The following is a 42,793-nucleotide window of genomic DNA, read 5'->3' as shown; positions in this document are numbered from 1 at the left end:
TGGAACTGGATCTGAAGACAGAGTCCTAAAAAAATAGTGAATTTTCCCTTCGGGGGGCTAGCCCCCCGAAGGGAAGCCAGACAGAGTTGAGCTAACACTACCTTAGTGCCTGGTAATTTCCACTGTTGAGTATTTGCCATTTTGCATTACGGTTGCTTTCCGAGTCTTTCCCAGAAAGTGTCACCACTTCAAAAGACTGTTTCAGTAACTGATAAAGCGCATCAATATGCTCTTTTCTTTCTGTAATGATAACAGCCTTTTTCCCATTATTCAATTCAGTGCTAATGTCCCCAAGTATCAACTTGTTTCTGGCAGAATCGTGAACCAATACCTTTGATAGGTTTTCAAACGGATCTGTTTTTGGATTGAAGGGAATATCTAAAGCCGTTTCCCTTACGATTATTTTTGCCTGCTTGTATTTTTCAATTTCCTGCGGTCTAATGTCTGCAATGATGTCGCCCAAATGGGTAAAAATTATTTTGCCATCATTTCCTTTCCGAAAAGGAGTTGCCGTTAACCCATATTGGTAGTAAGACGGAAAGTTTGAAATGGTATTTCGGAATGTTTCTGCTGGGATATGGTGGCATTCATCAACGATAATAATCCCGAAAGACAGGGCAAATTCATCTGTTTCCTGTTTGTCAAGATACTTACCCAAACTCTGGATCATTGCTACCGTAATCGCTTTTCCGGTTTTGGCATTTCCTTGTCCTATCCTACCAATCTCGTTTTTCGGTATGCCCAGAAAACCCTGAATCCGTTCAACCCATTGTTCCAGCAACTGTTTACGATGCACCACGATCAGAGCAGGTTGCTGTTTTTCAGCAATTATCTTCAACCCGATTACTGTTTTTCCGGAACCTGGAGGTGCGGTAATGACACCAAATTCTTTGCGGGAGGTAACTTCAATTGCGGATTTCTGGTGTGACTTTAGACTGAAATTTGTTGTGAATAAAACAGGATCCTGCTTCTTCCGTTCATCCTGAAATTCGAAATCAATGTTTTGCTGTTTGCAGTACCGGATCAATCTACCTATAAATCCTCTCGGAAGAATTATCTCATGCGTTGTTTCCTCTACAAACCGGAAATACCGCTCGGTTCCCCATGTGTTTCTGCCACTTTTCTTTTTAATGAAATATTCCGAATTGGCAAAATTTAATTCCTCTTTTAGAAAATTGATCAGTTTGGGTGTCATACCTGACCGATTAAGGTGAATTAAATTGTTGAGTTGTATATGCAGCTTACCTGAATCGATGTTGTTTGGGACATGATCGTTCTTTGGGTGGAGTGAATGAAAGATCGTATCAAGATGAGATACAGTCACCCTCTGGATTGACGACAAAAATTCCCATTGATCCTGATATGGGTTAAATTGTTCATCTACAAAACAACTGTTACCTTCTTCCATGGTCGGTTTATATAGTGGCAATGCAATCAAATTGCCTAACTTTTCTCCCGTAAGGAAATCCTGATTGGGGAAAAGTCTGTCGAAGCTGGAACTTTTGTCAAAAACAGAGAAGATACCTGCCTGTTCCAGAAGTGAGATTAAAATTTTACGACTTTTACTTGCAGGATAGGGCTTGTCGAAAAATATCCACACATGACCTCCTTTACCGGAGCGGGATCGTTCCAGATAAGCCGGAATAGTCTGTTCATTGCAAATATTGAGAAATTTACGGCATTCCTCCGCCCATTTCTCTTTATCAAAATCTGCAGCGATAAACCAGGATGTATTTTCCTGTAACAATGGATAAATGCCAATTAATTTATCCCCATTGAAATGCTTTAGAAGTTGCTGATCAGTAAGTGGTAGGTAGGTTTTGTCTTTGTAGTTTTTGAAGGAGCCCCCCTTCATTTTATGGAGCCTATACATGTAGGGGTCATACTGATATGCAGGCATATATCCGCTTTTAATCCTTCCTCCATCGGACTGGGCAGCTTTTTCCCAACGTATAGCAAAGACATCCTCCCTACCTTTGAAGAGGCTTTTGAACAGATTCAGTTTTTCATTTTCTGAATATTGGTTCATCTGTTTCGTTATTTATTTTGTTGGTACCGGGAATGTTATTGAATCCATTTCGAACTTATTTGACCAAAAATTCTGCTTAAGTGCCAAATAACCACCTTATATCTGTCAATTAACCGCCTTCCTTTAACGCTTTGTTAGTATGCCACGACTTATGTTGGATGTGTGAACCTGGGATTGTGAATATAGGTCAAAAAGTTGACTGTTTCAACGAGTGAAATGGGCTTGCGCACGAAGGTCGTTATCCGAAACAAAGTAAGTGGAAAGCCAGTCCCGCCGCTCCGGTGCTATGCCTGGAGAGTTCAGAGCGTTTAATAAAACCTGTATTTTTTTTAGTGAGGAGTCACTAGGTGAAGCCCTGAAGTCTCAGGATTTATTATTTTCCAAAGGATTCTTATAAATACCTTTTCTGATCCTAAATCCATAAGAGTGTGCTTTGGTCTACAGCACAAAATTAGACTCCGTATGATGTCAAAACCAGTGATTTTCCACAATCACCAAAAAGATCACCAATCCAAAAATAGGTCTCGATGGAAAAACGAATGGGTCTCGATTATTCCGCAAAAAATAGGAAAATAGTAAGTAAGATTGGGGGGATACAAAATAAAAAAAGCCCCTAAACGCTAAAATTAGGGGCTTTTCGAAACATTTGATTGACTAAAAGCAGAGGAGGAGGGATTCGAACCTATTTTACAGGTATTTACTGATATTGCTTAAAAAAGCTATTTTAAAAACAATTAGAAGGCATTTTAGATCATAAAGATGAATGGATCGTAATCCAAATCAAAAAAATTAACACCCCAATTAACACCCCAATTGTAATTTTTTTTGTATCTTGCATTGTTGTAAACTGTGAAAAAGATGGCAAAACTTACAATTCGGTTCGAAACCCGACAGGACAAAATGAATCAGGAGGGCTTGGTCCCTATCTCTTGCATGATTTCGGTTTCTCAAAAGAGAAAGCGTATCGCAACAGAAATCAATATTCCACCTTGCAATTGGGATAAATCGAATCAGAAAGCGATTTACCTCAACAAAAAAGTGTATTCAAAACATGCAGGAGCAAGTGCAACATTGTTTCTGATGGAATCGGATATTAATCGTATCAATTCACGCCTGATAAAAATTAAGTCCCAACTTGATTTTATTGAGGATGGATTCAGATTAGCTGACAAGGAATATTCTATCGAAGATATTTATTCAGCATTCAAAAATTCCAATACTGCTACTGGAATAAAAGGTCCTCAAAAACCCACTGAAAGAATTCCGGGTGTCGCTGAATTTATTGATACCTATGTGGAGCGCAACCGGGCCAGCAGAGCTAAGAAGAGTTTAGGCGTGTATAAGCAGTTGAAAAATCACCTGGAAGCATATGAAGCTTGGTCCGGCCGAAGAATTACTTTTGATTTGATTGGCCTTTCATTTTTTGAGGAATTCCAATCATTCCTAATCGAAAAAAGGACAACCCTGAACAATATCACCATTGCCAAACAACTGAGTACCCTGAAAACCTTATTGGGGTATGCCCGGAAGCATGGAATCGAAATGAATCAATCCTACCGGGATTTTACCATCAAACGTCAAAAATTAGAAGTGATCACCCTTTCGGAATCGGAATACAAAGCATTGAAGGAATGTGATTTGAAGGGAGTCAGCAGGCACATAAAAGCCCGGGATATTTTCATTTTCCTTTGTGCGACCAGTATGCGCTATTCCGATTATGCTCAATTCAAGCGAGAACATATCAAAGGCCATACCATCCAGCTAACGATGAAAAAAGGCAGCAAGCCCTGGGAAATCCCACTAAACCCGATTTCCATGGAAATACTGGAAAAATACAGCGATTTAGCCTACCCGCTCCCTAAAATTTCCAACCAAAAGCTATCGAAGTATATCAAGGAGGTATGTGAGGTGGCAAAAATAAATGAACCCGTTGAGATCGTCCGATTTAGGGGAGCCGAAGAACTAAAGCAGGTATTCCCTAAGCATCAACTTGTATCTGCGCACACCGGTAGAAAAACGTTCTGTACGCTGTCCCTGGAGCGTGGTGCATCGGTAGAAACCGTAATGAAGTGGTCTGGTCATGAATCCTATGCCAGTTTCAAACGGTATGTGAACCTGAGCCGTACCCATAGCATCAGCGAAATGGAACGGGTATGGGGTAAAATGGATATTTTGAAAGCGGGTTGAAACAAAAAAGGTGGAATTTTTTATTACTCCCAAGGAGGATATTCATGGGAGTCCAACAGTTATAGCAAATGAAAAATAACGATAATCCTGTTGCAGAAAGGCTCTCAATGTGGGTTCATAGAATCGCCTCTCATTCATTTGTTGATTTTTTGAATGGGAAGCCAAAGATGTTCTTGCAAATGGCCTACCTGATAGCAAATGAAGGGAAAGGAAATCGAGTAGATTGGCATAATTTTGTCGATGGAGTCATTTTAATTTTCACGGATTCTTTGGTCCCGAAAAAGGAAAATAGGCTGAAGGAATTTGATAGGTTGACGAAATCTGGGTTTCGATTGATTGTAGAGTATTTTAAAAATCCTAAATTTCAAGATGCTGTGGTAAACAGAAACCAGATTGGATCAGATGCCATACTGTTTGACGGGCTGAATCAAACTCAGATCAATGCTGAGGTGCTTTCAACATTCCGACAAATTCAAGACATTTTTGTACTCAGTCACAAGGACGTTCAGAAGCTCCGTGAAAGTTTCTTGAATCACAAGAAAGGCCAATATAATTTTTTGCAGGGTAAAACCAATGAACCAATAATCCAAAAAAAGAAATACAAAGATGGTGCTTCAACAAAGAAACTTGCCCTTCTTCTCTATTTCAAAAACGAAAAACCGTACAACCACGATTTCGACAAAATAGCCACGGAATATGGTTACAAAAACGGTAAAAAACTAGCTGATATATTCTCAATCATAACAGAACCAATACGGCGATACAAGAACAGTTCAGAGCTAAGATCCCAAATTCAAAAAAAAAATAGAATTAATGATTACAGGTGGGCCATTGAACGACTTCCAGAGGAAAAGAAAAAAAAGGCAAATGAAGAAATGAAAACTTTAATAGCCTCGCTTTCAGTAGAGGAATAATTTTTTTTCAACCGGTGCCAACCGGTTGCGCATTTACAAACCGAATAATATTTCTGCAAACTAAATCAATTGCAGAAATGAGTATTCAAAACCCCTTCGCAGTCCTTGATGCCAGATTGGCAAATATTGAAGGACTCCTTCTTGACCTTAAACATCCAGAGGAATTAGGAAAAGAAAAAAAAGAAAGAATCATTGTCGACACTGACCAGTTGTTGGCAAAACTCAATGTCACCCGACCGACGCTTGCCAAATGGCGTAAAGAAAATCGAATTCCCTATATCCAGGTAGGATCCGTGGTTCGGTATGATCTGGAAAAGGTATTGGAGGCATTGGAAACCGGAAAAAAGAAGGGAAAATGAATCATTCAATTATTCCTTCCCTTGCCGGTACCAAAACAAAGGAGACCCCTCCATGGGCCAGGTATTACCGAAAATACGAAACCAGCCATTGGTTTCGACAAGACCCTACCGAGCAGGTATTATCGGTATCGCACACCGTGTTCGCGGATGAATTGCAGATCGAATTTTCAGACGATAAGCAAGGGCAGGGCGCCTGCTTTCTCTCATCCCGCAGACAGCATGGGATTTACCGGGTTTTTACGGAATTGAAGCCTACTTACTTTCAAGGGTGGCATTATGGTGGTATGCCCATATTTCAGAAAGGGAAGCCATTGAAACGGTTGATTTTGGTTCGGTTTTGCTCCGATGGACACTGCTTCCGATTGTATGTGCTGGATTCAGAGAGCCCCACAGGACCGGATTTACAGGCCAGAATTACCAGAAAAATTCTGGAAATTCTGAGGTCTATTGATACCGGTCCAACATAGCCTTCCCAGAGCATACTTTAGGTAAGTCAGGACGCTTTTATTGATGTTTTGGCGATCATCTACTTTAATATCCTCTTAATGGCTATAAACGCCGAAAAATGGGCTTAACAAGAAAACGTGACAAATGAAAAAATATCAAATCAATTGGGACAAAAAATCTGACAAACAGCCTTTAAAACAATTGTCAGAAAGAATGCATGAATTCACCTACCGGGACAGACCATTGATCCCCGTATATGCGCGAAACAAACCAAAACGATTCCAGGACCGAACAGCTAATGAGTTAACACAGGCGATTATTCAGTTCTTCCGGCTGCAGGGAGGCATTGCGGAACGGATAAATAGCATGGGTAGGCAGGTAGATAACACCAAAACCTACACGGACCCAATCACCGGTGCAAGACGGTCGATTGGTTCGGTCGAATGGGTTCGCGGTACCTCCACGGAGGGAACCGCGGATATCTCGGCAACGGTATTCGGCCTGTCCGTGAAAGTGGAAGTGAAAATTGGCAATGATCGGCAGAGCGATGCACAGAAGCAGTACCAAAAGCGGATTGAACAGGCAGGAGGCATTTACATCATCGCCAGGTCATTTGACGGCTTTTTGCATGAGTTTTTTAGGGCTATAGATCAATTAATGTGATGGAGCAAAAATATTTCAACTTCCCAATTCAATTGCTGCACGGCTTCTTAATCGACGAGGCTCATTGCGAGCGGTGTCTTCGCAATATTCTCCACTATGCTATTTACCATCGTGCCCGATCTCATGAAAGTGGAGAAATTGGCGATCGAATAAAAGATGCAGCTGATTATTTATCCGTTTGCAATATTACCATTAAAACGATCAAACAACGAGGCGAGCAACTTATGGACTCCATTCCGGAAAGGCCTCCTATGGTTGGGATAGGAACTAAAATATTTTGGGATTTTCGAAATAATGAAAAATCGGATTTTGAGAAAGTATGTCTACTTGCTTTCCTTGCCCTTAAATCAATCAATTTACCCCAACCCTACGGAAAGGCCGATAACAATTTCATGTTTGCGAGGATGGCAGGTTTTCCAGTCAGATTTAAAAATAGGGACTGGCAGAAGGAGTTACCAGAAAAATTGCAGGAATATACCACCCGGTGGAAAACAACAAAAATCATTGAAGAATTGGAATTGAACTGGGGATTGGTCTACTATGCCCATTACACCAGAGGATTTTATTTCTCGTTCTCCATGACGCTTGACGACCTGGTATTGCAAGTTGAAAAAAGGCGAAAATCCAAACGACAAAAAGACTTAAAAATAAAGAAAAAGGAGGCCAGGGAAAGGGTAATCCGGGCACTAAATGGGCAGTGACATCATGAGAACACCAGTGTTACACCATACTGACACCTATAGTAAGGGACAAGTAAAAAAATGATAAAATGGCACTTGTAAATAACAAAATCACGACAATTACCCAACAAATGACTTGCACCTATAGAAAGATTCTCTAGTAAGGTGTTTTAGAAAGCTACTAAAGAAAGGTATTAAAGAAAGGTATTCAAAGATGGTGATTAGTTTTTTTTCTGACATCATTCCATGCTCCATTTCGCATCAACTAAGCGATAGAAGTAAAAAGAAAGAATTAATTGGCATTTCTTAAAAAATCCCGGACACCTGTAACTAAAAAATTAAAATATTCGCTATTTAACCCCATAAGTCATGGCAAAAAAACAGACAATACAGATCGGAAAAGAAACCGTCACACTGACTGATAGAGAAATCCAATTTGCAGACCATTACATCATTTCCAAAAATGCTACCGATGCTGCGATGAAAGCCGGCTATTCAGAAAAATGTGCCGGTCAGCAAGGGTTTGAAAACCTGAAAAAACCTGATATTTTGAACTACATTCGGTTTAAAACCAAACCTATCATGGAGCAGTTGGGTATCACCCAGGAACGTGTACTCCGGGAACTGGCTGCCATTGCATTTTCTGACATCACCGATGTATTCAATTCAGATTGGAGCCTAAAGGAACTGCAGGAAATGGATCCCGAGAAAACTCCTGCTATCAAAAACCTGGAAAAAACAGACCGGGGAGTAAAAGTCCAGCTCCACGACAAACTAGCAGCCCTCCAGCGGCTGTGGGAGTTGGTAAAACCCAATCAGGAGGCCAACGCGTCGGCAAAGGAAAATTTCTTTGCGCAAATAAATGACTATTATTCGAGAAACTGATGAGGAAAGGTAAAGGAATACTACTTGAACTAGATTTTAAAAATGATAGTGGTAACAGACTTATTTTTTTGTCAAACTAACGTAACGTATGATCTGGGCTTCAATTGAGGCAAGAACGGTAAGATGTAAATCTACTGCAAGCTTAATCTCTGATATTTCTCCTTTAGTAGGTAATTTCGATTTCTTGGCAATACTTTCCATTACCGCATCAATTGCAATCCCTGTAATGTTCTTTGGCAGATGTCCGTATAATTTTTGAAGAAGCTTAGCTTCATATTTAGCTGTTTTATTTATGCCTTTTATAATACAAAGAATGTTTGAATCACCAATCGGGAATAATGGATGTGGTATTTCTTCATCTGAATTGTAAATTATTTCTTCGATTTTTTTAGTATTATCACTATCAGGGACTGAATCAAGTATTTCTTTCAAAAATATTAAATTGGCAACCAATTTTTCCTGCATAAGATGTGCGTGTAAGAAAAATTCTTTTTGAGCTTCAACTTTTGGTAAAACCTCCAAAAAGAAATAGAAAATACTTGCTGCGATTAGGGAATAAATTATATTTTCTGAAATCATCCACAATTTAAACCAAAAATCAGAAATAATAATTTTTGGAGCAAAATGGTTAAGAAAAAGCAAATTCAATGAAATTATAAATAGTAGAGCTACCCATCGATTTGAATTAGATAGAAATAAACCAAACCGGGCTGATATTTTTATATCATTTTTTGAATTTGTCATTAATCTATTGGTAAATCACGGGAATTTTGAAAGATTGTAAATGTAGTCCTTTGTTTTGAATTTTACCATGCCGATCGAAATGGTCTCTTAGACTGCTTTGTGGGCAGCTTTTTGCCTACCCGTTTTGTTAGGTTTTCCTCTGGAAGCGCCATGCCGCACAATCGTGATGATCCTATATCCTGGCAACTGGAGGGATGCAGATTGTTGTAATCAACTTTTCTTGTATCGGCTATTCGTTGGGTCAGCGTAATCGGACCATTTAGATAGGCGTCAAGCACATCTTCTCGAAAGATTGTATTGAACGGCTTCATGATCCGTTTCGCTAAGGCTTTTTCCACTACATAGGTGACCACTCGATCTGCCGTTTGGTAAACCATGCCTGAGTATTCATTTCGAAGCCTGTAAATCACTTCAGAGCTGATTCAATGCTTTTGGGGCATATCTACGACTTTGAAGCCCTCATCTTGCTGTTTGAGGATTTTGATAACCTACAGTAAAAAAAGCGTAGTACCGCAGCGTTCCGATTTATCCCATTTTTTTTGTATCATTACCCTGAATTAGACTTGGCATCAAAACCTAAATTTCCTTTTTGCTTTGAAAGGAAAATAACGTGCAACCCTAACGTTTTTTATATTCGATGAGTTTTCAAAAAATCCTGGACAAATACAGAAAAATTGCTTTTTCAGAACAAGACAAAGGAGCCCGTTTCGAACGGTTGATGCAAGCTTATTTACGAACTGATCCGCAGTATGCATATAAATTTAAAAACGTCTGGTTATGGAATGAATTTCCGGGAAAGCTTGATTTAGGTGGCGGGGACACGGGGATTGATTTAGTAGCTCTCACCCATGAGGGGGATTACTGGGCAGTACAATGCAAATGCTTTCAGGAGAATTCAACCATTAACAAGCCTGCAGTGGACAGTTTTCTGTCTACCTCCAGCCGGGAATTCAAGAATGAACAATTTCAAACAACCCGGTTTGCTCACCGGCTTTGGATTTCGACAACCAATAACTGGGGGACAAATGCAGAACAGGCCATTAAGAACCAAAACCCTCCGGTCACTCGGATCAACCTGTTCAATTTGGTGGATTCTCCCGTGGATTGGGAACAACTCGAAAATGGCGTTCATGGAGAGCAGGCCCGCACCCCTAAAAAATCGCTTCGTCCCCACCAGACAGAAGCCCTGGAAAAAGCCCATGCACATTTTCAGCAGCAAGATCGGGGAAAGCTTATTATGGCATGCGGTACCGGTAAAACATTCACTTCACTACGCATAGCTGAACATGAAACCGACGGAAAAGGGTTGATACTTTTCCTGGTCCCTTCCATTGCCCTACTGGGCCAAACGCTTCGGGAATGGAGTGCAGATGCCAACGAACCCATCAATGCCATTGCCATCTGCTCAGATCCGGATATCACCAAACAAAAAAGCAAAAACCAAGATACAGATTCTTTTAGCGTGGTCGATCTGGCCTTTCCGGCATCTACAAATTCAGATTTTATTCTTCATCAGTTTGAACAGATCAAGAAAAATGAACGGCCGGGAATGACGGTGGTGTTTTCAACCTACCAATCAATTGAAGTGATCGCCCGGGCCCAACAGGTCTTGCTTAAAAATGGCTTTCCTGAATTTGATCTCATCATTTGTGATGAGGCCCACAGAACCACTGGTGTTTCCTTGGCAGGTGAAGATGAATCGGCATTTACCAGGGTACACGATGCCAATTTTATCAGGGCAAAAAAGCGTTTATACATGACGGCTACCCCTCGGCTGTATGATGACAACACCAAAAGCAAGGCAGCCCAGGCAGAAGCCATTTTATGCTCCATGGATGATCCGGCATTGTATGGGGAAGAAATATATCGGATTGGGTTTGGTGAAGCTGTAGAAAGGGATTTACTGACCGATTATAAGGTCCTGATTCTGACACTGAATGATAAAGATGTTCCTCCAGCTGTACAGCGCATGATTGCCGATAAGGAAACAGAAATCACCACGGATGATGCATCCAAACTGATAGGCTGCATCAATGCACTTAGCAAACAATTTTTGGGCGATGATGGCAGCACCCGGGAAGCGGATCCTGAACCCATGAAACGTGCAGTCGCTTTCTGCGCCAATATTGCCACTTCTAAAAAAATCACCGCTACGTACAACACGGCCACAGATGCCTATTTAGGTTCGTTACCTGCCGATAAAAAGGAAAAAATGGTAAGTGTAGCCTCCAAACACATGGATGGCACCATGGCTGCACCGGAGCGCGACCAAATGCTCGCCTGGCTAAAAGAAGAAACCGAAGACAATGAATGCCGCATCATTACCAATGTACGTGTGCTCAGTGAAGGGGTAGACGTACCAGGATTGGATTCTGTATTGTTCCTATCTGCAAGAAACTCCCAGGTGGATGTTGTGCAGTCGGTTGGTCGGGTGATGCGCAGGGCTCCTGGGAAAAAATACGGATACATTGTCATACCAGTGGTTGTCCCTGCAGATGTAGAAGCAGACAAAGCACTTGATGACAACGAACGCTACAAAGTGGTTTGGACGGTGCTGAATGCACTTCGCGCACATGATGACCGCTTCAATGCTACGGTAAACAAACTTGAGTTAAATAAGAAAAAGCCCAACAACATCCTGGTTGGACGGCCTGAATATTCATTTGATGAAGACGGGAACCCCCAAGCTTGGAACGAAGATTCAGATGCTTATGAAACTACCAAAGACATCAACCGACAAATGGCCTTACAATTTGAACAATTGCAATCGGTGGTATTTGCACGCATGGTTCAGAAAGTCGGAGATCGTAGATACTGGGAACAATGGGCAAAGGATGTGGCGATTATTGCCGACCGGCAAATTGAACGTATCAAACACCTCATTGAAACCAAAACCGACCAACGCAAGGCATTTGACAATTTTCTGGCTGGCTTGCAGAAAAACATCAATCCCAGCATTTCTGAATTGCAGGCGATTGACATGTTGGCGCAGCACATCATTACCAAACCAATTTTTGAAGCTTTGTTTGAAGGGTATTCCTTTGTAAAAAGCAATGCCGTTTCCAATGCTATGCAGGGCATGCTGGAAGCCTTGGAAGGTAAATCGGTAGCCGAAGAATCGGAAACCCTGCAGAAATTTTACAATTCGGTACGTAAACGAGCAGAGGGCATTGACAATGCTGAAGGCAAACAACGTATCATCATTGAATTGTATGACAAGTTCTTTAAAACAGCTTTCCCGAAAATGGTGGAACAGTTGGGTATTGTTTATACACCTGTGGAGGTGGTAGATTTCATCATTCACTCGGTAAATGACATATTGAAGAAGGAATTTGACAGAAGCATTTCGGATGATAACATTCACATACTCGACCCCTTTACCGGAACGGGAACCTTCATTACCCGATTACTTCAGAGTGGATTAATAGATGGAAAAGACCTTGCACGTAAATACAAACACGAACTGCATGCCAATGAAATTGTGCTTCTGGCCTATTATATAGCTGCCGTAAATATTGAAAATGCCTATCACGACCAACTTGCTGGCACCCTGAGCGAAGGCGAAGGGAGCCAATATGAACCTTTTGAAGGCATAGTACTGACTGATACGTTCCAATTGAGTGAAACAGACGAAAGCCAAAAACTTTTCTCCGAAATGTTTCTGCAAAACTCAGCACGAGTAGCCCGACAAAAGAAAGCGCCTTTGCGGGTGATTATGGGTAATCCGCCTTATTCGGTTGGGCAAAAATCTGAGAATGATTTTGCAAAGAATTTAAAATACGAGGAACTCGATAAACGAATTGAGAAAACCTATGCCAAAGGAAGTGCCGCTACGTCTGTAAAAGCTTTATATGACGCTTATATCAAAGCATTTAGATGGAGTTCAGACAGGCTATCCAGAGAAGGGGGTATTGTTTGTTTTGTATCAAATGGAGGGTGGTTAGATGCCAATGGGATGGATGGTTTCCGTAAAGCCTTAGAAACAGAATTTTCGAGTATTTGGGTTTTTAATCTTCGGGGTAATGCAAGAACTCAAGGAGAATTAAGGCAGAAAGAGGCGGGGAACGTTTTTGGTGGCGGTTCGCGAACTCCTATTTCGATTACGCTTTTGGTGAAAAAACCAAATGCCAATAATAATCAGGCAACCATTCATTACCATGATATTGGCGACTACCTAAGCCAGGAACAAAAGTTGGCGATTGTGAAGAAATTCAAGTCGGTTGGGAATACAGAAATGAAATGGAAAGCCTTGCAACCTAATGAACATGGCGATTGGCTGAACCAGCGGAATGATGTATTTGATACTTTTATTCCAATCGCAGCTGATAAAAAATTTGATCCATATACTAAGTCGTACTTTCTTTTTCATTCTCTCGGTTTAAATACTAGTAGAGATGTTTGGTGCTATTCCTTTTCGAAAAAAGAACTTACAATAAATTTGAATGGCTCAATTGAATATTATAATACACAACTTACGAATTTTCAAAAGGCACATTCAGCTAATTCAAGTATCACTGTAGAAGACATCATTGAGTCTGAACAAACCAAAATTAGCTGGGATAGAGGTCTACGCAACCAAATTAAGGCAGGAAAGAAAATCCAATTCAAGAAAGAAAGAATTTATAAAAGCACTTATCGACCGTTTTGTAAGCAGTTTCTGTATTTCGATAGAGACTTCAATGCCATGCTTTATCAAAATGTAAAGCTCTTTCCATCACCAAATATATCGAACCTAGTTATTTGCGTTTCTTGTGTTGGGTCTACAAAAGGATTAGCAGTTTTAATTACTGACCAAATTGCAAACCTTCATTTTAATGGTGATTCCCAATGCTTCCCCCTATACTACTACGAAGAACGTCAAAAGAACAGCCCGAGCCTGTTTGATGTCACAGGAGAAAGCGAATACATCCGCAGGGATGGGGTTTCTGATTTTATCTTGGAGCGGGCAAAGAAGATATATGGAAAAAATGTAGTTAAAGAAGATATTTTCTACTATGTCTACGGAATATTACACAGCCCGGACTACCGCACCGCCTTTGCCAATGATTTAAAGAAAATGCTACCCCGCATTCCTCTGGTAGAAGACGTTCGGGATTTTTGGAAGTTCAGCAAAGCCGGCCGGGCATTGGCCGACTTGCATATCAATTATGAAGATGTACCGTCTTATGAAGGTGTAGAAGTTTCGGGAGATGGCTCAGGCTTTTTCCGGGTTGAAAAAATGCGATTTCCGAAGAAAGGCCAAAAGGATACCATCATTTACAACAGCAAAATTGTGGTTTTCAACATACCGGATAAAGCCTATGAATATGTAGTCAACGGCAAATCCGCCATTGAATGGATCATGGAACGCTACCAGGTAAAAATCGACAAAGCCAGCGGCATCAAAAACGACCCCAATGATTGGGCAGAAGAAGTCGGTAAACCACGCTACATTCTGGATCTACTACTCGGCATTATCAATGTGAGTGTGAAGACTGTGGAGATTGTGGAGGGGTTGCCGAAAATGGAGTTTAAAGCGTAATCAATTCAAATGCGTCGATCCAAAAGAGATTCTCAAGAACGAAATTTGCACCGGCAAGCTGTTTTGGAACAGAAAAGCAGAAGTGATGACGATTTTGAAAAATATATTACCTTCATTTCCTCCGGAGCATTGGCCATTACCGTGACCTTTATTGACAAATTGAGCCCATTAGACCAATCGGTTTTTGTTTGGGTAGTTTTGTTGGGTTGGTTTTTTCTGGCGACTACGCTATTTCTGAATTTGATTTCGCATTACCTTTCAAGTCGGTACAATGAAAAAACAGTCCAGGAAATTGATGAAAATATCTCAACGCTGAATTTGATAAAGAATATTGATAGCCGAAACAAAATAATATCCCGATTGAATTTCAGTTCAATTATTTTGCTCGGGCTAGGTATTCTTTGCATTTTAACTTTTACTGGAATAAACGCGTACCATCATGGCTAAAAAAAATAATCCAACACCGACTACTCGACCGGCCTCCCCAGGCGAAGAACAGAAAGGAAGAACCATACCGCCGCCTGTTAGTCGCCCCAAGCCTCCGTCGAAAAAGTAGAATGCAGCATTGGACTTTTAAATGTAAAAGCGAAGACCTCGAACTGCAACCTAAAATCAAATGAATCGCCAGGTAGGAGTCCTGTCCAATTTGTAGTTTTAGATATTGAAAATGAGCCATTTGGCTCAGATCGGGCTGCTCGATTGTAGCACGTTTTTTTTCAGTTTTGGTTTCTAGAAACTATTTCTCTAAATTCTTTCGCAATTTCTTGACGGTTTTTACTCCCATGTCTACTAGGATCCGATTTGGCTAAGGCATCAATTCCGTAGCTCATTAGATTTGAAATTGTAAGTCCATAAGGTACTTTTAGTTTAAAGAATTCCATATTTGTTGAGACCTGTCTTGCTATAAATTCTATTTGATTTATCTTTAATTCCTTTTGAGAAAATAAGAAGTCAATGTCCCCATCTGGGAGATGAAAATAAAAGTCGAGGATAGCTCTTATATTTTCTTGGTTGCTTGGGTAAATATTGTCGTTGGAGTTAGGAATGAGCATATGTCAGAGTTTGATTTTTAAATATATACTAACGTCCAACTAAAATGAGTATGCGCCACCCCAGTTGCTAGAAGCAGCCAAGTTTCTGGTTCGCATTGATTTTTCAAAAGGCTCAGTTCGCATATTCATTTCAGTGTTTGATGTGGAGAGTTTATTATTCGTCAATTAGTTCCTTACACCTTAAATCGACAATAAATTCAGAGTACACTTTATTATTCAAATATTTTCTCTCATTGCCGATTTTTATTTCCATTTCAATACCATGCATTTCGCAAATGAAATTTGAAAGGAACAGACCAAGACCCGAACCAGATTCAACATCTTCGGCGTTTGAGCTTCGAACACCTCTCTCTGTTAAAGAATTTACTTCTTGATCTGCCGGTCGTGGACCCCAATTTCTTATTCTTATTTGCAAGAGATCTTCAGATTCCAGAAATTTCACATTCACAGCTTCATTTTTTGGAGAATATTTAAGAGCATTTTCTATAAGGAGAAAGGGTAGCAATTCGATTACCTCATTAGCATTGATCCTTTTATAGGAATTGCCATTCAAGTAAAGATTAACCCCCCTGTGTTCTGATTCTACTTTTAAACAGTGGATTACTTTCTCAAATCTCTTAAATAATGGAGTTGGCTTTTTAACATTAGATAGAGCCAAATCCGGATTCAGAATAAAATCATACGTATTGAGCCTTGAAGAAATCAATCTAGATGTAGAATACACATTTAGACCTAGATACTTTATTCGCTGATAGTTCGGATTATAAGCGTTGATTTCCTTGGTTAGAGTCTCAGTTTGTTTTTTCAACTGTTGATTGAGTTTTCTGAGCTCATGAAAGGTGTTATCTAACAATTCTTTATTCTCATTAAGGTCGAATTGTGCTTCAGAAAAATTCTTTAATGTATTGGTTAGGTCTGAGTTCATCTGAATAAAATTCGCAAACTCCTCCTTAATTCGTTTATAACTTTCCTTGCTTAATCTTGGCGAGAAATCCTTTTTATGGATGTTTCTTTGAAGTTTCTTTCTTTCCGATATTTTTTCAACATTAAGTGCTGTCAGAATGAAATCCTTATTGTTGACATTTATCTTTTCAGAAGCAAAGCCGTAAGGACATTGCACTGCTCCTAATTTTTTTGATGCAACAAGGTCGATATAATGGTCCTGACACTTCTTATTGAATACATTCGAGCAGAATCTTGGTAAATCGAAAACGATTCCTGATTTAGGAATCTGTGTTGGACTGACAAGAAATGGAACAGGACTAAAATTCAGTTCTCTCATGGTATCAAAAGTTTGAAGATCAAGCTGGCTGTAAATGATTGAAGAACAGATCGTAAGTCCTGAGGCATTCCTTTAGTTGCACGATTACTCGGGAAGTTTGAAATGTCTTCTTTGTTCAGGAGAATTCTTACATACTCATTTTCAAGTTTTGTTAAATTGAATAACGTTACATCCCTGGAAAGCAGAAAGTCTCTAATTTTATACCATCTTTTGATCGGATCGGTTGAAAGTTTGATGGCCAAATCTAAAGCTTCGATCCATTCATCTTGATCAATGTCCTTTTTGAGTACATTGTCGACAACACTCAAATACGAATTAAATGTAGGGTCATAGCTGTAGCCAGTAAACGCGAAAATCGTTTTAAAAGGATATTTTAGGTTTAGCTCTCTCATTACATGAGCGCCTTCATATTTACTTTTAAACTTTTTACCTACCCCCTTTATATCACACAGAACTACCTCATATGCCAAAAGGGACTCAATTGCCTCTACATCAGGAAAATAGGCGATATTAAATCCGTGAAATTTTAAGTCCTCTAGATATTCGAAAGGCTCGTCATCCACTAGTGCCATCTTAACATCTTTTCGCTCGACGCTTTGTAGCTTCAGTTGGGGCAGATTTAAGTCCAATATGTTCTTAGGTTGTCCAATGTGATAAAACATAATCGAATAGTTTAATTAACCACAACATTTGGATAAAGCGATTTCCTGGATGGACCGCTGCGTGTATTCGGAATATGCCGCCCACCCAATGCCAATATTAATTTGACAAATTAAGGAATTCGGACAAGGAATCAAGCGCATATACCACATTTTTATTTGAATCGGCCAGAATAGAGCTGTGTATTTCGGGGGTGTTAAACCGGTTATGATTTCCAAATACCCGAATCCTACGCAAATTGGTATCCCATTTTACAAACGATTAAAAATGAAATACACCGTCGCTCAGGTATTCTTCGGGATGGTCTGGCACTTTAAAGTGTTAGATGAATTGCGGCATTCGCCTTTTGATTTTCTGCCTGTCCTCCGAAAAGCTAAAATTAACACCCCAATTCACACCCCGCCAAAAAGATAAGATCCTAACTATCTTATTTTAAGCTAGTTAGGATCTATTTATGCAGAGGAGGAGGGATTCGAACCCCCGGAACCTCTCGGTTCAACGGTTTTCAAGACCGCCGCGATCGACCACTCTGCCACTCCTCTAAATTCACCAGGCAATCGGAATTCGTACCCCCAAATGCCCTTGTTTTCCCGCTTCCCAGGAAAAATCCCGGGATTTGGATTGCAAAGGTAGGTCATATTCTAGTTTATACAAATAATTCACCGGGAAAAAATCGGTCGAATAGGCTATTTTTTTCCCGGCTCTTTTGCCTGCCTAACCGCCTTTCGATGCCGGGCCTTGTCCAGGCTGACATTGATCTCAAACCCTACCAATACCAGTATGGAGGTAATCCATAGCCACAACATCACCGCAATCATCGTCCCGATCGACCCGTATAGCTTGTTGTAACTGGCGAAATTGTTTAAGTAAAAGGTGAACAGAAAAAAACCCAGCGTAATCAGCAAGCCAGCCACCACCGATCCGGTGGAGAAAAACTTCCACTTGTCGTGAACCGCGGGTGCAAAGCGGAAAATATAGGCCGTCGCGATCATAAACAGCAGCAACAATACAAAAAAGCGGAAAAAGGCCAGGGAATAGTAGTAAATGGTATTGCTAATAAACTCAAATTCGGAGATTCGAAATAAGAGATCGCTGCCTACCAGCATCACCAACACGGCCCCGCAAATACTCACCACCAACACCAGCACAATGCTCACGGCTATCAGGCGCGTACGGAAGAAACTGCGGTATTCCTTGGTCCGGTACACGGCATTGAAGGCATTCATCATGGAGATTACCCCGTTGGTGGACAGGTAGAGTGCCAAAAAGAAGCCCAGGGAGAGCAAACTCTGGCGGGGCTTGCTGACGATGTCCATGATGGTCGGGGCGGCTTCGTTGTACACGGTCTCGGGCAAAATATCCCGGATAAATAGCAAAATATTTGCTGTGGTCACGCCCGGAAAAAAAAACTGGATAAAGGGAATCGTGTTCAGCAAAAATAAGAGCAAGGGAAACATGGCCACCGTGAAATTAAATGCCATGGCACTGGCGCGTTCGAACACGTCGTCCTTTTGCAGGTGATGGAAAAAGATTTTCCCTACATCGTACAGGTTTTGGTCCGGATTGCCAAAGTGTATCGGCTTTAGCCGTAACGCTTGCTTGTGCAGCTGATCCAGAAACCCATCGATCCGCTTTTTCACGACCGGGACGGATTAGCTGTTTCAAAATACGGCCGTAGCAACTCTACCAAGGGTTCCGGTGGGCGGCAGGGTCGGTGCGTATCCGTTCGCAAAAAGGTCAACAGGGTTTCTCCGGTATGGATGGTTTCCCCCTGTTCGTTCAAAATTTCGTAGTAAAACCGAATGCGTACCCCGGGTATTTCCCGAATGCTGGTACGAATGGTCAGCTGCTCGTCGTATTTTCCGGGCAGTAAAAACCGGCTGTGGTTTTCCAGGACCGGCATCATGATCCCTGAAGCTTCCATTTCCTTGTACGAAAACCCGATGCTCCGCAGGGCTTCCACCCGGGCTACCTCGTAGTAGGTGGCATAATTGCCGTAATAAACGTAGCCCATTTGGTCCGTTTCGGCATACCTGACGCGGAGTTGGTGCTCTTTTGTAAACATTACCGGTAGATTTTTGAGGCGTTGAGTGCTTGCTGGTACCTTCTGGCATTGGCGAGATGCTCCCGTAGGGTCCGGGCAAAGGCATGGTATCCCGAGAAATCTTCCTTTGCGCAAAAATACAGGTAATCGTGTTCCTCGTAATTTAGCACGGCATCGAGGGAACTGATTTCCGGCAAATTGATGGGGCCGGGAGGAAGTCCGGCGTACTTGTAGGTATTGTAGGGACTTTCCACTTCCTTGTGCACGTTCAATACCCGTCGGATACTGAAGTCGCCCAGTGCAAATAGCAGGGTGGGATCGGCTTGCAAGGGCATGTTTCGCTCCAGGCGATTGAGGTATACCCCGGCTACCCGGGGGCGTTCGTCCCGTTTGTTGGTTTCTGCCTGCACGATGGAGGCCAGCGTGGACACTTCCAGGGGGCTCAATGCAAGGCTTTCGGCCTTGGCTTTCCGGGCATCGGTCCAAAACCGGTTGTATTCCCGGTACATGCGATCAAAGAGTTCCAGGGGGCTTAGGTTCCAGTATACCTCGTAAGTATTCGGGATAAACATGGTCATGACCGTCAGGCTGTCAAACCCGTACTTCTCCAGAAAAGCCTGGTCTTGCAGCAGCGGCAAAAAGCTTTCCGGGTCCATTTCCAGCTCGGCCGTAATTTTCTCCGCCAGTTCCTCCGGAAGGCGGATGGTATTGAAGGTGATGTTAACCGGCGTCTGGTTTCCGGAACGGAGCAGGGTGATCAGTTCCCGGTTAGACATTCTGGGTTGTAGGGTGTACTTCCCGGGTTTGACCGCCTGGGGGTAGTCCATCACCTTGGCTACGAAACTGAAGGTAACCACCTCGTTCACAATATTCCGCTGCAGCAGGCTGTCCCGCACGGCATCAAAGGTGCTTCCGGTCGGAATGGTGAAAACTTCCGGTGCATCGCGGTTCACCAGGGTATTGGGCGAAAAAAATGCCTGGTAAAAGTAAAAACTCAGGGAGGTCAGTAAAACGGAAACGGCCACCAATCCTACCAGCAGGTATTTCTTTTTTTTGTCTGTAAGCATGCGTTTTTTTACTTGACCTGCAGGGAACGCCGGGGGAACGCACAGGTCTTGTTTTCGATCTTTTTGACAAATATACTATTAAAACAGGGACTTGTTTTTTTGAATAAATAAAATCCCCTAGAAAAAACCAAGCCTTGCTTTTATATTGGCGATTAAAAGAGTTAAATTTAACTATCTGTTTGGCATCGGCAGTGCCGGTGCCGGGAGAACCTAACCCAGCAAACTGTATGGCGGCAGCCTTTATCAAGCTCTATCCTGAAAATCCGGATCCCCGTAGGATTCGGCAGATCGTGGATATCCTGCGGCAAGGCGGGGTAATCATCTACCCGACGGATACCATTTACGGGATGGGCTGTGATATTTTTAACCAAAAGGCCATTGAACGCATCAGTTTGATCAAAGGAATTAAACCCAAAAAGCAAAATTTTTCGTTTATATGTTACGATCTGAGCAATATTGCCGAGTACACCCGGGCATTGAGTACGCCGGTTTTTAAAATGATGAAGAAAGCCCTGCCCGGTCCGTTTACCTTTATCTTGGAAGCGAACAATAAGGTGCCGAAGCTATTGAACAGTAAGAAAAAGACCGTTGGTATCCGGGTACCCGATCACAGCATACCGCGGACGCTGGTAAAGGAATTGGGGCAGCCCATTCTGACTACCTCCATTCGCGACGAGGATGACGTGATCGAATACAGTACGGATCCGGAGTTGATTTATGAGAAGTACAAGGATTTGGTAGATGTGGTGATTGATGGAGGCTACGGGCAAAACGTGGCGTCCACCGTGATCGATTGTACGGGGGATCAATTAGAAGTTCTCCGCGAAGGACTGGGGGAAATTAACGAAATCGTCTGAGGAAAATACTTTTTCCTTTGCCGAACGTTTAACTTACCCCTAACTTACCACCCATGAATAACCTGTTACCCGGAGTGCTTGCGGATGCTTTGTACCTGCCCGTCCTACCTTATTTTGTGGCGGTCAGGGGGGCAAGGGAAATCGTTCTCGTTGCCGGAGACCAACTGAGTCGGCAATCCTTTGTAAATAAAACAAGGATTCGCCTGGCCAATAAGGTCGAAATGTTGTCGGTACCCGTGTACGGGGTTCGTAAAAAGCAGGCCATCAAGGACCTAGGAATCGATTACGACCAAAAATGGTTAAACGTCCACCTGCGGGGATTGCAAAGTGCGTATGGCAAAGCTCCTTTTTTTGAATATTTTTATTCTGACCTGGAGCGTGTATATTTACAAAAGCATCCCTATTTGCTGGATCTTAACCGGGAATTACTGACACTTTGTCTCAAATTTTTGGGCTGGGATGTCAAATTGCGTGTGGAAGAAGCGCCTGTAGAGGAAGCCCATTTTCGGGACATTAGGGGGCTGATTCACCCTAAAAGGCTGAAAGAGAGGCAAGGAATCTATCACCCGCAGCCGTATCAGCAAATATTTGGCGCAGACTTTGCACCGGATTTGTCGATTGTGGATTTGTTGTTCTGCGAAGGACCCGGTGCCAACCGCATCCTGGACCGTTCAGAAAAAAGTAATTGAACAATATGTAAAACTATTGTGTTTTTAAAACAAATTCGATAACATTAATCAACGATTTGAAATAATACCATAAGAAAGGATATAATGGAAGCAAAATTTTCAAACAGAGTTAAAGAGGTGATCTCCCTCAGCCGCGAAGAAGCGCTGCGATTGGGGCATGATTACATCGGTACAGAGCACCTCTTGTTAGGAATGATTCGTGAAGGGGAAGGTGTAGCTGTTTCCATTCTTAAGAAACTTGGCGTTCCTTTGGACGAGCTGAGAAATTCCGTGGAGCGGGCAGTAAAGGGTACGGCAAATCACAATGTCAAAAATCTCGCCAATATTCCGCTAACCAGGCAATCCGAAAAAGTGTTGAAAATCACCTACCTGGAAGCTAAAATATTTAAAAGCCAACTGATTGGCACCGAACACTTACTACTTTCCATTTTGAGAGACGAAGACAATATTGCCACTCAGATACTTCAGAAATTTGATGCTACCTACGATACTGTAAAGGAAATGCTCGAATTTCAAACGGATCAGTCGCCCCGGTCAGGTACCGAAGCAGACGATTCCGACGAAGAAGGTTCCAAATTATTTGGTTCGTCCAGCGGCTCTTCCGGGAGTTCCAAAGGCAGTGCAGAAAAATCCCGTACCCCGGTATTGGATAATTTCGGCAGAGACCTTACCCGCATGGCGGAAGAGGACAAACTGGACCCCATTATTGGCAGGGAAAAAGAAATCGAGCGCGTTGCGCAGATTCTTTCCCGACGAAAGAAAAACAACCCCATTCTGATCGGTGAGCCCGGTGTTGGTAAGACGGCCATTGCCGAAGGATTGGCGCTACGGATTATCCAGAAGAAGGTGTCCCGGGTGTTGTTCAACAAGCGTGTGGTCACACTGGACCTTGCCTCCCTCGTCGCCGGCACCAAATACCGGGGACAATTTGAGGAACGCATGAAGGCCGTGATGAACGAGTTGGAGAAATCGCCCAATGTAATTTTATTTATCGACGAGTTGCACACCATTGTGGGAGCAGGAGGGGCCAGTGGCTCCCTTGATGCCTCCAATATGTTTAAGCCGGCACTAGCCCGCGGAGAAATTCAATGCATCGGTGCCACCACGCTGGACGAATACCGGCAGTACATCGAAAAAGACGGGGCCCTCGCACGTAGGTTTCAAATGGTGATGGTGGATGCTACCTCGCCGGAGGAAACCATACAAATCCTCGAGAACATCAAGGATAAATACGAGGATCACCACAACGTGAATTATACCGCCGAAGCCATTCAGGCTTGTGTGAACCTATCCGACCGGTACATCTCGGATCGGTTTCTACCGGACAAGGCCATCGATATTCTCGACGAAGCAGGAGCCAGGGTGCACATCAACAATATCCACGTTCCGGAAAACATCCTGAAGTTGGAAGACGAAGTAGAGAAAATCAAGGTAGAAAAAAACCGGGTCGTCAAAAGCCAGAAGTACGAAGAGGCGGCCCAACTGCGGGACAAGGAAAAGAAACTCCTGGAGCAGCTGGAAAATGCCAAGGCCAAATGGGAGGAAGAAAGCAAGACCAAGCGGTATACGGTAGAAGAAGATAACGTGGCCGAAGTCATTGCCATGATGACGGGTATACCTGCCCGTCGAATCGCCCAAAACGAAGGCGCCAAATTGCTCAACATGGGTGAAGAATTAAAGGGCCGGGTAGTTGGACAGGAAGAGGCGATCAAGAAATTAACCAAAGCCATCCAACGTACCCGGGTCGGATTGAAAGATCCCAAGAAGCCTATCGGATCCTTTGTGTTCCTGGGACCCACAGGGGTTGGAAAAACCGAATTGGCCAAAATGCTGGCCACCTATCTGTTTGATAAGGAAGATTCCCTGATCCGGATCGACATGTCGGAGTACATGGAGAAGTTCTCCGTATCCAGATTGGTAGGAGCACCTCCAGGCTATGTAGGCTATGAAGAAGGTGGACAACTTACCGAAAAAGTTCGACGTAAGCCCTATTCCGTGGTCTTGCTCGATGAAATCGAAAAAGCCCACCCGGATGTATTCAACATTTTGTTGCAGGTGCTGGACGATGGCGTCCTGACCGATGGATTGGGTAGACGCGTAGACTTCCGAAACACCATCATCATCATGACCTCCAATATTGGTGTGAGGGACCTGAAAGATTTTGGGGCAGGAATCGGGTTTGCATCCAAAGCCAAAGAAGAGAACATGGACGAAGTGATGAAATCGACCATCCAAAATGCCCTGAAAAAGGCATTTAGTCCGGAGTTTTTAAACCGATTGGATGATGTGGTGGTATTCAATTCCCTAACCAAGGACCACATTCACCAGATTATCGACATCAGTCTCAAAAAACTCTTCACGCGGATTACGGACCTGGGCTATGTCATCGAACTTACCGACAAGGCCAAGGATTTTCTTTCAGAAAAAGGCTACGACAAGCAGTACGGTGCACGGCCACTGAATCGAGCCATACAGAAATACCTGGAAGACGCACTTGCCGAGGAAATTCTCAAAGGAGAACTGTCCGAAGGAGACGTGATCATCGCCGATTACTTGGGCGAAGGTGATGCACTGGAAATCAGCGTCACCAAAAAGGAAAAAGCAGATTAATCCCAGGCTTTATGCTGGGAACTCAAACATACACTAGTGGGGCAGCCTTTCGGGGCTGTCCTTTCCTTTTTTTAGGTAGTTGGAAAACTACCCTGGATTAACTAAAAAAAATGGTGATAGTCAAATTGTTCAAATCGGTTGTTGGTTAAACGCGTAGCGGAATGAGTTTTCTTTTTGAAAAATTGCTTAAGCTTTTTTTTCTGTTTTCGATCATCCCTTTTTTGCTTTCGGAGAAGCTTCAGAAAAAGTACGACCTAAAGCTACACCCCCAGGTAACGTACAGCCTCTTTAGCGGTCCAAAAAAAGTGGGAGAGGTAGAAGAAAAATTCCTTGATGAGACCAGCGGGTTGGCTGTTTCCCGGAAGTTTCCGGAGCTACTTTACCTACACAACGACAGCGGAGGATCGGCGGAAATCTTCTTACTTGATACCCTGGGAAAGTACCGCGGTAGCATCCTCCTGGAAGGGGTTACCAATCGGGATTGGGAAGATCTGGCAATCGGCCCCGGTCCGGTTGACGGTGAATCGTACCTGTACCTGGGGGACATTGGCGATAATTTCGGTGTGCACGAGGAATTGTTTATTTACCGCTTTCCCGAGCCCCCTACCGTCGAGGAAGCGCGTTCGGTACTACCGGAACGAATCAAGTTGAGGTATCCGGACGGTGCCAAGGATGCGGAAACCCTGCTAGTGGATCCCTTGGGGGGTGACCTTTACGTGCTGACGAAACGAGACGCTAGAAACTCGCTGTACAAAGCTGCTGCCGCCGATTTGCAGGATGGGAGTACCGTTGTATTGGAAAAGGTGCTGGAGATGCCTATCACACTCTCGGTAGCCGGGGATATTTCTGCGGACGGCCTTCAGGTAGCCATCAAAAACTATTGGGTGGTCTATTATTGGGAGCGAGACCCCAACCTGACGCTGGAGGAAACGCTAGGCCACCCCGCAAAACTGCTGCCGTACGAACCGGAACCCCAGGGAGAAGCGCTCGCCTTCAGCCCGGATGGCAACAGCTATTTTACGCTCAGCGAAAAGAAGCTGCGGGTGCAGCCGGTGCTGTACCGGTACACCCGGCTGCCGGCGCCTGAATAATCCGACTACAGGCTGTAGTGCCAGCAAACGCAAATGGATGTGCAGCATGATGTGGCCTGTCTATTTCAAAAATGCACCTGCTTTCCGTAAAAACGAGGAGCCAACTTGGTTCGGTCCGGCCAATTCAGGGCATTTCACTCATCTGCAAGCGCAGAACCCCTCCATTTACCAAATCCTGGTGGCGAATGCCTATACCGGTTTCTGGTTTTCCATTGAAGCTTTTTCGTTGAATGTAATACCGGTCGGGACCGTTGTTTTCCGCCCAGATCGTAACCGTTTTTCCGGGGTAGTAGTCCGGGTGGAGGCGGATGACCGCTTTGTCAAAAATCGGGCTTCCCAGTTCGTACAGCGGATTTTCTTCCGTTCCGGCGTTCATCTGAAACAAGCCCAGTTTCATCAGCACGGCCAGGGATCCCATGAGGCCCTGATCTTCGTCTCCGTTGTAGCCCAGATGGGGGCTAAGTGCGGAAAAGGCACGCTCCAGTACTTTCCGGGACCAGTATTGGGTGAGATCGGGACGGTCCAGGTAATTGAACACATAGGCCATTTGCATGGAAGGCTGGTTGCCGTAATTGACGGGAATTCTCCGGTATTCGGGATGCGTTTCCACCGCGTGGGAGGTGCCGGAGGTGAATCCGAGTTTCTCTGCTTCCAGGAATTGCTGCTGTAGTTTTTCCACTGCTTTTTCTTTTCCGCCCATGAGTTCGGCCAGGCCGGGTAAATCATGCGGTACAAACCAGGTAAATTGCGCCCCATTGGCTTCTACAAAACCCTTTCCATAGTCGTAGGGATCATAGGGATCCATCCATTGCCCTTGCATATTTTTGGGCCGCATCCATCCGCTAGCGGGGTCGAAAACGTTCTTGTAGTTTTGCGAGCGCGCTAAAAACAGCTGTGCATCGGCCTCTTTGGACAGGGCTTTGGCCAGTTGGGCCAGTGTCCAGTCCTGAAAGCTGTATTCCAGCGTTTGTCCGGCGCCCTGTTCGTGTCCACCAAACCGGCCTCTTGGGTTGGGGTAGGGGACGTAGCCCATATCGATGTAGTCTTCCACATTTCCTCCCAGGGCGGTGCGGTGCTCGTAGCCGGATTTGCTCATCATTCCTCCCGGGAGGTGGTTTTTCTTCAACCCCTCGTAAGCGGTTTCCACATCAAATCCGCGGATCCCTTTTTGGTACAGGCTGACGAAGAAAGGCGTGGAAGAAGCGCCTGTCATGACATACGTGTAGTTGCCTCCCGAAGGGCCCCTGGGAATCAGCCCGCCGTCTCGGTAGTACTGCAGAAAACTGTTGGCAAATTCCTCGGCAATATCCGGGTAGACCAGTGACCAGAGTACACCTATGGTCCATTGGGCGCCCCAGAAGGAATCGGAATTGAAATGCCGGAAACGGGGATTGCCGGCCTCGTCCAGCGGCAGCTGTCCAATCCGGAAGGTGTCGCCGGTGTGATCGGGATAGGCGCCGTTTACATCGCTGATGGTACGCCGGCCCTGAAGAGCTTTCCACAAATCGGTGTAAAACCGGCGGCGCTGCGTTTCGGTGTTTCCTTCCACCTGTATGCGGCTTAGCAGTTCGTTCCACAGGGCACGAGTATCCTGTTCTACCCGGTCAAAGTCCCAATGCGAGAGTTCCTTTTCCATGTTTTCGCGGGCGTTGTCCGGGTGGGTGTAGGAGATGCTTACCTTCATTTGCAGGGCTTCGCCGTCCAACTCCCCAAAGCCCACAATAATATGGGGGGAATCTGACTGCTCCACCCAGCCGCTAATGGGCCGATCAAATGCCACCTGAAAATGGACGGTGATGGGGTGTGGGCGCCGGGAAGTCGGTTCGTTGGTAACGCTTCCCTGCAAGGTGTGGTCGTCCAGCTTTTTTAAGCGACCCTCCACCATGGCGCTGGGCCCTAACATTCCTCCCAGATGAAACAGGACACCGGACTGTTTTCCAGAGGGAAAGCGGTAGCGGTGCAAACCTACCCGATGGGTAGCGGTGAGCTCTGCGTCGACCTGAAAACGATCCAGGTACACCCGGTGGTAGCCTGCCCGAATCGTTTCCCGATCGTGACTGTAGGGGGAATAGTAGTCAGAAAGCAGGTCTTCGGGTGAAGCGGTATAGCTAACCGGCATGACCGAGACCCCGGAAAGTTGCCAGGCGTGAATATGGCTAAACCCTTTGATGCTGTCGGCATCGTAACGGTAACCACTGTTCCATGCCCCGTCCAATTCGTGGTCCGGGCTCAGGTTGACCATCCCAAAAGGCCGGGTAGCCGAGCTAAAGTAAAACCACCGGGAATTGGCAGCGTCCAACAGGGGGTAGACCTGGTCTACCGGTTCCGGCTCGGGTTTCGACTGAAAACCAAAAAGAGGAAAAAGCGCAAGCAGTACAAACAGGAGGAAACGATTCGAGGTCATGGAGGTGGGGTTACGCAGGGTTTTTGGAAAGTGCCAGCTGCCAGTTCCAGCTGTCACGAAGGGAATCTTCCAGCGTGTATTTGGGATGCCAGTCCAGTTCACGGGTTATTTTTTCAGTATCGGCCCATACTTTTTCCACGTCTCCGGGCCTTCTGGGGCCGATTTTATAATTTAAGGCTTGCTTGCTGACTTTTTCAAACGCCTGAATTACCTCCAGCACGGTATTTCCGGTGCCAGTGCCTACGTTGAACAGGTCGTAGAAGGGTGCGTTTTTTCCGCGGAGATAGCTGATCGCCTTTACATGGGCTTCGGCCAGGTCCATCACGTGAATGTAATCCCGGACACAACTGCCATCGGGGGTGTTGTAATCGTCACCAAACACGGTCAGTTCCTTCCGGATACCCAATCCTGTCTGGGTGACAAAGGGTACCAGATTGGAAGGGACCCCGAGGGGCAACTCCCCAATGTGTGAGGAAGGATGGGCGCCAATGGGATTGAAATACCTCAGCGCAATGGCCGCCAGTTTCGCCTCGCTTTTAACCTGATCGACCAGGATGTCTTCACAGATTTTCTTGGTATTGCCGTACGGACTTTCGGCCACTTTCCGGGGCGTACTTTCCTTGACTGGCAATTCGTCGGGTTGTCCGTAAACGGTGCAAGAGGAAGAGAAAACCAGGTTTTCTACCCCGAATTTTTCCATGGTTTCCAAAAGTACCACTAGGGAAAAGATATTGTTGCCGTAATATTTCAACGGTTTCTGGGTGCTTTCTCCGACCGCCTTGTAGGCAGCAAAATGAATCACCCCGGTAAGCGCATGCTCCGAAAAGATTTTTTCCAGCAAGCTGCGATCGTTGCAATCCCCTTCGTAGCAGGGGATGGATAGGCCGGTGATTTTGGAAAGACCTTCCAGTACGTTTTTTTCGGAATTCGAAAAGTCATCAACGATGATGGGTTGGTAGCCCGCTTCCACCAGGGCTACTGCCGTATGGGAACCGATGTATCCGGCACCTCCCGTAATTAAAATATTTTCCATGATCAAATATAAAGTTTAATTCATTTTGGGGGAAACATTCCCGTGCTTTTTCCGCCCTAATTGGGCTTTTTTATTTAGAGAAAACCGGTTGTAGGAGAATTTCTTTTGTGTTTCCCGATAGATTTCGTAAGTTTGCGAGCTGAAAGGAGGTGTATATATATGATCGTAGTAAACGTTAAAGAAAACGAGTCCATCGAAAAAGCGCTAAAGCGTTTTAAGAAAAAGTTTGACAAAACCGGTGTCATCCGTGAGTTGAGAAGAAGGCAACATTTTGAGAAGCCTTCGATAACCCGACGTACAGAGGTAATTAAAGCCGCCTACAAACAACGAATGCAGGAACAGGAAGGGAAATAAGAAATCCTTTCGTTTTCATAAAATTATTGAGCATATTGGTGTATGAAACCACCGATATGCTTTTTTCATTTATAAATTACCTGGAACACGAAAAGCGGGCCAGCGCGCATACCGTACTGGCCTACACGAAAGATCTGGAGCAGTTCTCCGCATTTTCCGTGGACGCCTTTGGGTTGCAGGGTCCCGAGGAAGCGGGCCACTCCGAAATACGGGCCTGGATGGTGGACTTGATAGAAGAGGGCCTTTCGCCCGCAACTGTCAACCGCAAAATGGCTACCCTGCGGACCTTTTTTAAATTTTTGGTGAAGTCGGGTCGCATCAGCCGTGACCCCACGGTCAAGATTCAATCCCTGAAAAAAGGGAGAACGCTCCCAGCTTTTATACCCGAAAAGGAAGTGGAAGCCCTTTTGGAGGCGGCAAACTACGGATCAGATTTTGACGGGCAGCGCGATCGCATGGTCTTGCAACTCCTGTACCTTACCGGCATGCGTTTGTCGGAGTTGATTGGGCTGCGCTGGCGTGCGGTGGATCTCGAAAGCGGGCAGATCAAGGTACTCGGGAAAGGGAAGAAATACCGAATAATTCCAGTGTCTATACGACTTCAAAAAAATATTCTTGCCTACAAAAAACTATTCGAAGAAACATTTTCATTTGCAGACGGAAATGACTATTTTATCGTTAGAAACAGTAAGGAAGCAGCTTATCCGATGATGATTTACCGAATTGTCAGAAAATACCTCGATCTTTTTATTCAGACCACCCATAGAAGTCCCCACCTTATGCGTCACACTTTTGCCACCCACTTGCTTAATAAAGGAGCCGACCTCAATGCCGTCAAGGACCTGCTGGGGCACTCCAGCCTGGCTGCTACCCAGGTATACACCCATAATTCCATCGAGAAACTGAAGGCTGTGTACGAACAGGCACATCCCAAAGCGTAAATAAAAGTTAAACTTTTAAACAGTGATTATTATGAAATTACAAATGCATTCCATTCATTTCGATGCCGATCAGAAGTTGATCAATTTTATCCAGAAAAAGGCGGATAAACTCGATACGTATTACGATCAGATCATTGACGGAGAAGTTTTTATGAGGCTGGATAAAAATGATAAGAGTGAAAATAAGATCGTAGAAATCAAGTTGAATGTACCCGGAAAGCAACTTTTTGCAAAAAGTCAAAACGATTCCTTCGAAGCAGCAGCAGACGATTCGGTGGAAGCCCTGCGAAGGCAGATCAAAAAATTCAAGGAAAAACTGGTTATCGCCAAGCAATAGCTAACGCATTTTCACAACCAAAAAAGCTGCCCTTGCGCAGCTTTTTTGGTTTCTTGCCGTTTGGTAATACCCTTAGGGGGCAATTCGTTCCACCCAGTAGTATTTTTTGCCCCATTTCCGCTTGGCCTCCGCAGTGTCTCCGCTGAGAATTGCATCCACCATGGCCTGCCAGTACTTTGGGTCCCAGTTCAGGCTGGCCAACTGGCTAGTAAAGGATTCCTTCGGGAGCTGCTCCAGGGTGGGCGCATCACAAATCAGAAACCGATACTGTTCGGGCACCTCGGCCAGGCGGGCAAAGGTTTTCATGGGATAGGCGGTTCCCAGGCCAATTCGGATCTTACTGGCATAATGGGGATGCCCCAAAAAAGCGATCGGGCTGTTTTCCGGGATGGCTGCTTGCTCCAGGTGGGCACGAAGCTGTACCCCCTGATGGGGAATGGACAAGGGATACGAAACCAGCGTAAGGTTAAAAAACACCAACAGAATGGCGGTTCCCAGCACCTGAACCCGATAAGCGGGAAGCTTGAGTTGGAAGGCCAGAAAGAGGCTCAGGAGGCTACCTGCCAGCCACTGCAAGTACAGGTACCAGGGGCTTTCCAGGCCAATCAGTGGCAAAAGGGCTACCAGCAGCAATAGCCAGTTGATGCCCAGAAAAACCCATGCGGCTGCTTTCAGGCCGCGGTGAAGGTTTTTTTCCGGTTGCTTCAGTAGCAGCGCTGCCAGACCCACAGCGGCAAGGGGAGTGACGGGCAGCAGGTACCGTTCGTAAAACGTGGATACCATGCCGGTCATGGCAATGATAGACAAGACCCATACAGCAAGGAAGCCAAAAAAGGCCTTGTTTTCCTGAAAGGTGGCCGCAGCCGTTGTACGTATTCCCTTTAGCGCCGGCAGAAACCAAGGCACAAACAAAACGATCATCAGCAGCAATGCCAACGAGAAATGCCGGGCAATTAGCCAAATCCTGCCCCCAAGACGCATGCCCAGCTGGTCCTCGTAAAAGGAATCCAGGTACACCGGACCGAACCGAAGATACATGGCCACAAACCAAAACAAGCCAACGGCAATGCCGCTCAGCAGGGCGGGTGGATGCAGCAACTTCGGCAGGGAAAGGGCCCTCCAGGGATTCAGCCATAAGTAGGCAAGGGCAATGAGTCCCAACGCGGCCGCAGGCAGGCCCTTTACCTCAAACGCCAGCCCAAGGCTCAGATAAAACAACCATAGGTACCGTTTCGGGGCATCCTCACCGAATCGAAGCAGTCCCGTTACTCCCAGGGCTGCCAGGGTAACAAAAAACGCCAGTAAAATATCCGGAATGGAGCGCGTGCTGCTGAAAACCAGTACCGGATGCGTGGCCGCGATCCAGGCCGACCACTGCGGCAGACGGTTGTCACCGCCGGCCATCCGGGCGATCAGGTATACCAGGGGAATCAAGGCAGCCCCTGCCAGCAAAAACAGCAGTCGGGAGGCCAGGGCGGAAACGCCTACCGTTTCAAATCCCGCCAGTACGGCCCAATAAGTAAGGATGGGTTTCTTGAAACGCAGCTCCCCGTTTCCCAGATAGGTGGTCAGGTAGTCCCCGTTTTGCATCATTTGCAAGGCGGCGTCTGTGTAATACATTTCGTCCGGATAATGCAGATGAAAATCCAGGGCAAACGGTGCGATCAGCAGCAGGAAGGCGATCAGGGGCAAGGAAAAGCCGTTTGTCCAATGCAGCGGTTGTTTCATGAAGTAAAAAAGGAGGTGCGAAAGTAAGAAAAAATACTGCTTTTGGGAAGAAACGCCTTCCCAAAAGCAGGAGTTTCATTAGATTTTTACGCGTTTGCCTTTTTCTGCGGATTTCAAAATGGCTTCCACGATGGCGATGTCCCGCAAGCCTTCTTCTCCGGGTACCAGCGGCGCTTTGTTTTCCAGAATAGCCAGGGCATCGTCGTCCATCTGTTTGGCTTGCTGCCAGGGCACCTGGTAGGGATGATTGATCTCTCCCAATGGGCTTTTTCCTTTCACTCCCGCATAGGCAGAGTAGGGCTGCATTTCAATGTTGCCTTCTGCACATTCAATGGTCAGATAATTCACGCTTTCGGCAAAGCTGGTTTTGATGTCGGCAAAAACACCCCCCGGAAACTCCAGCTTGGCAGTCACCACATCGGCAAGGCCGTCTTTGTAGATGTCCGGACGGGTGGAGATGGCCGATGCCGACACCACCGCGATCGGTTCCATATGGGTGCCCAGGCGGGCTCCTTGTATGGAATATACCCCCATATCGTAAATGACGCCGCCACCCATTTCTTTCTTTTGCTTCCAGTGGTCGGTTCGGTTTTCCCGGTAGCCGGCAGCGCAGTCCACGTAGTTGACGCTCCCCAGTTTGTTTTGTTGCACAATGGAACGGTATTCCTGGGTATTGGGCTCGTGCTGCAGGCGGTAGCCAATGGTCAACTGCACCTTGTTTTTCTTGCAGGCGTCGATCATGCGTTGACATTCCTTGCTGGTCACCGCCATGGGTTTTTCGCACCAGACATGCTTGCCGGCGTTGGCAGCGCGGATGGTGTATTCGGCGTGCATGGAGGGAGGCAGCACCACGTAAACCACGTCTATATCCGGATTGTCCGCGATGCGATCAAAGTTTTCGTAAGTGTAGATGTTTTTCTCGGGTATCTGGTATTTTTCCTTCCAGGCCTCGGCCTTGGATGGGGTGCCGGTGACAACTCCGGCCAGGTAACAATGCTCGGTTTGCTGCAAGGCCGGGGCCAGAAGGTCGGTGCTGTAATAGCCCAACCCTACCAGTGCCACACCGATTTTCTCTTTCCTGGAACGGGCCAGGAGTTGTAGGGGGTTCACCAGGGCAAGGCTGCTGCCAAGCGCCAGGGTCTTTAGGGCATTTCGTCTGGAATGCGTGTTCATTGGGTTTTCTCGTTTGGTTTGATAAAAAAGGGATCTCCAGCGTTTTCTGGTTTTCGTTTTCAATATAAGGAATTTTACCGGCTGCGGCAACAGCTGGAAAAGCCCTGGCAAGGCGGCGGGTTTGGCCTTCGGGAATGTTTTTGCGGCTCCATTTGCCCCCGCTTTCAAAAAACCGTAATTTCGTTGAAATTTTGTTGTATGGCCCAACCAGAGATTTCGGTAGTTGTTACCGTGTTTAACGAAGAAGGAAACATTCCCCCCTTACTGGAAGCAATCTACGCCGCACTGTCTTCCATCGCTTACGAGCTCATCCTGGTGGACGATGGATCGACGGACCGCTCTGTGGAGAAAATGAAGGCCCTCGCCAATGAACACACGCGCGTGCTCATCTTCAACAAGAATTACGGACAGACAACGGCGTTGGCGGCAGGCATCGATCATTCCAACGGGCAGTACATCGTGACCATGGATGGGGACTTGCAAAACGACCCCAGCGATATACCCATGATGCTGGATCTGGCCAAAAACGAAGACTGGGACGTGGTGGCCGGCAGAAGGGCCAACCGGCAGGATGGCTTTGTGCTTCGGAAATTGCCCAGCAAAATGGCCAATTGGCTGATCCGCACCACCACCAAGGTGTACCTGTCCGATTACGGCTGCAGTCTGCGGATCTACAAGGCGCACATTGCCCAAAACATGGGCTTGTACGGAGAATTGCACCGCTTCATTCCGGTGCTTGCACGGCAGGAAGGTGCCCGCATGACGGAAGTGGATGTGAAGCACCATCCGCGCATCCACGGCACCTCCAAATATGGCTTAAGCCGCACCTTCAAAGTGATTGCCGACCTGATCCTGATGCTTTTTTTTCAAAAGTACTTTCAGCGGCCCATCCATATTTTCGGTACGCTGGGCTTGCTCTCGTTTGCCGTTGGTGTATTGGTAAACATTTACCTGCTTATCCTGAAATTGCTGGGAGAGGATATCTGGGGTCGCCCCATACTGTTGGTGGGCTTTATTTTGGTCCTGGGTGGGGTGCAGCTGATTACCACCGGTATCGTGGCCGAAATTATCGTCCGTACCTACTTTGAGTCGCAGAATAAAAAAACGTATACCGTGAAAGCCATTCATCAAGGTGGGCAAAAAACGACTTAAACTTTTCCTTAAAATTCTCCTGACGGGAATTGCCCTGTATGTGGTTTTTAATAAAATCGATACAAAGACCACCTGGCGGGTCATCCAATCGGCACACCCGGGCTGGTTGGCCCTCGCCTGGCTGTTTTTTATCGTATCCAAGGTGTTTAGCGCTTTTCGGTTAAACCGCTATTTTTTTGATATTGGCCTGCACCTGCCCCAATCCAAAAACCTGAAATTGTATGCGATAGGCATGTTTTACAACCTGTTTCTGCCCGGGGGAATCGGTGGAGACGGATACAAGGTGTATTTGCTCAATAAAACTCACGGGGCATCGGTGAAGAAGTTGATCCATTGCGTGCTGCTGGACCGGGGCAATGGCCTGGCCGTGCTGCTTTGGCTGATGTTTGGGCTCATGCTTTTTTTGGACCTGGACTGGAGCCTTCCCATCTCGCCGTTTTGGCTGGGCTTGCTGGCCATGGCCACACTTCCATTCGGCTTTTATTTGGTCATGTATCTTTTTTTTCGCCCGTTTATGTCCTCCATTCCGGTAAGTACCGGCTACTCTTTTTTAAACCAGGTATTGCAGCTGTTCAGCGCCTATTTTCTCCTGGCGGCCCTGGAAGTGGAACACCAATTTGTTACTTACCTCTTTGTCTTTCTGGTTTCGAGCACGGTATCGGTGTTGCCGCTGACCATCGGTGGTGTAGGGGCCAGGGAATTGGTATTTGTGTATGCGCACGATCTGGTGGGCATTGATCGAAACGTCGCCGTTGCCTTTAGCCTGTTGTTTTTCCTGATTACCGTGCTGACCTCGCTGAGTGGGATTTTTTTCAAATTCAAAAAATAGGAATGAAACCTTTCTTAGCTTGGAAGGACGACCTGTGGGGTTGCACGATTTTTGTGTAGCTTAGGCCAGAAAAACCAACCCTAAATCGAATATGTACGAATACGCCTATCCCCGCCCTGCGCTGAGCAGCGATGCGCTGGTACACGATGTGTCGAAAAACCGTGTTTTGCTAATCAAGCGAAAAAACCCTCCGTTTCAAGGCAAATGGGCCCTGCCGGGAGGATTTGTGGAGGAATACGAATTGCCCGAACAGGCCTGTAGGCGGGAGTTGAAGGAGGAAACTGACCTGGATGTGTCGGAAGGGAAAATGGTAGGAGTATTTGGAGAGAAGGGCAGGGATCCCAGAGGCTGGATGGTAAGCGTTGCTTTTTTATTTACCCTTACGCAGCCGGCCACAGCTCGTGCGGGCTCGGATAGTAGCGAGGTGGCCTGGTTTTCGCTCAGCGATCTTCCCGAACTTGCCTTTGACCACCAAAAAATGCTTCAGCAGGCGGGGTTGATTTAAACCATAATCTGTAAACTTTTTTCAGGTCGGGGCTATTTTCGTCTTTAAATCCCCTAGCCCCCTTTGGTATAGGGAGAATTGCTGAAAATCTGATTTTTAGCGAAAATTAAAAATTGTAATCGGGTTGATAGACCGTCAGGCTTTCGGATTCCGTAGAGCCAAACGACTATAATTCCCCATTATCAAGGGGGCAAGGGGGATTTTTTTGTATTTTGACCAGTTTCAGGCCGGGTCACGCACCATTATCCTATATTAGGTTTACTCTTTTTTTCCATTTACCGCATTTTTTGCGTAAGCCTATTTCAGGACGGGGCTATTTTCGTCTTTAAATCCCCCAGCCCCCTTTGGTATAGGGAGAATTGCTGAAAATGTGATTTTTAGCGAAAATTAAAAAATGTAATCGGGTTGATAGACCGTCAGGCTTTTGGATTCCGTAGAGCCAAACGACTATAATTCCCCCTTATCACCTTAGATTTGCTTTAATTGAGATATCAGGCTGATCAGGTATTGGTTAATCGGGCCAACCTAACCTAGGAGGTAGGGAAAATACCCGGCAAAGCTGAAAAGGATGAAATCCCGGTGCAGCGGAAGAACGCGATTGGGATTTTGCCCAAAACGAAAAAAACCTGACCACAAAGGGCCAGGTTTTGATTTTATAATGGTTTGTTAAAGGCAATTAGCCAATGGAAATACGCTTGAAATCCACTACCGTCAGGCCTTTATTGACACTTTCCAGGTATTGGGCGATGGTCTTTCCGGGATCCTTTACAAAGGTCTGGCTAAGCAGGGTGTTTTCCTTGTAAAATTTGTTTAGTTTTCCCAGGGCGATTTTCTCCAGCATGGCTTCGGGTTTGCCTTCCTGCCTTGCCTGCTCTTTGCCTACCTCAATTTCTCGTTCTACGAGCGAAGCATCCACGCCGTCTTTGTCTATCGCGACGGGATTCATGGCCGCAATTTGCATGGCCACGTCCTTTCCGGCATCGGAAACGGCTTCTCCGGACTGGTTAAGGGCTACCAATACACCCAATTTTCCATTGGAATGTATGTAGGGTTCTACGGCCTCTCCGCTAACTATTTCCAGGTGCGAAACTTCAATTTTTTCGCCGATCTTGCCGGTCATTTCGGTGATTTTCTCACCGATGGTAATTCCTTCAAAGGGCAGGGCCATTACCGCATCAATGGAGTCGGCATTGGCGCTAACGGCGGCCTCCAAAATGGCATTGGCAAAGCTTCCAAATTCCTCGTTTTTGGCGACAAAGTCGGTCTCACAGGTGAGGGAGATCAGCGTGCCGGTTTTGCCATCCGCACTGACATGCGTGGCGACCACGCCTTCTTTGGTTTCCCTGTCTGCCCGGGAAGCGGACACTTTCTGTCCTTTTTTTCTCAGGATGTCAATAGCTTTTTCAAAATCCCCTTCTGCTTCGGTTAGGGCTTTTTTACAGTCCATCATCCCGGCGCCGGTCTTTTGTCTCAATTTGTTTACCTCTTGTGCAGTAATAGCCATTGGTCTATGTATTTTTTGTTGATTGAAAATTAGGTGGTGACAGTAAAACAAAAATTGAACACGAGGCCCTTGCCCGTGTCCAATTTTTATTGCGACAATGTCAAAGTGGATTATTCGTTGGTTTCAGCGTCGGCCGCTTTTTTTGCTTCCTCCTCTTCGGAGAGTTTGGCTTCGTCTTTGTCTTTTTTACGTTCAGACAAACCCTCTTCAATGGCTGCACCGAAAGCTTTCACCAGGAGTGAAATGGATTTAAACGCATCGTCATTGGCAGGAATCGGAAAGTCCACCTCGTTGGGGTTGGAGTTGGTATCCACCAATGCGAATACAGGTATGCCAAGCTTTTTGGCCTCGGAGAGCGCAATGTGCTCCCGTTTGATGTCTACGATAAATAGGGCTGCGGGAAGACGGGTAAGGTCAGCGATGCCACCCAGTACGTTTTCCAGTTTGTCCCGTTGGCGGCTGATCATCAACCGCTCTTTTTTAGCCAGGTTGTTGAAGGTTTCGTCCTTGGACATTTTGTCGATGGAGGACATTTTCTTCAGGGACTTTCGGATGGTCGCAAAGTTGGTCATCATGCCGCCTAGCCACCTTTCTGTGACAAAGGGCATTTTGAGCCTTCTGGCTTCCTCGGCTACCAGGTCCTTGGCTTGTTTCTTCGTCGCTACAAACATGACTTTTTTGCCTGAGCGAACGATCTGCTTGATTGCGTTGGATGCTTCTTCAAGGCAAACGAGCGTTTTGTTTAGGTCGATGATATGGATCCCATTCTTCTCCATGAAGATATAGGGTGCCATTCTAGGGTCCCACTTTCTTGTTAAGTGTCCGAAGTGAACACCAGCATCCAGTAAGTCTTTATATTCTATATTGGCCATTTAATAAAATTGTTGTTTTCTAGTTTGTGGAAAGAATGATCCAAATTATCGTTTGGAGAACTGGAATCTTCTTCGTGCTTTTCTTCGTCCTGCTTTTTTACGTTCCACCATTCGGGAATCTCGGGTCAGGAATCCTTCTTTTTTCAACGGTCCGCGGTGCTCTTCGTTGATCTCGCAAAGCGCCCGGGAAATCGCCATGCGGATGGCTTCGGCCTGTCCACTGATTCCTCCTCCGTCTACGTTGATAGTGATGTCGAAGGCTCCGTCTTCGTTGACCAATACCAAGGGTTGCTTCACCACAATTTGGTGCAACTCAAAGGGGAAATACTTGTCCAGTGCCCGTTTGTTAACCGTAATGGCACCGTTTCCGGCCTTCATGTAGATTCTGGCTACCGATTCTTTTCTTCTTCCGATTTTGTTAATTACTTCCATGGATGGCTGGCATTAAAGTTTTACTTCTTTTGGTTGCTGTGCGCTGTGGGGATGTTCTGAACCGGCATATACGTACAGGTTGGTGTACATTTTCCTGCCCAGTCGGTTTTTTGGCAGCATGCCTTTAACGGCTTTTTCTACCAGGGTCCGGGGAGCCTTCTCCATCAGGATTTTTGGGGTAGCGATGCGCTGTCCTCCCGGGTATCCTGTATGACGAACGTACACCTTTTCGTTCCATTTCTTGCCTGTAAGCCTGATTTTCTCGGCGTTGATGACAATCACGTTGTCACCACAGTCCACATGAGGGGTAAAGTTTGGCTTGTGCTTCCCTCTCAACATTTTTGCCACTTCACTCGCAAACCGGCCCAGGATTTGGGATTGGGCATCCACTACCACCCAATTTTTATCCACCGTGGCATCGTTCGCTGATATGGTCTTATAGCTTAAAGTATTCACTGTGTAAACGTTTAATAATTAGCTTGTTAAATACATTTCACCCTCAAAAAGGGACACAAAGATAGAAGTTAATTCCATCAATTGCAAAGGAATCTAAAGTTTACTGCCTTATTTTCACAAGAATACGCTTGTTGGAGAAGCCTTGTCTGGTTTCAGACCTGTCAGGTTTCCAAAACCTGACAGGTCTACTCGCTCGCTAATCCATTTCCTTAAAAAGCGATTCCAAATCCAGCACAAATCCTTCGATGCATGCTGATTTGACGCTATCTCCACTGGTAAATAACCGGGAGGGTACATACTTGTCCGCTTTGAGTGTATACACCAGCAGGGTCTGCTCATTCGGATGAATGATCCAGTATTCCTTCACCCCACTTTCTTCGTAGACTTCGTATTTATATTGGAGTTCCTTTTTGTTATTCCCCGGGGAAAGAATTTCGATGATTAGTTCCGGCGCTCCCAGGCAACCGGCCTCATCCAGTTTTTTTGGATCGCAAATCACACAAATATCCGGCTGCACCACGGTGAAAATTTCTTCGTTCTTCAATGATTTTACCGGTAAGCGCACATCAAAGGGAGCTTCATAGACTTCACAGGGCTTACCTTTTAAGAATTGGTACAATTCGGTGGCTATGTGCAGGGATATTTTTTGGTGCAGCCTTTTGGGAGCGGCATTCATTTTAAAATACCGCCCCTTGATGATTTCCATCCTCTCTTCCAGGTCCCAACGTAGGTAGTCGGCATAGGAATAGGGCCCGTATTCCGCTGCGGGTTCATTTACGCTGTTGGAGCGATTTTCGTCCATGGTTCAATTTACAAATAAAATGGGGGTAATGGAATTTGTTTTTCATCAAAGGTATGAAGTGGAGGTAAAAGGGACCGGGCTGAAATGACTAACCTTTCACGATTGATCCCAGCCGCATATTTTAGGCAGCTCGGATGATATCCGCTTTAATATTAGGAAATCACTTACTCGTTAGGGAAGCTAGAATCCCGGTTACGCCAGTGCAAAACCTGCCAGGTCTCAATCATTTTGTAGGAAAGGATGGGTTGTATGTCTCGATAAACAACGAATATCATCCGGATTTTGATGAAAGTCAATTGAGGTATAAGGTGATTCGATTTGATTTGGAGAAATGAATGGGATAGCTCTGCTCTGTGCAAGTCTTTCTTTCGGGGGCACAGCCCGGTGTGGATAGCTTTTGACACCCCTGAATCTGCGAGTCCAATTGCAAGTTGGGAGATTAAGTTGTTTCCGTTAATGCTTTTGTTCCCTCGTTTTCGAATTTTTAGTTCTGATTGCCTTGATTAGGGCTGCCGAAGGACAATGGTTCTATTTAGTGGTCGCTGATTCTTCTTCCTACTTTTGGGCCTGGAAATACCAAACCTGTAGGCAGGAGATCAAGATAAAAACCCTTCCCCTCGAAATCCCCACACCCTCCTGAGTAAATTCAGGACAGGCTCGCTTTTCTGCCGGCCTTTGCAATTGACTCTTTCCAAGCCGTTTCGTCAAAGATGGTAGCTACTTGTAATAAAGGGATCAAGGTTTTATGAGTTGGATTTGCTACACTAAACTAGATAGAGGAGATAAATTTCCGCCTTGCAGATTTTGGCGTTAAGAAATTCGGACGGAGGGAAGGGAAGGGCAGAGGCATGTTTGACGATGGTTTTGGTTTGTAATTGCCTTTCTTAACGAGCTTTTATTACCAAAACCTGAGGAGTTTGCCTATGCGCGGGGGGCGTCCGTATTTTAGCTAAAAGATGCACAGCGGCGGGGTTTTTGGTTACTTTTTGCCCCCGATTCGCTGGCTGCTCGGGACATGCTCTGAAGCAAAAAGTGACAAAAGTTAAAAACCCAATTGACCGCCGAATTCCTTTTCCAGCCGGGCACCGTACCTTTTTAACACTGGCCTTTTTGAGTTTTGCAAAATGCTATCTAAGCTAATTAGCGGCTTTTGAGAGTAATTGTGATTTCCTTTAGTTAGGTGACCGCTTGAATTACCGGATTAGAAATAGAAAATCCGGTTTTCTGGAGACTCAATTCGCTCCCTTTATCGGTGCACTATCGTAGCCCTGGGTAATCAGAAGGCGCAGCCGGAGTATTTGTAACCGATTGTTCCTGGCATTAGCTTTCCAGCGGTATCCTGGACCCCACTCTTCCGTTAATCCCGCTGCTACTAACTGGTCTTCTCTAATTGCTTGATCAATACCGCAAAATCCTTGGGGTAAGGGGCTTCCGCAGTGATGGGCTCACCGGCCAGGTTTTGAAAACTAATGGAACGGGCGTGTAGGGAAACCCGCTGCATGATGGGACGTTCTTCGGTATCTTTTTTCAGGTTAAACTTCCGCTTGAGCTGGGACAGGTAGAGGGGCTTGCCGCCATACAGCGTATCCCCACATATAGGAGCACCCAGATAGGCCAGGTGTACCCGGATTTGGTGCAACCTGCCGGTGATCGGCTTGCAGGCGATCAGGCTGTGGGTAAAATAGGTTTTTAGGGTTTTGAAGAGCGTTTGCGCCGGTTTTCCCTGTGCCGCAATGCGGGCAATCCCCTTGTTGCTGGCCGTCAGGTTGCGGTCTACCAAAACGCCATCAAGATCGTGAATGCCCTCGGCTACGGCATGGTACACTTTTTCTACGGTACGGTCTTCGAATTGCAGGGCGATGTGCCGGTAGGCTTCGGGGTTTTTGGCAAAGACCAGGCAGCCGGAGGTTTCCTTATCCAGCCGGTGGCAGACCTGCAAGTCTTCCCAATACTCCTTCCCGATGGCAAGCATGTTTTGCGCTTCATGCCGGTCTTCCAACGTAGCGAAGTAGGGAGGTTTGTTGACGATGATGTAATCCTCCGTTTCCAGCAGTATCAGTGATGTAAAGTCTATTTTTTTCATGCCTCCCTATTTCGGCCCAAAGTTCCGAAATTAGCCGGTATAAAAAAACCAAAAGAAAAGAAAGGGGCAGGGTATCACCTGTCGCCTCGTATTTTTCGCAGCGGCCGCAACGGGTTCGCTACGCATGCGGCGGCTTGATTCATTGTGCATCGTACACGCAAAAAACACAAGATACAGAGGCTGGTAAAATTACGTCATCGGTAGAATTAACTTTTTTTAAACGCAGCAATCTGAATGACGGTATTTATTTTTAACTATCTAAAAATCATTATGTAAAAAAATCAAGAGTGATATCAAATAACCTCCCCTATAATACTCCCCATATGTTGGACCAAAAGTATCAGTCGTTAAGTTAACTCATTTATTTGATATTACCTCCTTAGTTGTCTTATTTCCCAAGGGTACCC

The 42,793-nt window shown here is 45.5% G+C and carries 36 protein-coding genes and 1 tRNA gene; 18 read left to right on the top strand and 19 right to left on the bottom strand.

All coding sequences use genetic code 11. The annotated features are described in order from the left end of the window. Positions 1 to 97 precede the first annotated feature (97 nt). Entirely contained in the window at positions 98 to 2,029 is a 1,932-nt protein-coding gene (locus tag GCU44_RS20665) for a DEAD/DEAH box helicase (RefSeq protein WP_241685049.1), read from the bottom strand. 858 nt (positions 2,030 to 2,887) lie between these two features. On the opposite strand from GCU44_RS20665, the gene GCU44_RS20660 reads away from it, so the two are divergent. The 7 genes from GCU44_RS20660 (at position 2,888) to GCU44_RS20630 (ending at position 8,164) form a co-directional block, all read left to right on the top strand. After that, entirely contained in the window at positions 2,888 to 4,216 is a 1,329-nt protein-coding gene (locus GCU44_RS20660; RefSeq protein ID WP_154859238.1) for a site-specific integrase, read from the top strand. 68 nt (positions 4,217 to 4,284) lie between these two features. Further along, complete coding sequence (locus tag GCU44_RS20655) at positions 4,285 to 5,130, top strand: hypothetical protein (RefSeq protein ID WP_154859237.1); 846 nt, start codon at positions 4,285 to 4,287, stop codon at positions 5,128 to 5,130. Positions 5,131 to 5,207: 77 nt separating this feature from the next. Continuing rightward, the gene (locus tag GCU44_RS20650) at positions 5,208 to 5,489 is read left to right on the top strand and encodes a helix-turn-helix transcriptional regulator (RefSeq protein ID WP_154859236.1); all 282 of its coding nucleotides are present in this window, start codon (positions 5,208 to 5,210) and stop codon (positions 5,487 to 5,489) included. Continuing rightward, entirely contained in the window at positions 5,486 to 5,956 is a 471-nt protein-coding gene (locus GCU44_RS20645) for a hypothetical protein (RefSeq protein WP_154859235.1), read from the top strand. The genes GCU44_RS20650 and GCU44_RS20645 overlap by 4 nt, the downstream gene beginning before the upstream one ends. Before the next feature lie 124 nt (positions 5,957 to 6,080). Then, positions 6,081 to 6,599 (top strand): hypothetical protein, encoded by a 519-nt coding sequence (locus GCU44_RS20640; protein WP_154859234.1) that lies wholly within the window; start codon positions 6,081 to 6,083, stop codon positions 6,597 to 6,599. Then, entirely contained in the window at positions 6,599 to 7,300 is a 702-nt protein-coding gene (locus GCU44_RS20635) for a hypothetical protein (protein WP_154859233.1), read from the top strand. Before GCU44_RS20640 ends, GCU44_RS20635 begins: the two co-directional genes overlap by 1 nt. Positions 7,301 to 7,648: 348 nt before the next feature. Next, positions 7,649 to 8,164, top strand: coding sequence for a terminase small subunit (locus tag GCU44_RS20630; protein ID WP_154859232.1), 516 nt, complete (start codon positions 7,649 to 7,651; stop codon positions 8,162 to 8,164). 60 nt (positions 8,165 to 8,224) lie between these two features. Here GCU44_RS20630 and GCU44_RS20625 read toward each other — a convergent pair whose 3' ends face one another. Next, positions 8,225 to 8,908, bottom strand: a complete 684-nt coding sequence (locus GCU44_RS20625; RefSeq protein ID WP_154859230.1) for a hypothetical protein — start codon at positions 8,906 to 8,908, stop codon at positions 8,225 to 8,227. Positions 8,909 to 9,545: 637 nt separating this feature from the next. Between GCU44_RS20625 and GCU44_RS20620 the strand changes: the two genes are divergently transcribed. Continuing rightward, a complete protein-coding gene (locus tag GCU44_RS20620; RefSeq protein WP_154859228.1) occupies positions 9,546 to 14,429 on the top strand; it encodes a DEAD/DEAH box helicase in 4,884 nt (1,627 codons plus the stop codon). 716 nt (positions 14,430 to 15,145) lie between these two features. Here GCU44_RS20620 and GCU44_RS20615 read toward each other — a convergent pair. From GCU44_RS20615 to mltG, 7 genes are all read right to left on the bottom strand, one after another. After that, entirely contained in the window at positions 15,146 to 15,481 is a 336-nt protein-coding gene (locus GCU44_RS20615) for a hypothetical protein (protein WP_154859226.1), read from the bottom strand. A 154-nt stretch (positions 15,482 to 15,635) separates the two neighbouring features. Continuing rightward, complete coding sequence (locus tag GCU44_RS20610) at positions 15,636 to 16,763, bottom strand: sensor histidine kinase (protein WP_154859224.1); 1,128 nt, start codon at positions 16,761 to 16,763, stop codon at positions 15,636 to 15,638. Next, positions 16,760 to 17,425, bottom strand: coding sequence for a hypothetical protein (locus GCU44_RS20605; RefSeq protein ID WP_154859222.1), 666 nt, complete (start codon positions 17,423 to 17,425; stop codon positions 16,760 to 16,762). The genes GCU44_RS20610 and GCU44_RS20605 overlap by 4 nt, the downstream gene beginning before the upstream one ends. 455 nt (positions 17,426 to 17,880) lie before the next feature. Beyond that, positions 17,881 to 17,965, bottom strand: a tRNA-Ser gene (locus GCU44_RS20600). 144 nt (positions 17,966 to 18,109) lie between these two features. Further along, positions 18,110 to 19,063 (bottom strand): YihY/virulence factor BrkB family protein, encoded by a 954-nt coding sequence (locus tag GCU44_RS20595; RefSeq protein WP_092176833.1) that lies wholly within the window; start codon positions 19,061 to 19,063, stop codon positions 18,110 to 18,112. Beyond that, the gene (locus GCU44_RS20590; protein WP_154859220.1) at positions 19,060 to 19,488 is read right to left on the bottom strand and encodes an acyl-CoA thioesterase; all 429 of its coding nucleotides are present in this window, start codon (positions 19,486 to 19,488) and stop codon (positions 19,060 to 19,062) included. The genes GCU44_RS20595 and GCU44_RS20590 overlap by 4 nt, the downstream gene beginning before the upstream one ends. Beyond that, positions 19,488 to 20,534 carry an endolytic transglycosylase MltG gene (gene mltG / locus GCU44_RS20585; RefSeq protein WP_092176827.1) on the bottom strand — a complete coding sequence of 349 codons (1,047 nt, stop codon included), beginning with the start codon at positions 20,532 to 20,534 and terminating at the stop codon, positions 19,488 to 19,490. Before mltG ends, GCU44_RS20590 begins: the two co-directional genes overlap by 1 nt. 227 nt (positions 20,535 to 20,761) lie before the next feature. On the opposite strand from mltG, the gene GCU44_RS20580 reads away from it, so the two are divergent. The 4 genes from GCU44_RS20580 to GCU44_RS20565 all read left to right on the top strand — a co-directional run bounded on the left by GCU44_RS20580 (position 20,762) and on the right by GCU44_RS20565 (position 25,781). Continuing rightward, positions 20,762 to 21,391, top strand: coding sequence for an L-threonylcarbamoyladenylate synthase (locus GCU44_RS20580; protein ID WP_092176896.1), 630 nt, complete (start codon positions 20,762 to 20,764; stop codon positions 21,389 to 21,391). Positions 21,392 to 21,444: 53 nt separating this feature from the next. Continuing rightward, on the top strand, positions 21,445 to 22,080 hold the full coding sequence (locus tag GCU44_RS20575) for a WbqC family protein (protein ID WP_154859218.1): 636 nt from the start codon (positions 21,445 to 21,447) through the stop codon (positions 22,078 to 22,080). 84 nt (positions 22,081 to 22,164) lie between these two features. Beyond that, complete coding sequence (locus GCU44_RS20570; protein WP_154859216.1) at positions 22,165 to 24,690, top strand: ATP-dependent Clp protease ATP-binding subunit; 2,526 nt, start codon at positions 22,165 to 22,167, stop codon at positions 24,688 to 24,690. A 161-nt stretch (positions 24,691 to 24,851) separates the two neighbouring features. Continuing rightward, on the top strand, positions 24,852 to 25,781 hold the full coding sequence (locus GCU44_RS20565; protein WP_154859214.1) for a hypothetical protein: 930 nt from the start codon (positions 24,852 to 24,854) through the stop codon (positions 25,779 to 25,781). A 124-nt stretch (positions 25,782 to 25,905) separates the two neighbouring features. On the opposite strand, the gene GCU44_RS20560 is transcribed toward GCU44_RS20565, so the two are convergent. Further along, positions 25,906 to 28,185: a GH92 family glycosyl hydrolase gene (locus tag GCU44_RS20560; protein ID WP_154859212.1), complete on the bottom strand. Its 2,280-nt coding sequence runs from the start codon at positions 28,183 to 28,185 to the stop codon at positions 25,906 to 25,908. Between the two features lie 10 nt (positions 28,186 to 28,195). Continuing rightward, positions 28,196 to 29,218 (bottom strand): UDP-glucose 4-epimerase GalE, encoded by a 1,023-nt coding sequence (gene galE / locus GCU44_RS20555; protein ID WP_154859210.1) that lies wholly within the window; start codon positions 29,216 to 29,218, stop codon positions 28,196 to 28,198. Positions 29,219 to 29,377: 159 nt separating this feature from the next. Here galE and rpsU point away from each other — a divergent pair, with 159 nt between their 5' ends. Genes rpsU through hpf form a run of 3 tightly spaced genes read left to right on the top strand, consistent with a single transcriptional unit; the run spans position 29,378 to position 30,850 of the window. Beyond that, the gene (gene rpsU, locus GCU44_RS20550; protein ID WP_092176810.1) at positions 29,378 to 29,572 is read left to right on the top strand and encodes a 30S ribosomal protein S21; all 195 of its coding nucleotides are present in this window, start codon (positions 29,378 to 29,380) and stop codon (positions 29,570 to 29,572) included. A gap of 56 nt (positions 29,573 to 29,628) precedes the next feature. Then, the gene (locus tag GCU44_RS20545; RefSeq protein ID WP_154859208.1) at positions 29,629 to 30,513 is read left to right on the top strand and encodes a tyrosine-type recombinase/integrase; all 885 of its coding nucleotides are present in this window, start codon (positions 29,629 to 29,631) and stop codon (positions 30,511 to 30,513) included. Between the two features lie 31 nt (positions 30,514 to 30,544). Further along, positions 30,545 to 30,850: a ribosome hibernation-promoting factor, HPF/YfiA family gene (gene hpf, locus GCU44_RS20540; RefSeq protein ID WP_092176807.1), complete on the top strand. Its 306-nt coding sequence runs from the start codon at positions 30,545 to 30,547 to the stop codon at positions 30,848 to 30,850. A gap of 72 nt (positions 30,851 to 30,922) precedes the next feature. On the opposite strand, the gene GCU44_RS20535 is transcribed toward hpf, so the two are convergent. Next, the gene (locus GCU44_RS20535; protein ID WP_154859206.1) at positions 30,923 to 32,578 is read right to left on the bottom strand and encodes an ArnT family glycosyltransferase; all 1,656 of its coding nucleotides are present in this window, start codon (positions 32,576 to 32,578) and stop codon (positions 30,923 to 30,925) included. A gap of 78 nt (positions 32,579 to 32,656) precedes the next feature. After that, positions 32,657 to 33,751 (bottom strand): Gfo/Idh/MocA family protein, encoded by a 1,095-nt coding sequence (locus tag GCU44_RS20530; protein ID WP_154859204.1) that lies wholly within the window; start codon positions 33,749 to 33,751, stop codon positions 32,657 to 32,659. A gap of 198 nt (positions 33,752 to 33,949) precedes the next feature. Between GCU44_RS20530 and GCU44_RS20525 the strand changes: the two genes are divergently transcribed. From GCU44_RS20525 to GCU44_RS20515, 3 genes are all read left to right on the top strand, one after another. Then, the gene (locus tag GCU44_RS20525; protein WP_154859239.1) at positions 33,950 to 34,903 is read left to right on the top strand and encodes a glycosyltransferase family 2 protein; all 954 of its coding nucleotides are present in this window, start codon (positions 33,950 to 33,952) and stop codon (positions 34,901 to 34,903) included. Then, positions 34,884 to 35,732, top strand: a complete 849-nt coding sequence (locus GCU44_RS20520; protein ID WP_092176799.1) for a lysylphosphatidylglycerol synthase transmembrane domain-containing protein — start codon at positions 34,884 to 34,886, stop codon at positions 35,730 to 35,732. Before GCU44_RS20525 ends, GCU44_RS20520 begins: the two co-directional genes overlap by 20 nt. A gap of 91 nt (positions 35,733 to 35,823) precedes the next feature. After that, the gene (locus tag GCU44_RS20515; RefSeq protein WP_154859202.1) at positions 35,824 to 36,237 is read left to right on the top strand and encodes an NUDIX domain-containing protein; all 414 of its coding nucleotides are present in this window, start codon (positions 35,824 to 35,826) and stop codon (positions 36,235 to 36,237) included. Between the two features lie 676 nt (positions 36,238 to 36,913). Here the strand turns inward: GCU44_RS20515 and tsf are convergent. From tsf to GCU44_RS20485, 6 genes are all read right to left on the bottom strand, one after another. Further along, on the bottom strand, positions 36,914 to 37,741 hold the full coding sequence (tsf, locus tag GCU44_RS20510) for a translation elongation factor Ts (RefSeq protein ID WP_092176794.1): 828 nt from the start codon (positions 37,739 to 37,741) through the stop codon (positions 36,914 to 36,916). A gap of 110 nt (positions 37,742 to 37,851) precedes the next feature. Next, positions 37,852 to 38,613: a 30S ribosomal protein S2 gene (rpsB, locus tag GCU44_RS20505; protein ID WP_092176791.1), complete on the bottom strand. Its 762-nt coding sequence runs from the start codon at positions 38,611 to 38,613 to the stop codon at positions 37,852 to 37,854. 45 nt (positions 38,614 to 38,658) lie between these two features. Further along, positions 38,659 to 39,045: a 30S ribosomal protein S9 gene (gene rpsI / locus GCU44_RS20500; protein WP_154859200.1), complete on the bottom strand. Its 387-nt coding sequence runs from the start codon at positions 39,043 to 39,045 to the stop codon at positions 38,659 to 38,661. A 12-nt stretch (positions 39,046 to 39,057) separates the two neighbouring features. Next, positions 39,058 to 39,501, bottom strand: coding sequence for a 50S ribosomal protein L13 (gene rplM, locus GCU44_RS20495; protein WP_092176786.1), 444 nt, complete (start codon positions 39,499 to 39,501; stop codon positions 39,058 to 39,060). 196 nt (positions 39,502 to 39,697) lie between these two features. Next, positions 39,698 to 40,303, bottom strand: coding sequence for a Uma2 family endonuclease (locus GCU44_RS20490; RefSeq protein WP_154859198.1), 606 nt, complete (start codon positions 40,301 to 40,303; stop codon positions 39,698 to 39,700). A gap of 1,372 nt (positions 40,304 to 41,675) precedes the next feature. After that, a complete protein-coding gene (locus GCU44_RS20485; protein ID WP_154859196.1) occupies positions 41,676 to 42,386 on the bottom strand; it encodes an RluA family pseudouridine synthase in 711 nt (236 codons plus the stop codon). Positions 42,387 to 42,793 lie beyond the last annotated feature (407 nt).

The sequence above is a fragment of the Cyclobacterium xiamenense genome (assembly GCF_009467825.1).
GTDB classification, from domain to species: Bacteria; Bacteroidota; Bacteroidia; order Cytophagales; family Cyclobacteriaceae; genus Cyclobacterium; species Cyclobacterium xiamenense.
Note: the sequence above shows the minus strand (reverse complement) of the source record. Positions and strands in the feature narration are given on the sequence as shown.

Excerpts from the sequence above, each read along its gene's own strand:
- GCU44_RS20665 (WP_241685049.1), bottom strand. The coding sequence starts at position 2,029 with ATGAACCAATATTCAGAAAATGAAAAACTGAATCTGTTCAAAAGCCTC.
- GCU44_RS20660 (WP_154859238.1), top strand. The coding sequence starts at position 2,888 with ATGGCAAAACTTACAATTCGGTTCGAAACCCGACAGGACAAAATGAAT.
- GCU44_RS20655 (WP_154859237.1), top strand. The coding sequence starts at position 4,285 with ATGAAAAATAACGATAATCCTGTTGCAGAAAGGCTCTCAATGTGGGTT.
- GCU44_RS20650 (WP_154859236.1), top strand. The coding sequence starts at position 5,208 with ATGAGTATTCAAAACCCCTTCGCAGTCCTTGATGCCAGATTGGCAAAT.
- GCU44_RS20645 (WP_154859235.1), top strand. The coding sequence starts at position 5,486 with ATGAATCATTCAATTATTCCTTCCCTTGCCGGTACCAAAACAAAGGAG.
- GCU44_RS20640 (WP_154859234.1), top strand. The coding sequence starts at position 6,081 with ATGAAAAAATATCAAATCAATTGGGACAAAAAATCTGACAAACAGCCT.
- GCU44_RS20635 (WP_154859233.1), top strand. The coding sequence starts at position 6,599 with ATGGAGCAAAAATATTTCAACTTCCCAATTCAATTGCTGCACGGCTTC.
- GCU44_RS20630 (WP_154859232.1), top strand. The coding sequence starts at position 7,649 with ATGGCAAAAAAACAGACAATACAGATCGGAAAAGAAACCGTCACACTG.
- GCU44_RS20625 (WP_154859230.1), bottom strand. The coding sequence starts at position 8,908 with ATGACAAATTCAAAAAATGATATAAAAATATCAGCCCGGTTTGGTTTA.
- GCU44_RS20620 (WP_154859228.1), top strand. The coding sequence starts at position 9,546 with ATGAGTTTTCAAAAAATCCTGGACAAATACAGAAAAATTGCTTTTTCA.
- GCU44_RS20615 (WP_154859226.1), bottom strand. The coding sequence starts at position 15,481 with ATGCTCATTCCTAACTCCAACGACAATATTTACCCAAGCAACCAAGAA.
- GCU44_RS20610 (WP_154859224.1), bottom strand. The coding sequence starts at position 16,763 with ATGAGAGAACTGAATTTTAGTCCTGTTCCATTTCTTGTCAGTCCAACA.
- GCU44_RS20605 (WP_154859222.1), bottom strand. The coding sequence starts at position 17,425 with ATGTTTTATCACATTGGACAACCTAAGAACATATTGGACTTAAATCTG.
- GCU44_RS20590 (WP_154859220.1), bottom strand. The coding sequence starts at position 19,488 with ATGTTTACAAAAGAGCACCAACTCCGCGTCAGGTATGCCGAAACGGAC.
- mltG (WP_092176827.1), bottom strand. The coding sequence starts at position 20,534 with ATGCTTACAGACAAAAAAAAGAAATACCTGCTGGTAGGATTGGTGGCC.
- GCU44_RS20580 (WP_092176896.1), top strand. The coding sequence starts at position 20,762 with ATGGCGGCAGCCTTTATCAAGCTCTATCCTGAAAATCCGGATCCCCGT.
- GCU44_RS20575 (WP_154859218.1), top strand. The coding sequence starts at position 21,445 with ATGAATAACCTGTTACCCGGAGTGCTTGCGGATGCTTTGTACCTGCCC.
- GCU44_RS20570 (WP_154859216.1), top strand. The coding sequence starts at position 22,165 with ATGGAAGCAAAATTTTCAAACAGAGTTAAAGAGGTGATCTCCCTCAGC.
- GCU44_RS20565 (WP_154859214.1), top strand. The coding sequence starts at position 24,852 with ATGAGTTTTCTTTTTGAAAAATTGCTTAAGCTTTTTTTTCTGTTTTCG.
- GCU44_RS20560 (WP_154859212.1), bottom strand. The coding sequence starts at position 28,185 with ATGACCTCGAATCGTTTCCTCCTGTTTGTACTGCTTGCGCTTTTTCCT.
- galE (WP_154859210.1), bottom strand. The coding sequence starts at position 29,218 with ATGGAAAATATTTTAATTACGGGAGGTGCCGGATACATCGGTTCCCAT.
- rpsU (WP_092176810.1), top strand. The coding sequence starts at position 29,378 with ATGATCGTAGTAAACGTTAAAGAAAACGAGTCCATCGAAAAAGCGCTA.
- GCU44_RS20545 (WP_154859208.1), top strand. The coding sequence starts at position 29,629 with ATGCTTTTTTCATTTATAAATTACCTGGAACACGAAAAGCGGGCCAGC.
- hpf (WP_092176807.1), top strand. The coding sequence starts at position 30,545 with ATGAAATTACAAATGCATTCCATTCATTTCGATGCCGATCAGAAGTTG.
- GCU44_RS20535 (WP_154859206.1), bottom strand. The coding sequence starts at position 32,578 with ATGAAACAACCGCTGCATTGGACAAACGGCTTTTCCTTGCCCCTGATC.
- GCU44_RS20530 (WP_154859204.1), bottom strand. The coding sequence starts at position 33,751 with ATGAACACGCATTCCAGACGAAATGCCCTAAAGACCCTGGCGCTTGGC.
- GCU44_RS20525 (WP_154859239.1), top strand. The coding sequence starts at position 33,950 with ATGGCCCAACCAGAGATTTCGGTAGTTGTTACCGTGTTTAACGAAGAA.
- GCU44_RS20515 (WP_154859202.1), top strand. The coding sequence starts at position 35,824 with ATGTACGAATACGCCTATCCCCGCCCTGCGCTGAGCAGCGATGCGCTG.
- tsf (WP_092176794.1), bottom strand. The coding sequence starts at position 37,741 with ATGGCTATTACTGCACAAGAGGTAAACAAATTGAGACAAAAGACCGGC.
- rpsB (WP_092176791.1), bottom strand. The coding sequence starts at position 38,613 with ATGGCCAATATAGAATATAAAGACTTACTGGATGCTGGTGTTCACTTC.
- rpsI (WP_154859200.1), bottom strand. The coding sequence starts at position 39,045 with ATGGAAGTAATTAACAAAATCGGAAGAAGAAAAGAATCGGTAGCCAGA.
- GCU44_RS20490 (WP_154859198.1), bottom strand. The coding sequence starts at position 40,303 with ATGGACGAAAATCGCTCCAACAGCGTAAATGAACCCGCAGCGGAATAC.
- GCU44_RS20485 (WP_154859196.1), bottom strand. The coding sequence starts at position 42,386 with ATGAAAAAAATAGACTTTACATCACTGATACTGCTGGAAACGGAGGAT.